Origin of the sequence: Streptomyces albus subsp. chlorinus, from assembly GCF_013302895.1 — a bacterium.
Lineage (GTDB): Bacteria > Actinomycetota > Actinomycetes > Streptomycetales > Streptomycetaceae > Streptomyces > Streptomyces chlorinus.
This window is the reverse complement of sequence record NZ_VJOK01000001.1, coordinates 2,743,587-2,784,231: the sequence shown is the minus strand read 5'-3', so window position 1 is coordinate 2,784,231 and position 40,645 is coordinate 2,743,587. Positions and strand designations below refer to the sequence as shown.

42 protein-coding genes, 1 other RNA gene and 3 pseudogenes are annotated in these 40,645 nt (G+C 72.1%); 31 read left to right on the top strand and 15 right to left on the bottom strand.

Annotated features, from left to right (window positions below):
• Nucleotide 1: 1 nt before the first annotated feature.
• From FM076_RS12550 to FM076_RS12535, 4 genes are all read left to right on the top strand, one after another.
• Nucleotides 2-976, top strand: coding sequence for an iron-containing redox enzyme family protein (locus FM076_RS12550; RefSeq protein ID WP_243274449.1), 975 nt, complete (start codon nt 2-4; stop codon nt 974-976).
• Nucleotides 977-988: 12 nt separating this feature from the next.
• Complete coding sequence (locus FM076_RS12545; RefSeq protein WP_173870341.1) at nt 989-1,777, top strand: 2OG-Fe dioxygenase family protein; 789 nt, start codon at nt 989-991, stop codon at nt 1,775-1,777.
• A gap of 36 nt (nt 1,778-1,813) precedes the next feature.
• Nucleotides 1,814-2,929 carry a peptide chain release factor 2 gene (gene prfB / locus FM076_RS12540; RefSeq protein ID WP_173870339.1) on the top strand — a complete coding sequence of 372 codons (1,116 nt, stop codon included), beginning with the start codon at nt 1,814-1,816 and terminating at the stop codon, nt 2,927-2,929.
• A 242-nt stretch (nt 2,930-3,171) separates the two neighbouring features.
• Nucleotides 3,172-3,963 (top strand): LPXTG cell wall anchor domain-containing protein, encoded by a 792-nt coding sequence (locus FM076_RS12535; protein ID WP_173870336.1) that lies wholly within the window; start codon nt 3,172-3,174, stop codon nt 3,961-3,963.
• Nucleotides 3,964-4,081: 118 nt separating this feature from the next.
• On the opposite strand, the gene FM076_RS12530 is transcribed toward FM076_RS12535, so the two are convergent.
• Nucleotides 4,082-4,276, bottom strand: coding sequence for a hypothetical protein (locus FM076_RS12530; protein ID WP_173870335.1), 195 nt, complete (start codon nt 4,274-4,276; stop codon nt 4,082-4,084).
• 292 nt (nt 4,277-4,568) lie between these two features.
• Here FM076_RS12530 and ftsE point away from each other — a divergent pair, with 292 nt between their 5' ends.
• The 7 genes from ftsE to FM076_RS12495 all read left to right on the top strand — a co-directional run bounded on the left by ftsE (nt 4,569) and on the right by FM076_RS12495 (nt 10,843).
• Nucleotides 4,569-5,258, top strand: coding sequence for a cell division ATP-binding protein FtsE (gene ftsE, locus FM076_RS12525; protein WP_173870332.1), 690 nt, complete (start codon nt 4,569-4,571; stop codon nt 5,256-5,258).
• A 12-nt stretch (nt 5,259-5,270) separates the two neighbouring features.
• Nucleotides 5,271-6,182 (top strand): permease-like cell division protein FtsX, encoded by a 912-nt coding sequence (ftsX, locus tag FM076_RS12520; protein ID WP_173870330.1) that lies wholly within the window; start codon nt 5,271-5,273, stop codon nt 6,180-6,182.
• Nucleotides 6,183-6,250: 68 nt separating this feature from the next.
• Nucleotides 6,251-7,528 (top strand): S41 family peptidase, encoded by a 1,278-nt coding sequence (locus tag FM076_RS12515; RefSeq protein ID WP_173870328.1) that lies wholly within the window; start codon nt 6,251-6,253, stop codon nt 7,526-7,528.
• Nucleotides 7,529-7,546: 18 nt separating this feature from the next.
• A complete protein-coding gene (smpB, locus tag FM076_RS12510) occupies nt 7,547-8,071 on the top strand; it encodes an SsrA-binding protein SmpB (protein WP_173870326.1) in 525 nt (174 codons plus the stop codon).
• Nucleotides 8,072-8,236: 165 nt separating this feature from the next.
• Nucleotides 8,237-8,609, top strand: a transfer-messenger RNA (tmRNA) gene (gene ssrA, locus FM076_RS12505).
• Between the two features lie 215 nt (nt 8,610-8,824).
• Nucleotides 8,825-9,793 (top strand): oxygenase MpaB family protein, encoded by a 969-nt coding sequence (locus FM076_RS12500; protein ID WP_173870324.1) that lies wholly within the window; start codon nt 8,825-8,827, stop codon nt 9,791-9,793.
• Nucleotides 9,794-9,823: 30 nt separating this feature from the next.
• Nucleotides 9,824-10,843, top strand: a complete 1,020-nt coding sequence (locus FM076_RS12495; RefSeq protein ID WP_173870322.1) for a LysR family transcriptional regulator — start codon at nt 9,824-9,826, stop codon at nt 10,841-10,843.
• A gap of 24 nt (nt 10,844-10,867) precedes the next feature.
• On the opposite strand, the gene FM076_RS12490 is transcribed toward FM076_RS12495, so the two are convergent.
• Nucleotides 10,868-11,647 carry an SDR family NAD(P)-dependent oxidoreductase gene (locus FM076_RS12490; protein ID WP_173870320.1) on the bottom strand — a complete coding sequence of 260 codons (780 nt, stop codon included), beginning with the start codon at nt 11,645-11,647 and terminating at the stop codon, nt 10,868-10,870.
• Nucleotides 11,648-11,796: 149 nt separating this feature from the next.
• Between FM076_RS12490 and FM076_RS12485 the strand changes: the two genes are divergently transcribed.
• On the top strand, nt 11,797-12,414 hold the full coding sequence (locus FM076_RS12485) for a TetR/AcrR family transcriptional regulator (protein ID WP_173870318.1): 618 nt from the start codon (nt 11,797-11,799) through the stop codon (nt 12,412-12,414).
• Between the two features lie 705 nt (nt 12,415-13,119).
• Here FM076_RS12485 and FM076_RS12480 read toward each other — a convergent pair.
• Entirely contained in the window at nt 13,120-13,449 is a 330-nt protein-coding gene (locus tag FM076_RS12480; RefSeq protein ID WP_173870316.1) for a DUF397 domain-containing protein, read from the bottom strand.
• A 269-nt stretch (nt 13,450-13,718) separates the two neighbouring features.
• On the opposite strand from FM076_RS12480, the gene FM076_RS12475 reads away from it, so the two are divergent.
• Nucleotides 13,719-13,997, top strand: a complete 279-nt coding sequence (locus FM076_RS12475; RefSeq protein ID WP_173870314.1) for a hypothetical protein — start codon at nt 13,719-13,721, stop codon at nt 13,995-13,997.
• Between the two features lie 26 nt (nt 13,998-14,023).
• Nucleotides 14,024-14,281, top strand: a complete 258-nt coding sequence (locus FM076_RS12470; protein ID WP_173867892.1) for a hypothetical protein — start codon at nt 14,024-14,026, stop codon at nt 14,279-14,281.
• A gap of 481 nt (nt 14,282-14,762) precedes the next feature.
• Here FM076_RS12470 and FM076_RS12460 read toward each other — a convergent pair whose 3' ends face one another.
• Both FM076_RS12460 and FM076_RS12455 read right to left on the bottom strand, forming a co-directional pair.
• Nucleotides 14,763-15,032, bottom strand: a complete 270-nt coding sequence (locus tag FM076_RS12460) for a DUF397 domain-containing protein (RefSeq protein WP_173870312.1) — start codon at nt 15,030-15,032, stop codon at nt 14,763-14,765.
• Nucleotides 15,029-15,850 carry a helix-turn-helix domain-containing protein gene (locus FM076_RS12455; RefSeq protein ID WP_173870310.1) on the bottom strand — a complete coding sequence of 274 codons (822 nt, stop codon included), beginning with the start codon at nt 15,848-15,850 and terminating at the stop codon, nt 15,029-15,031. The genes FM076_RS12460 and FM076_RS12455 overlap by 4 nt, the downstream gene beginning before the upstream one ends.
• A 112-nt stretch (nt 15,851-15,962) precedes the next feature.
• Between FM076_RS12455 and FM076_RS12450 the strand changes: the two genes are divergently transcribed.
• Nucleotides 15,963-16,388 carry an ATP-binding protein gene (locus FM076_RS12450; protein WP_173870308.1) on the top strand — a complete coding sequence of 142 codons (426 nt, stop codon included), beginning with the start codon at nt 15,963-15,965 and terminating at the stop codon, nt 16,386-16,388.
• Between the two features lie 196 nt (nt 16,389-16,584).
• Here FM076_RS12450 and FM076_RS12445 read toward each other — a convergent pair whose 3' ends face one another.
• Nucleotides 16,585-17,823 carry an amidohydrolase family protein gene (locus FM076_RS12445; RefSeq protein ID WP_173870307.1) on the bottom strand — a complete coding sequence of 413 codons (1,239 nt, stop codon included), beginning with the start codon at nt 17,821-17,823 and terminating at the stop codon, nt 16,585-16,587.
• Between the two features lie 239 nt (nt 17,824-18,062).
• Entirely contained in the window at nt 18,063-18,506 is a 444-nt protein-coding gene (locus FM076_RS12440) for an Rrf2 family transcriptional regulator (protein ID WP_173874698.1), read from the bottom strand.
• A 482-nt stretch (nt 18,507-18,988) separates the two neighbouring features.
• Between FM076_RS12440 and FM076_RS12435 the strand changes: the two genes are divergently transcribed.
• From FM076_RS12435 to FM076_RS12425, 3 genes are all read left to right on the top strand, one after another.
• A complete protein-coding gene (locus FM076_RS12435) occupies nt 18,989-19,666 on the top strand; it encodes a hypothetical protein (protein WP_173870305.1) in 678 nt (225 codons plus the stop codon).
• Nucleotides 19,667-19,843: 177 nt separating this feature from the next.
• Complete coding sequence (locus FM076_RS12430; RefSeq protein ID WP_173870303.1) at nt 19,844-20,782, top strand: GlxA family transcriptional regulator; 939 nt, start codon at nt 19,844-19,846, stop codon at nt 20,780-20,782.
• Nucleotides 20,783-20,944: 162 nt separating this feature from the next.
• Nucleotides 20,945-23,263, top strand: a complete 2,319-nt coding sequence (locus FM076_RS12425; protein ID WP_173874697.1) for a UvrD-helicase domain-containing protein — start codon at nt 20,945-20,947, stop codon at nt 23,261-23,263.
• Nucleotides 23,264-23,525: 262 nt separating this feature from the next.
• Here FM076_RS12425 and FM076_RS12420 read toward each other — a convergent pair whose 3' ends face one another.
• On the bottom strand, nt 23,526-23,732 hold the full coding sequence (locus tag FM076_RS12420) for a cold-shock protein (protein WP_173870301.1): 207 nt from the start codon (nt 23,730-23,732) through the stop codon (nt 23,526-23,528).
• 293 nt (nt 23,733-24,025) lie between these two features.
• Between FM076_RS12420 and FM076_RS12415 the strand changes: the two genes are divergently transcribed.
• Nucleotides 24,026-25,477 carry an NAD-dependent malic enzyme gene (locus FM076_RS12415; RefSeq protein ID WP_173870300.1) on the top strand — a complete coding sequence of 484 codons (1,452 nt, stop codon included), beginning with the start codon at nt 24,026-24,028 and terminating at the stop codon, nt 25,475-25,477.
• Nucleotides 25,478-26,033: 556 nt separating this feature from the next.
• Nucleotides 26,034-26,315 carry an HU family DNA-binding protein gene (locus FM076_RS12410; protein ID WP_016469244.1) on the top strand — a complete coding sequence of 94 codons (282 nt, stop codon included), beginning with the start codon at nt 26,034-26,036 and terminating at the stop codon, nt 26,313-26,315.
• Nucleotides 26,316-26,489: 174 nt separating this feature from the next.
• On the opposite strand, the gene FM076_RS12405 is transcribed toward FM076_RS12410, so the two are convergent.
• Both FM076_RS12405 and FM076_RS12400 read right to left on the bottom strand, forming a co-directional pair.
• Nucleotides 26,490-27,149, bottom strand: a complete 660-nt coding sequence (locus FM076_RS12405) for an HAD family hydrolase (RefSeq protein WP_243274447.1) — start codon at nt 27,147-27,149, stop codon at nt 26,490-26,492.
• 502 nt (nt 27,150-27,651) lie between these two features.
• Nucleotides 27,652-28,401 carry a GntR family transcriptional regulator gene (locus FM076_RS12400; protein WP_173870298.1) on the bottom strand — a complete coding sequence of 250 codons (750 nt, stop codon included), beginning with the start codon at nt 28,399-28,401 and terminating at the stop codon, nt 27,652-27,654.
• A gap of 469 nt (nt 28,402-28,870) precedes the next feature.
• On the opposite strand from FM076_RS12400, the gene FM076_RS35290 reads away from it, so the two are divergent.
• Entirely contained in the window at nt 28,871-29,215 is a 345-nt protein-coding gene (locus FM076_RS35290; protein WP_428814824.1) for a hypothetical protein, read from the top strand.
• A gap of 275 nt (nt 29,216-29,490) precedes the next feature.
• On the opposite strand, the gene murA is transcribed toward FM076_RS35290, so the two are convergent.
• The gene (gene murA, locus FM076_RS12390; protein ID WP_173870296.1) at nt 29,491-30,819 is read right to left on the bottom strand and encodes a UDP-N-acetylglucosamine 1-carboxyvinyltransferase; all 1,329 of its coding nucleotides are present in this window, start codon (nt 30,817-30,819) and stop codon (nt 29,491-29,493) included.
• Nucleotides 30,820-31,036: 217 nt separating this feature from the next.
• Here murA and FM076_RS33680 point away from each other — a divergent pair.
• The 3 genes and pseudogenes from FM076_RS33680 to FM076_RS12380 form a co-directional block, all read left to right on the top strand.
• A pseudogene (locus FM076_RS33680) lies at nt 31,037-31,405 on the top strand (YqgE/AlgH family protein); the annotation flags it as partial.
• Between the two features lie 420 nt (nt 31,406-31,825).
• Nucleotides 31,826-32,125, top strand: a pseudogene (locus FM076_RS33675) (YqgE/AlgH family protein); the annotation flags it as partial.
• Between the two features lie 90 nt (nt 32,126-32,215).
• Nucleotides 32,216-32,518 (top strand): DUF3039 domain-containing protein, encoded by a 303-nt coding sequence (locus FM076_RS12380; RefSeq protein ID WP_173870292.1) that lies wholly within the window; start codon nt 32,216-32,218, stop codon nt 32,516-32,518.
• A gap of 292 nt (nt 32,519-32,810) precedes the next feature.
• Here FM076_RS12380 and FM076_RS12375 read toward each other — a convergent pair whose 3' ends face one another.
• Together FM076_RS12375 and FM076_RS33670 are read right to left on the bottom strand one after the other, a co-directional pair.
• Nucleotides 32,811-33,374: a GNAT family N-acetyltransferase gene (locus FM076_RS12375; protein WP_345944967.1), complete on the bottom strand. Its 564-nt coding sequence runs from the start codon at nt 33,372-33,374 to the stop codon at nt 32,811-32,813.
• 193 nt (nt 33,375-33,567) lie between these two features.
• Nucleotides 33,568-33,711, bottom strand: a pseudogene (locus FM076_RS33670) (DUF1963 domain-containing protein); the annotation flags it as partial.
• Nucleotides 33,712-33,940: 229 nt separating this feature from the next.
• On the opposite strand from FM076_RS33670, the gene FM076_RS12365 reads away from it, so the two are divergent.
• Both FM076_RS12365 and FM076_RS12360 read left to right on the top strand, forming a co-directional pair.
• Entirely contained in the window at nt 33,941-34,639 is a 699-nt protein-coding gene (locus FM076_RS12365; RefSeq protein ID WP_173870290.1) for a hypothetical protein, read from the top strand.
• 38 nt (nt 34,640-34,677) lie between these two features.
• A complete protein-coding gene (locus FM076_RS12360; protein ID WP_243274443.1) occupies nt 34,678-35,697 on the top strand; it encodes a hypothetical protein in 1,020 nt (339 codons plus the stop codon).
• On the opposite strand, the gene FM076_RS12355 is transcribed toward FM076_RS12360, so the two are convergent.
• Both FM076_RS12355 and FM076_RS12350 read right to left on the bottom strand, forming a co-directional pair.
• Nucleotides 35,690-36,079, bottom strand: coding sequence for a thiol-disulfide oxidoreductase DCC family protein (locus tag FM076_RS12355; RefSeq protein ID WP_173870288.1), 390 nt, complete (start codon nt 36,077-36,079; stop codon nt 35,690-35,692). The two genes, FM076_RS12360 and FM076_RS12355, sit on opposite strands and share 8 nt — an antisense overlap.
• A gap of 181 nt (nt 36,080-36,260) precedes the next feature.
• On the bottom strand, nt 36,261-36,815 hold the full coding sequence (locus FM076_RS12350; RefSeq protein WP_173874693.1) for a phenolic acid decarboxylase: 555 nt from the start codon (nt 36,813-36,815) through the stop codon (nt 36,261-36,263).
• A gap of 233 nt (nt 36,816-37,048) precedes the next feature.
• On the opposite strand from FM076_RS12350, the gene FM076_RS12345 reads away from it, so the two are divergent.
• The 5 genes from FM076_RS12345 (at nt 37,049) to FM076_RS12325 (ending at nt 40,620) form a co-directional block, all read left to right on the top strand.
• Nucleotides 37,049-37,558, top strand: coding sequence for a MarR family winged helix-turn-helix transcriptional regulator (locus FM076_RS12345; RefSeq protein ID WP_173870286.1), 510 nt, complete (start codon nt 37,049-37,051; stop codon nt 37,556-37,558).
• A 167-nt stretch (nt 37,559-37,725) separates the two neighbouring features.
• Nucleotides 37,726-38,565 (top strand): M55 family metallopeptidase, encoded by an 840-nt coding sequence (locus FM076_RS12340; protein ID WP_173870284.1) that lies wholly within the window; start codon nt 37,726-37,728, stop codon nt 38,563-38,565.
• 158 nt (nt 38,566-38,723) lie between these two features.
• Nucleotides 38,724-38,996: a hypothetical protein gene (locus FM076_RS12335; protein ID WP_173870283.1), complete on the top strand. Its 273-nt coding sequence runs from the start codon at nt 38,724-38,726 to the stop codon at nt 38,994-38,996.
• 265 nt (nt 38,997-39,261) lie between these two features.
• The gene (locus tag FM076_RS12330; RefSeq protein WP_173870281.1) at nt 39,262-40,002 is read left to right on the top strand and encodes an FG-GAP repeat domain-containing protein; all 741 of its coding nucleotides are present in this window, start codon (nt 39,262-39,264) and stop codon (nt 40,000-40,002) included.
• A 132-nt stretch (nt 40,003-40,134) separates the two neighbouring features.
• Nucleotides 40,135-40,620, top strand: coding sequence for a hypothetical protein (locus FM076_RS12325; RefSeq protein ID WP_243274441.1), 486 nt, complete (start codon nt 40,135-40,137; stop codon nt 40,618-40,620).
• The last annotated feature ends 25 nt before the right edge of the window (nt 40,621-40,645 follow it).

Genomic DNA, 40,645 nt, shown 5'->3' with positions numbered 1-40,645 from the left:
GCTGGCGGCGAGGGCAGCGACGGCCGACCCGTACGGCGAGGACCTGCACCTGGCGCTCTACGTGCTCTACGAGCTGCACTACCGGGGCTTCGCTCACGTGCCCGAGGAGAGAGAGTGGGACCCCGGCCTGCTGCGGGTGCGCCGCGCACTGGAGGACCGGTTCCTGGCGGCGCTCCGCAGGGACGTACCGGGGGGTCGGACCGTGGCGGAGGTCTTCGGCGAACTGCTGGCCGAACCCGTCGAGCCCGCCGCCGGGGAGGGCGGGGTCGCCCACCACCTCCAGCACCACGGGGAGCGCTGGCAGCTGCGCGAGTACGCGGCCCTGCGCTCCCTCTACCACCTGAAGGAGGCCGACCCGCACGCCTGGGTGATCCCCCGGCTGACGGGCCGCGCGAAGGCCGCCATGGTGGCCGTCGAGTACGACGAGTTCGGTGCCGGACGGGCCGAGGACGTGCACGCCCGGCTCTTCGCCGGCCTGATGCGCGACCTGGACCTGGAGACCGCCTACGGCCGCTATCTGGACGCCGCCCCGGCACCGGCCCTCGCCGTGGTCAACCTGATGTCGCTGTTCGGGCTGCACCGGTCGCTGCGCGGCGCCCTGGTGGGCCACTTCGCCTGCGTGGAGGTCACCTCCTCGCCCGGCTCCCGCCGCCTGGCCGCCGCGATGCGCCGGCTGGAGGCCGGGGCGGCGGCGGAGCGCTTCTACGACGAGCACGTGGAGGCCGACGCGGTGCACGAGCAGGTGGTGCGCCGGGAGGTGGTCGGCGGTCTGCTGGAGAGCGAGCCCGCGCTGGAGGCGCAGATCGCGTTCGGTGCCGACGCGACGGTCCACCTGGAGGACCGGCTCGGCGCGGAGCTGCTGGCGGCGTGGCGGGCCGGCGCCTCGGCGCTGCGTACCCCGCTCCAGCCCGCGCCCGCCCCCGAGACCGCCGCCTCGGCCGCCGAGAGCCCGGATGCGGACCCGGCGGGCGCATAGGAGGATTGCCGTATGGAGGACATAGCGGGCGTTCAGACGGTGAAGAGCGCCGGTGAGGTCGCCGAGGCCCGCCAGGCGCTGCTCTCCCGGCGGACCCACCTGATGGAACCGGCCGTCGTCTCGCGGTGCGTGGGGGCCGGCGAGGAGGACTGGCGGCGCTTCGCCTCCCACTGGGAGGACCTGGAGCCGGACGGCTACGCGGCCCGGCAGGGTACGCGCAGACTGCGCCGCTACGGTCACTTCACGCTGCACCGCACCGGCTCCCTGCGGCCGATGCCGCACCTGGCGTTCGTGCAGCCCGAGGAGACCAATCCGCTGCACGTCGGTGAGGACCGCCACTTCGCGCCGCTGACCGACGCCTTCGTGGCCGACCCGCTCTTCAAGGCGCTGACCAGGATGCTCGGCCGGATCGCCACCTGTCTGCACGACGCCGACGAGTGGAGCGTGAAGGTGCACCCCTTCCGCGTCGTCGCCTCGGCCGACAGCGACGGGCAGCCCACCCCCGAGGGCCGCCACCGCGACGGCGTCACCCTGGTGACCTCGTTGATGCTCGGCCGGGACAACGCGGTGGGCGGCCGGAGCACGGTCTGGGAGCCGGACGGTTCCGGGGCGGGGGACACACCCGTCCTGGCCACCACGCTGCACGAGCGGGGCACCCTCCTGCTCGGCGACGACCGCGCCACGCTCCACGAGGTGGAGCCGATCCGCCCCGCCGACGCCACCCGGCCGGCCCGCCGGGACGTCCTGGTGACCACGCTGACCGCACACCGCGGCGCGGAGCGTGACGCCCAAGTGGGCTAGGGCCCCGGGTGGCGGCTTGCGGTTAGGGTGGGGAGCGTGGCAGTCGTCGATGTATCCGAAGAGCTGAAGGCCCTCTCCTCCACCATGGAGTCGATCGAGGCCGTCCTTGACCTGGACAAGATGCGGTCCGACATCGCCGCGCTTGAGGAGCAGGCGGCGGCCCCGGACCTGTGGGACGACGTGGATCGCGCGCAGCAGGTGACCAGCCGGCTGTCCTACCTGCAGGGGCAGCTGCGCAAGGTCGAGGAGCTGCGCGGGCGGATCGACGACGTCGGCGTGCTCTTCGAACTGGCGGAGAGCGAGAGCGACGCGGACGCCCGCGCGGAGGCGGAGAACGAGCTGGCCTCCGTCCGCAAGACGGTGGACGAGCTGGAGGTCCGCACGCTGCTGTCGGGCGAGTACGACCCGCGCGAGGCGGTCGTCAGCGTCCGGGCCGAGGCCGGCGGTGTGGACGCGGCCGACTTCGCCGAGCAGCTGATGCGCATGTACCTGCGCTGGGCCGAGCGGCGCGGCTACCCCACCGAGGTGTTCGACATCTCCTACGCGGAGGAGGCGGGCATCAAGTCCGCGACCTTCACCGTGAAGGCCCCCTACGCCTACGGCACGCTCTCGGTCGAGCAGGGCACGCACCGGATGGTGCGCATCTCCCCGTTCGACAACCAGGGCCGCCGCCAGACCTCGTTCGCCGGGGTCGAGGTGCTGCCCGTCGTCGAGCAGGTCGACCACATCGACATCCCCGAGAACGAGCTGCGGATCGACGTCTTCCGCTCCTCGGGCCCGGGCGGCCAGTCGGTCAACACCACGGACTCCGCGGTCCGGATGACGCACCTGCCCACCGGCATCGTCGTCTCCTGCCAGAACGAGAAGTCGCAGATCCAGAACCGCGCCGCCGCCATGCGCGTCATGCAGGCCAGGCTGCTGGCGCACCGCCGTCAGGAGGAGCAGGCCAAGATGGACGCCCTCAAGGGCGACGGCGGCAACTCCTGGGGCAGCCAGATGCGTTCGTACGTGCTGCACCCGTACCAGATGGTCAAGGACCTGCGCACCGAGCACGAGGTCGGCAACCCCCAGGGCGTTCTCGACGGTGACATCGACGGCTTCCTGGAGGCCGGTATCCGCTGGCGCAAGCAGCAGGAGCAGGCCGAGGGCTGACGCCTCGTCACCCGGTTCACCCGGTCTTCGCTTGACGTGCGTGTGAGGGCTGGTAAATGCTGTTCGCTCGGCATGCCTGTGTCAGGGGCGCACGTACGGGGCGGAGAGTGCGCCCCGGTCAGCAAACGGCGGCAGCCCGGGGTGGGGACAACAGTTCGCCTCGATGGACGCCCGGTGTGCGAGGTCGCGCTCCGCGCGCAGCTGCCCCATGGACGAGTACAGCTACTGGGGGTAGTTGGAACATGAGCAAATCGAAGACGCGGCTCAGGGTCGCGCGGATAGCCGCGGCGGCGGTGTTCGCGGCCGGCGCCTCGCTGACCGCCGCGGGCGCCGCCCAGGCCGCCGGTGTGGGTGACGGCCCCGGTGGTTCGGGCGGCGGTGACAACGGCGGCATCATCGGCGGTGTCATCGGCGGCCTCATCGGCGGCGGCGACTCCGGCGGTGACTCCGGTGGCGACGGCGGTATCGGCGGCGGCGACGACGGCGGTATCGGTGGCACGGTCACCGGTGGCGACGACGGCGGTCCGGGCAACAACGGCGGCAACAACGGCGGGCCCGGCAACAACGGTGGCCACAACGGCGGTCCGGGCAACAACGGCGGTAACAACGGCGGCCCCGGCAACAACGGTGGCCACAACGGCGGTCCCGGTAACAACGGCGGCAACAACGGCGGCCCCGGTGACAACGGCGGCTCCGGCAACAACGGTGGCAATGGGAACGGCGGCAACGGCGGCAACGGTGGCGGCGGCGAGGAGCCGGCGACCATCGGCGGTTCCGGCGGTGGCGACGACGACACCTGCGAGCTGAACGGCGACAACGTCAACTGCCAGGGCGGCGGGGCCAACCCCGACAGCGCGGGCAGCCAGCCGGTGCAGGACAGCAAGCCGGCCCAGCCGGCCGGTGACAAGAAGGAGCTGGCCGAGACCGGTTCGTCCGAGACCACCTTCCTGCTGGTGGGCGCCGCGACGATGATCGCCGGTGGTATCGGCTTCCGGCTGATGCCGCGCCTGGCCACGCGCCGTACGGCGGCGTAAGAGCAGGGTCACGGCCGCGCGCCGGGTCCCGGTGGTCCTCGGACCGCCGGGCCCGGCGCGTCGTGCTGTCCGGTGTGCTGTCTGTCGTGCTGGCCCGTGCCGACCCGTGCGGTCCGGGTTACGCCGTCGCTACGCGCTGTGCCACCAGCGCCACCGCTATCAGCGTCGCCAGCAGGGCGATCAGCGCGGTGGGGGACAGGTGCGCGAGCGGGGCCTCCCGGTGCAGGCGCTCCCGGTGGGCGCGGCACACGGAGCAGCGGCCCTCACTCACGGGCCCCGCGCAGTTGGCACACACCAGTCGGTCGCATGTCATGCGAACTCCTCCTCAGTCGCGCCAACGCCACCCGTGAGTGATTCGTTCCCCATGGGTGCTCTCCTCCACTCTGCCAGGTGAGGGGGGCTTCCGCAGAAACCGGCAGGTGGAGCGCGCGCACAGCGCGGGCAGCGGCAGCGTGCGCCGGTGACGTGCGCGCCGGTGCAGCGTGCGCGGCACGCCACGCTTCGCGTATGGTCGCCCACACCGCACCCCCGGCTGACGCCGGAGGTGCCCCAGGGGGCCGCACCGCGGCTTCCGTTGCCCCTACCCAGGTCGACGTGGTGTATCCGTGATCCGATTCGACAGCGTCTCCAAGTCCTATCCCAAGCAGAACCGCCCGGCGCTCCGCGACGTCTCGCTGGAGATCGAGCGCGGCGAGTTCGTCTTCCTGGTGGGCTCCTCCGGTTCCGGCAAGTCCACCTTCCTGCGGCTGATCCTGCGCGAGGAGCGCGCCAGCTCCGGTCAGGTGCACGTGCTCGGCAAGGACCTGGCCCGGTTGTCGAACTGGAAGGTGCCGCACATGCGGCGGCAGCTCGGCACCGTCTTCCAGGACTTCCGGCTGCTGACCAACAAGACCGTCGCCGAGAACGTGGCGTTCGCGCTGGAGGTCATCGGCAAGTCGCGGGGCCAGATCCGCAAGACGGTGCCCGAGGTCCTCGACCTCGTCGGGCTGGGCGGCAAGGAGAACCGGATGCCCGGCGAGCTGTCGGGCGGTGAGCAGCAGCGCGTGGCCATCGCGCGGGCCTTCGCCAACCGGCCCATGCTGCTGATCGCCGACGAGCCGACCGGCAACCTGGACCCGCAGACTTCCGTCGGCATCATGAAGTTGCTCGACCGCATCAACCGCACGGGCACCACGGTCGTGATGGCCACCCACGACCAGCAGATCGTCGACCAGATGCGCAAGCGCGTGGTCGAACTGGAAATGGGCCGCCTGGTGCGTGACCAGTCGCGCGGCGTCTACGGATACCAGCACTGAGGAAAGGACGCCATGCGCGCCCAGTTCGTCCTGTCGGAGATCAGCGTCGGTCTCCGTCGCAATCTCACGATGACCTTCGCGGTGATCGTCTCCGTCGCCCTGTCGCTCGCGCTCGCCGGCGGCTCGCTGCTCGCGCGCGAGCAGGTGAGCACCATGAAGGGCTTCTGGTACGACAAGGTGCAGGTGTCGATCTACCTGTGCAACAAGAACGACGCCTCCTCGGACCCCAACTGCGACAAGGGCGCGGTCACCGCCCAGCAGAAGAGCGAGATCAAGCGCGACCTGGAGAAGCTCGACGTCGTCGAGAAGATCTACCACGAGTCCGCCGACGAGGCGTACAAGCACTACAAGGAGGACTTCAAGGACTCGCCGCTGGCCGACTCGCTGACGCCGGACCAGATGCAGGAGTCCTACCGGGTCAAGCTCAAGGACCCGACCAAGTACCAGGTCCTCCAGACCGCGTTCTCCGGCAGGCAGGGCGTGCAGGAGGTGCAGGACCAGCGCAGTCTGCTGGAGAACCTCTTCAACCTGCTGAACGGCATGAACATCGCGGCGCTGTGCGTGATGGCGCTGATGCTGGTCGTCGCGCTGCTGCTGATCGTCAACACCGTGCGGGTCTCGGCGTTCAGCAGGCGGCGGGAGACCGGGATCATGCGGCTGGTGGGTGCCTCCAGCTTCTACATCCAGATGCCGTTCATCCTGGAGGCCGCCATCGCGGGCCTGATCGGCGCCGGGTTGGCCTGTGTGCTGCTGGTCCTCGGCAAGTACTTCCTGATCAACAACTGGCTCCAGCAGAAGATCGTCCTGATCAACTTCATCGGCTGGGACGCGGTGATCAAGGTGCTGCCGTTCATCGTCGCCGTGGGGGTGCTGATGCCCGCGGCAGCAGCGTTCATCACGTTGCGCAAGTACCTGAAGGTGTGACGCAGGACGCGGGGTGCCGTCGGTCCAACCGACCGTACGGCGCCCCGCGCTGCCCTACACTCCGGACCATGCCAGGCTCGTGGTTCCCCGACACGCGCCCGCGCCGGTCGCGGCGCGGGGCCCTGACATTGGTCTTCGCAGGCGTACTGGCGACCGGCGCCGCCACCGGGGCCTTCGGCGACGAGCTGACCGCGTTCGGTTCCGCCGCCCCCGACGCCTCCGCCCACCGGCCGCAGGACGCCGCTCTCGGCACCGGCCGCGGCGATGACGCCAAGGGCGCCCGGCCCGACCCGCGCGGGGCCCGCGGCCGGGGGGCCGGCGGCGCCGACGCCGACCTGGTCGTCAGCCGCAGCGGCGACCGCTGGTCCACGGCGTACACGGCCCGCGAGTACGAGGGGCTGCGCCAAGCGCTGGACGGCAGCTATGTGGGCGTCGGCCTCTCCGTGCGGCAGGGCCCGGCCCACGGCGGCGGGCACCAGGGTGCGCGGGGCGGGCGCGGTGCGGCCATCGAGGTGGACCGGGTGCAGCCCGGCAGCCCCGCAGCGCGGGCCGGACTCCGCTCCGGTGACCGGCTGCGCTCGGTCGCCGGCCGGAGGGTGACCGGCAGACCGGTGACCGCCGTCGTCGCCCTGCTGCGCGGCTCCGACCCCCGCTCCCCGGCCGGCGCCGCCGAACCCGGCACCCGCGTCACGCTGCGCCTCACCCGCGGCGGGACGGAGCTGACCCGCACCCTGCGCCGTGAGCGGCTGTCCACCGAGTCCGTGGCCGTCGACCGGCTGGGGGACGACGTCACCCGCATCAAGGTCGGCTCCTTCACCCGGGGTTCGGGCGAACGGGTGCGCGAGGCGGTCCGCGAGGAGGTGCCAGCGGGGGCGGGCGTGCTGCTCGATCTGCGGGGCAACTCCGGCGGCCTGGTCGGCGAGGCGGTCACCGCCGCCTCCGCCTTCCTCGACGGCGGCCTCGTCGCCACCTACGACGACCACGGCACCCAGCGCGCCCTCTACGCCGACGACGACCGTCCCGGCGGCCTCGACGTGGGGCGGCACCCCGTCGTCGTCCTCGTCGACGGCGGCACCATGAGCGCCGCCGAACTGCTGACCGGCGCCCTCCAGGACCGGGGGCGCGCCGTCGTCGTCGGGTCCCGCACCTTCGGCAAGGGCTCGGTGCAGCTGCCGCAGCCCCAGTCGGACGGTTCCGTCGCCGAACTGACGGTCGGTCACTACACGACTCCGGCCGGTCGCGACGTGGAGGGGCACGGCATCGCCCCCGACCTCCCGGTGAGGGGCGCCCGCGCCTCCGTGGAGCGGGCCCGCACAGTATTGAGTGGCCTGGAGGCCCGGTCGTAGTGGGAGAATGACGGGGCTATGGCGAAGATGAAGACGACACGGGCCAAGGCGAAGGCCAAGGACGACCGGGACGCCCCGAAGCTGGTCGCGCAGAACAAGAAGGCGCGGCACGACTACCAGGTGCTCGACACCTACGAGTGCGGTATCGCGCTGACGGGGACCGAGGTCAAGTCGCTGCGTCAGGGCCGCGCCTCCCTCGTCGACGGCTTCGCCCAGATCGACGGCGGCGAGGTCTGGCTGCACAACGTGCACATCCCCGAGTACGCGCAGGGCACGTGGACCAACCACGCCGCCCGCCGCAAGCGGAAGCTGCTGCTGCACCGCTCGGAGATCGACAAGCTGACCGGCAAGCTCCAGGAGACGGGCCTCACCCTCGTCCCGCTGCGGCTGTACTTCCTCCGTGGCCGGGCGAAGGTGGAGATCGCGCTCGCCCGGGGCAAGAAGGACTACGACAAGCGGCAGACGCTCCGCGAGAAGCAGGACCGGCGCGAGGCGGAGCGCGCCGTCTCCGCGGTCCGCCGCCGCCAGCGCCTGGCGGGCTGAGGCCGCGCCTCCCGCCCCGCCGGGGGAACGGGAACCCGTCCGGGGAACAGGAACCCGCCCGGGGAACAGGAAGGCGCCGTAAAGCGTTGGCACAGGTGCGACCGGGTCACGTATCATGGTCGGCAGACGCCGCCCGCGAGGGTGAGCAGCTTGTCAATTCAACACGGGGATGATCGGTTTCGACAGCGAACGTCGAAGCAGGGGAAGCGAGCCGAGGAACGCGGCAATGATCTCGTAAACCATGTGCCGCAAAAAAATAATCGCCAACACCAAGCGCGATTCCTTCGCCCTCGCTGCCTGAGCAGCGACCTGCGAAGTGTCAGCCCGGGGTAGTTCCCGCCCCGGTTCCTGGCATCAGCTAAGGGAACTCACCGCGTAGGTCCGGTCACGGGACCTACCGGGACATCACACAGTGACTGGGCCCGTCGGAGACTTGTCCGCGTGATCTCCGGGGCCGAGAAAATCGCAGCGGACTGCGCTCGGAGAAGCCCTGTTTCCACTTCGTTGGACGCGGGTTCGATTCCCGCCATCTCCACGGAAGAGCCTCTCCCTCAGGTGGGAGGCACCGAAGGCGGGGCCGCCACGCACACAGCGTGACGGCCCCGCCTTCGTCGTTCCGTCACCCCGCGTCTCCGTGCTGTGGACCGCGCGCTCCCTTGTTCGAGGCCCGCGCGCCGGGGGAGGAGACACGGGGGAGCCCCAGGAGCGGGGAGCGCGGAGGAGTGCGGCCCGAGGGCCGGAGGGGAGCGTCGTATGGTCCCGGACGAGGCGGCAGGCCGCGGCCGTCCGCGTGGTGTCCCGGAGCCGGAGCCCCTGGGGCCGGACTCGCTGACATGGAAGTACTTCGGGGACTGGCGCGGAGTGCTGCTGGCTCCCTGGGCGGGGGCCATGCAGAACATGCATCCGAAGCTGGGCGCGGGGGTGGCCGAGCACTCGCGGTTCTTCGAGGAGCGCTGGCAGCGGCTCTTCCGTTCGCTCTACCCGATCGGCGGCGTGGTCTACGACGGCCCGCGCGCGGCCCGGACGGCGCGGCAGGTGCGCGGCTACCACGCCACGGTCCGGGGCACCGACCGGCACGGCCGCCCGTACCATGCGCTGGAGCCGGACACGTTCTACTGGGCGCACGCCACGTTCTTCATGCTCACCTCCCTGGTCGCCGACCGGCTCGGCCCGGGGCTGTCCGAGGCGCAGCGGCGGCAGCTGTTCGAGGAGCATGTGCGGTGGTGGCGGCTGTACGGCATGAGCATGCGTCCCGTACCGGCGAGTTGGGAGGACTTCCAGGCGTACTGGGAGCACATGGCCGCCGAGGTGCTGGAGGACAACCGGCCCACCCGGGACGTGCTCGATCTGACGCTGCTGGCCAGGCCGCCGGCGCCGCGGTGGCTGCCGGACGCGGGCTGGCGGCTGGTGCGGGGGCCGGTGGCGCGGGCGTCGGTGTGGTTCACGGTCGGCTTCTTCCCGCCCGCCGTACGGCGCCGCCTGGGCTACGCGTGGACGGCACGGGACGAGCGCAGGCTGCGCCGTCTGGGGCGGCTGGTGCATCTGGGCTGGAAGCTGGTCCCTCCCGCGCGGCGCTACCACCCCAGGGCGCGAGCGGGCTGGGAGCGGGCGCGGGGGCGCAGGCCCCAGGACGCGCCCTCGGTGGAGACGCCGGCCCGCAATCTGCCGCCCGAGCGGGAGCGGAACAGCCCGCGGCACTATGTGCCCCCTTCGGCGTTGTGAGCGGGCGCCCGGTTCGCTTACCGTCCAGCGGTGCCTTGTCATCCCTCCCCGCGGCTGCTGCGGGCTTTCGTCGCCGTCGCCGAGGAGCTGCACTTCACACGGGCGGCCGGGCGGCTGTACGTGGCGCAGCAGGCGCTCAGCCGGGATGTGCGGGCGCTGGAGCGGGAGGTGGGGGCGGCGCTGTTCGTGCGCAGCACCCGTCGGGTGGCGCTGACGGAGGAGGGCGAGCGGCTGCTGCCCCACGCACGGCGGGTGCTGGCCGCGTACGAGGAGCTGGCCACCGCTCTCGACGGGGCCGGTGCCGCGGAGGTGCGGCCGCTGGTCGTCGATGTGGCGGCGCCCGTCTCGACGGGGCAGCGGGTGCTGGAGGCGGCGCGCGAGGCGGCGCCGGACATCGAGTTCGTGGCCCGCTACTACAGCGGTCTGACGGCCGCCGCCGCCGATCTCCTCGGGCCCGCGCCGCCCGCCGACGGCGTGCCGGGCGGCGCGGGCGTCCCCGTCGGCGGCCTGGACGTCTCCTTCGGCCGGGTGGCCGGGCTGCCCCCGCACCTGCTGGCCGGGCTGGAGCACCGGCTGGTGCGCTACGAGCGGGTGGCGGTCCTGCTGCCCGAGGAGCACCGGCTGGCGGGGCTCACCGAGGTGCCGCCCGCCGCGCTGGCGGGGGAGACGCTGTACGCGGGCGCGGGGAATCCCGGCACCGCCGAGTGGACCTCGTACGCGCGTACCCTCTTCGCCCGGTACGGGATCGAACTGGCGGCGTCCTTCCCGAAGATCGAGGGGGAGCGCGAGTTCGCCCGGGTGGTGCGGGGGCGGGGCTGGTCGGTGCTGGCGACCGTGGAGTTCATCGGCGTGCCGGGCATGGTGCTGCGCCCGCTGGGAGCACCCGTGCCGCTGTCGCCCGTCTCGGTGGTGTGGCGCCGGGGGCTGCGCCATCCGGGCCTCGCCGCGCTGGGTGAGGCGGCCTGCCGGCTGGGGGCCGCCGAGGGCTGGCGGGAGCGGCCTCGGGGAGCCTGGCTCCCGGAGGAGGACGAGACGCTGATGGTCGGTTGAGGCCGCCCGCCGGATCCTCGGCCGTCAGACGTTGGTGCCCGCGTCCAGGGTGAAGGCCGCGCCCGTGATGCCGCCCGCGTCGGGGCCCGCCAGGTGGGCCACCATGGCGGCGATGTCCTCGGGCGCGTTGAAGCGGCCCAGGGCGCTCGCGGCGCGGTGCGCGTCGGCGTGTGCGCCGTCGGCGGGGTTCATCTCGGTGTCGGTGGGGCCGGGCTGGACGAGGTTGGCGGTGATGCCGAGGTCGCCCAGGTCGCGGGCGAGGCCCTTGGTGAGGCCGAGGAGCGCGGACTTGGAGGCGGAGTAGAGGGTGACGCCGGGGCGCCCGGGGCGTTCGGCGAGGTTGCTGCCGATGGTGACGACCCGTCCGCCGGCCGACATGTGCCCGGCGGCGGCCTGGGCGGCGAGCAGGACGGCGCGGACGTGGACGGCCAGGGTGCGGTCGATCTCCTCCACCGCGAGGTCGGCCAGCGGGCCGTGGGGGAAGACCCCCGCGTTGTTGACGAGGATGTCGAGGCGGCCGAACTCGCGGGCCGCGCGGTGCACGGCCTCGGCCGGTTCGGTGGCCGAGGCGCTGTCCGCGCGCAGCGTCAGGGCGCGGCGCCCGGTGGCGCGGATGTCCTCGGCGACCTCCTTGGCCCGGCCCTCCGCGCTGACGTAGGTCAGCGCCACGTCGGCGCCGTCGGCGGCGAGCCGCCGCGCGATGGCGGCGCCGATGCCCCGGCTGCCGCCCGTGACCAGTGCCGCCTTGCCGTCCAGGGGGAGGTGGCGGGAGGGGCGGGCTGTCGTGGCCGCTGTCGCTGTCATGGCTGTCCTTCCAGGGTGGTTCATGGCTGTCGTGGCTGTCGGCGGGCGCCACGCCGATTTCTGTAGCGACCGCTTAATAATTAAGGCAGCGAGTATCCTCGGTCGTCAAGGGCTTTCAGTAACGGACGCTACAGAAAGGTGGGCCGGTGATGGCGGGACGCGGACGGCCGCGCACCTTCGACCGGGACGCCGCACTGGAAGCGGCGATGCGCGTCTTCTGGGAGCGGGGCTACGAGGCGACGTCGCTGGCCGAACTGACCGAGGCCATGGGCATCAGACCGCCCAGCCTCTACGCCGCGTTCGGCTCCAAGGAGCAACTCTTCCGCGAGGCAGTCGAGTTGTACGAGCGCACCGAGGGCAGCGCCACCTCCCAGGCCCTCGACGAGGCCGCCACCGCGCGCGAGGGCGTCCACGAGGCGCTGCGCCGCAACGCCTGCCGCTACACCGAACCCGGCAAGCCCTCCGGCTGCATGGTCGTGCTGGCCGGCACCAACTGCACCCCGGAGAACGAGCCCGTCCGCGAACTGCTGGCCAAGGACCGCCGCACCACCGAGGAGTACCTCCGCGCGCGGGCCGACCGGGGCGTGGCCGAGGGAGATGTGCCGCCCGGCACCGACACCGCCACCCTCGCCGCGTACTACGCCACCGTCCTGTTCGGCCTCTCCCTCCGCGCCCGGGACGGCGCCCCCCGCACCGACCTCCTCGCCGTCGCGGACGCGGCCATGACCGCCTGGGACGGCCTGACGGCGACACCTGGGACGGCCTGACGGCGACACCTGGGACGGCCTGACGGCGACACCTGGGACGGCCTGACGGCGACGGAACCGTGAGGCCGTCCGCCGTCCGCCGTCCGCGGTACCGCTGCACGCGGGGTACCGCGGGGGACTTGGGCGCGCCCCCCGCGTGCGCCGCCTGCGCTCTCGCGGGGCGGGGCGTCGTCGAGGCACCAACCGCACCCGGAGAACGAGCCCCGCCTCGCCCGGCCGCCTCTCCGACGGCCGGGCCGTCCGCCCGCCTCTCCGTCCGCCGGGCCGTCTGCCCGTCTTTCCGTCCGCCGGGCCGTCCGCCCGCCTCTCCGTCCGCCGGGCCGTCTGCCCGGCCGGCCAGTCGTCTGCCCGGTTATCCCCTCGCCGGGTGCGCGCGGGCCGTGGCACGATGCGTGCATGACCGCAACGCTCCTCTGCCGAAGGGCCGATGCCGCGTAGGCGTCCCGGTGCCCTGCGCGCCCTTCCGCGTCCCGTGCCCCGTCGCGCCTGGCGGCTGCCGCCGCCGAGCCGGCAGCCGGGGCTGTCCCTGCGGGCGACGCTCGCTCTCCACGAGGTGGAGCAGCGCCACGACAGCGGCCCCTCCTCCGCTTCTGGCGGACGCTAGCTGCACCCCTGCCCCGGTTGTCGCGCGCGGAGTCGTCCCGCTCAGGCGTGGCGGGAAGCCCGCGCGGCGGGACCACGGATGGGTGATCCAGAAGAAGGGCCCTACGCGCGGTGTGCGGCGTACGCCGTGAACGCCGCCCAGGCGGTGGGGGAGAGCGCGAGGGTGGGGCCGGTGGGGTTCTTGGAGTCCCGGACGTGGATGGCGTGGGGGCAGGATGAGACTTCGAGGCAGGCGCCGCCCTCGCTGCCGCTGTGGCTGGACTTGTACCAGCTGTAGGCGACTTCGAGGCAGTTGCCGCCTTCCTCGCCGCTGTGGCTGGATTTTTGCCAGTTGTAGGCGACTTCGAGGCAGGCGCCGCCCTGTTCGCTGCTGTGGCTGGACTTGAACCACGCCAGGCTTGCGGGCCTGGGGCTGTTTGCTGCGCTGACCATGACTCTCCTCACAGGCGGTCGGGCGGGTCCCGCATCTCTTCGGGTACAGGGCCTGCGTTCACGGCATCACGTACGCGCGCGCCAGACGGACGCTCCTTCTGGCTTACTGAGTGTTCCAGAATGAGGAACGAGTTGTCCCACTGCGACCAGCCGGCCATCTCCCCTTTCCGTGGTACGGCGTCCGCCACGAGGAGTCGAGATGGAGTTGCGACTAGGCCAAAAAGGTTCATCCTGGAAAAAAGGGGGTGGTCGGGAGACAGGAGTGTGTCATGCCATCGGACGTCTATCGGATAGCCAGCGGTGCGCTCTTCATGGCGAGTGGCGAGGACACGTGGTGGCGCTGGCAGTGGCCCAACGACCAGAGCGCCGGATTCTGGGTGCGCATGTCTGTCAGCCAGAACCCGCTGAGCGACCGGACCGCAACCCTGTACTACCTGGGAGAGGCTGCCACTTGGGATAACGGCCAGGGCATTCCGCAAGCGCGCTGGGTCCATCTGAGTGCGGTCAACGCCTCCAGCTTCAATATGAGCATGATCACCGTGACCTAGCCAGGACTAGCCTAGGAGTGGTCTCTATGCGTGTGTATGCGGCGTTCGACGCGAGTGGGCGCATCACGGCTCTTTCCGAGATCGTCGAGGACGGCGAACGCGTGACGTGCAAGCCGCTCCCTCCGGGTGTCGGCCCCGGGGACGAGCGGCGTGAGGGAGCAGGCGGAGCGGGAGTGGTCGAACTGGAAGTCCCCGAAGGGTTCGAGAAGAGGCCGTTCAAGGAACTGGCGGAGGCATTCCGGGTGGACACCGGATCCGGTGAGGCACGGTTCACGGCTAACTGATCGTTCCAGAACGCCGCCCGGAATCGTCGGACGCAGATGATGCCGCAGGCGAGTTCGAGCAGGCTTTGGTGAACTGGTGGGCGCGGCCAGGCGAACGCGCGCTCGACCACCCAACGCACCGTGCCCAGCCTGGAGCCGTCGGCGACGCCGCGTCGGGCGATCAGCGGTGTGATGTCGCGCTTTCGCAGCAGGCGGCGGTACTTGTCTCCCCTGAGCGCCCGGACGTACGAGCCGTCCACGGCGCAGTCGTCCACAGGTCCAGCAGGCCGGCCCGGCGCAGCTCGGGTCACTCCGCATCCCAGTGGCCAGGAGCGTTTACGGGATGTCCCCGGCGGCGTCCGCTGCTTGAGCTTCGTCTGCACCGTTCGAGACGTCCTTGTTGCCGTGGGCGCCTGACCCAACGCAGGGACCCCTCCACGTCAGGAGGGGTCCCTTGGTCCCTGGGCACCTGGGTACCTGCGTCGCGAGACGGCCTCGTCCGCTACGCGCGGTGTGCGGCGTACGCCGTGAACGCCGCCCAGGCGGTGGGGGAGAGCGCGAGGGTGGGGCCGGTGGGGTTCTTGGAGTCCCGCACGTGGACGGCGTGCGGGCAGGAGGAGACTTCGAGGCAGGCCCCGCCCTCGTCGCCGCTGTAGCTGGACTTGTGCCAGGTGTACGCGACTTCGAGGCAGGCGCCGCCTTCTTCGCTGCTGTAGCTGGATTTAAACCACGCCAGGTCGCCGTTGCCGGGGGCGGGCTGTGTGTTGTTCATGCCTCTCCTAGCAGTCGATCCAGCAGGCTTCGCGACTCCTCCGAGTTGAGAGCCTGAGTCCGCAGCATTGCATACTTTCGCGCGAGGATGCTGACCTCATTGGCTTCAGAGACAAGCATGCTCCCGCGCTGCGTCTCCACGTACGCCAGGTGTTCGTGGTCCGGGGTTTCCAGCAGGATGAAAGGGCCGGAAAGCGCGGCGTGCGTCTCCCGTCCGAGCGGCATGATCTGGAGGGACAGCCCCGGCAGTTCGGCATCCCGCCGCAGGCGCCGCAACTGCTCCCGCCGTACGGCGTCGCCGCCGAGGCGATCCAGCAGGACGGCCTCGGAGATGACGAAGCTCGCCGAAGGCGGGCACTTCCGCTGGAGGATGTCCTGCCGGTCCAGTCGCGCCGCGACCTGGATGTCCAGATCGTCCGCGTCCAGCGGTGGTTCCTTGCTGCGGAAGACCGCTCGGGCGTAGTCCTCGGTCTGCAACAGTCCGGGCAGCACCTGGTTCTCGAACCAGTCGATCGAAACGGCCTCTTTCTCCCTGTCGATGAACTCCTCCGCCCACAGCGGATACTTGTCGTACTCCGGGAGGTTGGCGACGGCGACGGCCAGGGAGCCCTTGGTGTCGAGGACTTCGTCCAGTTGCTCGGCGAGGTCGCTCTTGAGGGGGCGGCGGCCCTGTTCGATGGAGGCGATGGTCTCCTCGTCGAGGCACAGGGTCGTGGCGAGGCTCTGCTGGGTGTAGCCCGCCGCACGGCGGTAGTTGGCCAGCAGTTGGCCGACCATCTTCAGTGCGGACGCGTTCTTGTGGCGCTTCTTCGGAGGCATAACCATGTCTCTCCCCCAACCGTCCCGTGGACGACCGGTATTGAGGCCGTACAACTTTTTCGTACGGCCCGTACCAGTGTTGAGGCTAGCCGCGGGGCGTCACGGTTTTCCTATGAACCGTGAGACTCATCTTCCCCATTTCCGTGAGCACTTCTACCGCAGGGAGCGGCGTTCCGTCCCGCGTTCTCGCGCATTTGTGCGGGACGCGCTCGCGGCGTGGGGAGTGCCGGGGCGGCGTGGTGACGACGTGGTGCTGTGCGTCAGCGAGATGGCGACGAACGCGCTGCTGCACGGGGTGCCGCCGGGGCGCGGCTTCCGCGTCATGCTGTGGCTGGAGCACGACGGTGTGCTGCGGGTGGAGGTGCACGACAGCGGGGACGGCGCCCCGCGTGTGCGGCCGGCGGACGAGAACGCCGAATCGGGCCGGGGCCTGCTCCTCGTCGAGGCGTTGGCGGACAAGTGGGGGGTGGGGCCGCGGAATCCCGGGAAGGTGGTGTGGGCGGAATTCTCGGGCTGTTGTGCGACCGGTGTGCGGTGAATTCGGAGTCGCCGCGTTGTTATCGCGGTTGTGTGAGAGGGGGAGGGAATGCCGGCCTGCCTCGCCAGGGGGCCTGCCTCGCCGCGGGCCCGCCTCGCCGGAGGCCGGCGGACCTCGCGTCGGCCCTCAGGGAGGCGGGCCCGGCATTCGCGCTTCCTTGCGGATCGCTGCCGTGCGGTCGCGTCCGGGCGGGTGTTCAGCGTTTGTCGACGGCTATTTCGCCGTTGAGGACCACCACGCCGAGGTCCCGGAGGTTGCCGATGTCCGCGGTGGGGTCGGCGTTCAGCACGAGCAGGTCGGCGCGTTTGCCGGGCGCGACCGTGCCGAGGTCGGGCCGGACGCACTGCCGCGCGGCGCCGCTGGTGGCCGCGGTCAGCACCTGGGTGGGGGTCATCCCGGCGCCGGCCATGAGTTCGGCCTCTTCGAGGGTGTTGGCTCCGAAGAGGCCCCGCCCGCTGAAGGTGTCGCTGCCCAGCGCGATGCGCACGCCGGCCCCGGCGACCTTCTTCAGGTTGCCACGGGCGTCCGGATGGGCGTCGATCCAGAGTGTGGGGGTGTAGGTGGTGCCGTGTTCGAGCATCAGGTCGATGAGCGCGTGGTCGGTGAGGGGCTCGACGGTCACCCCGTGCTCCAGCCCGTCAGCCCCCGCCTCGATCGCCTCGCGGGCCGCGGCCTGCTGGGTGGTGTGGACGGTGACCCGAAGGCCCCTCTCGTGCCCGGTCTCGATTCCCGCCCGGAGCAGCTCGCGGGGAAGTCGCTCCAGTTCGACGCCGTCGGGGAAGGCGGGGTTCCGCCACAGGTACGCCGGTCCGCCGGAGTGCGCGCACGCGCCTTCGGACAGGAGTTTTATCGCGTCCACCTTGCGGTCGGCCAGGTGGTGCACCAGGTCCCGCATCTCCCGCACGCCGCCGACCTCCGCGGCGAAACGCTCACGTGCCCAGGGGTTGCCGCTGAAGACGGTGGCGGCGGGATGCCCGTCGCGCCCGGTGATACCGCACCCGGTCGCCAGCAGCCGCGGGCCCCGCAGCGCGCCCGCCGCGAGCGCGTCCCGCGTCTTGAGGATGCCGTCCGTGGGATCGCCCACCGACTTGATGGTGGTGATCCCGTGGTCGAGGAACAGCCCCAGCCTTCCGGGAAGCTCCTCCTCCTCGAAGGCCCGCATCGACTGCGGGTCGCGGACCGCGTGCACGTCGTAGAAGTGGATGTGCGTGTCGATCAGACCCGGCACCACCCATCCCCCGGCCGCGTCCACCACCTGCCTGCCGCGGAGCGGCTCGGCCGAGACGGACACGATCTGCCCGCCGTCGACGGCGACGTCGTGCGGGCCGGCCAGCGCCCGGCGGCCGTCGAAGACGTGCGCACGGCTGATGACGAGGTCGAACGTCGCAGAGGCGCGGGCCTCGCCGCTCGCGACCGCTTCGGAATCCTGGGGCATCGCTCTCACTCCTGTTACGTCCCTGCTCCTGATATGTGCCGCGTGCGTGCTGCGTACGTGCCGCGTACGTCCCGCGCGGGTGTCCGGGCCGTGGTGCTCGCGGTGTGCGCGAACTGCCACCCACGTGGTTACAGTTAGGTCGTGCGTAACCATGGCGCACGACCTGCGTCATGACGCTGACGCGGGCCCGCGCGCGTCACCGTACGGCCGGTGGCTCCCTTGGCCGGTGGTCTCCTCGGTCAGCGGTCTCCCGGCGCGTTGCCGGCGGCGAGAATCCGCTGCAGCAGTGCGGCGATCGTCGTCCTGCCGAGCCGCTCCTCCAGGGCTCGCTCCGCACTCTGGAACTCGACGTCGAGCAGGTCGCCGATGGTGCGCCCGACCTCGCACGCCGTGCTGGGCGGATGGGTGTGCCGCGAGAAGATCTGCCCCTTCTCGACGGCGGCGTACGCGTCGTAGAGCGTGATGTCCCGGGCGGCGCGGGCAAGGGACCAGCCGCCGCCCCGGCCCTCGGTGGAGCACACCAGGCCGGCGTCCCGCAGGCGGCCGAGGATGCGCCGCACGAGGACCGGATTGCTCTCTAGGCTGTCCGCGATCTTCGCGGACGTCAACGAGCCCCCGCGCCGGTGCGCCAGCATCGCGAGCGCGTGGATCGCGACCGCGCTCCTGCTGCTGAGCCCTGCCATCTCCCGCTCCGCCTCGCTCTCCCCGCCGTCACCGATAAACTGCAACCAGCCTAGTTTCAGTTATGTTGGCGGTCAACCGACCCGACGGGCACGCCGTCGTCCGGGGCCGGGGAAGCGGGCGACGGGCGACGGGGGGCGGGCGCCACGGGAAGCGCGCCGACCGGCGCGCCGAGGTGCCCCCTGGCCCCGGCCCGCGCCACCGGCGGGCACCTCCGTAGAATCACCGCCCGATCTTCGAACGGCTACGGCGACAGGGGGACAACTCGGTGGCGCGGTACGGGGGTTACGGGTCTGCGGGGCACGCGGGGTCCGGGGCCCGGGGGGCGCGGGGGTCGTCCAGGCCACACGGGAACCAGGGGTACCAAGGGCACCCGGGAGGCCAGGGGAACCCGGGGCACCGGGGGAACCAGGCGCACCGGGGGAATCCGGGGCCGGAGGGGGCCCGGGGCGGGGGGCGGCGGCGCGGACTGCTGCGGCCCACGGTGGCGGCGTGGCGGGCCTTCCACCCGCCGTGGATCCCCGAGCCCGTAGACCCCCTGGTCGAACGGCTCAAACAGCTCCGCGTGGCGGCCGGACTGGTGACGGCGCTCGGCGTCTACACCGTCGTGGCGGGTGGCTTCTCCCTCGACGAGGCCCTGGAGAATCTGGTGACCGCCTCCCTCGTGCTGCTCGTCATGACACCGCTGAGCGTGTGCGTACTGCTGCTGGTGTGGCGGCGCCAGGCCTCCGTACGGCAGTTGCGGCGCCCGCTGTGGCGGTGCCTCGTCCTGCTGCTCCGGTTCGTCGGCTGCGTGCTGCTGGCCTACGGCCTCGTCAGCGTGTCCGGCTCCGCCGGGATGCTCGTCCTGGTGCTCGGCCCGGTGACGCTGTGGACGGTCGCCTTCCTGTGCTGTGCGGCCGTACGACTGAACGCCAACTTCTTCGGCACCGCCGCCGTGCACCGCGGACTGCCCCCGCTGCTCGCCTCCGTCACGGCCTGGCTCACCGCCGTTCCCGACCTGGTCACCGGCGATCTGCACGGCCTCGGGCTCACCATGGGCATCGTCTTCGTCCTCGGCGCGCCCGTGACCGTCAGCGCCCTCGGCCTGCTGGAAACCCGCCGCCTGCGCCGCCACCACGGCATCCGACTGCGTACCCACCCGGGAGTGCCCGGCGGGTGAACGCGGGCGCGGGGGGCGTCAGTACGTGCGCGCGGCCCACACCGTAGGCCGCGTCGCGCCGGGCCGGACAGGGGCGCCGGTGCCAGGTTTCCCCGGGATTCCGCCACCCCGGCGGCGGGCTCCGGCGGGACGGACCTGCCCGGCGGGACCACCCCGCGCGGGCGCTACGTTCGGGTCATGCACACGGTCGCCGTCCTCGCCCTCCGCGAAGTGATCCCGTTCGACATGTCCACCCCCATCGAGACCTTCAGCCGGGCGCGACTGCCCGGAGGTGAGACCCCGTACCGGATACGGGTCTGCGGTGAGGAACCGGAGATCGACGCCGGCGCCTTCACCCTCCGTGCGCCGTGGGGCCTGGAAGGGCTCCGGGGAGCGGACACCGTGATCGTGCCGGGCACCGCCCGGCCCACCGCGCCGCTCGCCCCCGCCGTGGGCGCGGCCCTGCGGCAGGCCGCCGCCGACGGGGCACGCGTCGCCTCCATCTGCACGGGCACGTTCCCGCTGGCCGCCAGCGGACTCCTGTCGGGCCTGCGCGCCACCACCCACTGGATCGTCGCCGACCGGCTCGCCGCCCTCCACCCCGACATCGACGTCGACCCCGACGTGCTGTACGTCGACAACGGGCAGATCCTCACCTCCGCCGGAGCCGCGGCCGGACTCGACATGTGCCTGCACATGATCCGCCGCGACCACGGCTCGGCCGTCGCCGCGACCGCCGCGCGGCTGTCCGTGGTGCCGCTGGAACGCGAGGGCGGCCAGGCCCAGTTCATCGACCACGACCACATCCCCCTCCCCGCGGGCTCCACCCTGGAACCGGTCCTCGACTGGCTGCGGGACAACCTCTCCCGCCCCCTCACCCTCGACGACGTCGCCGCCCACGCGGGCGTCAGCACCCGCACCCTGATCCGCCGCTTCCGGGACCAGACCGGCACCACACCGCTGCAATGGCTCCACCACGCCCGCATCCGCCGCGCCCAGCACCTGCTGGAGGCCACCGAGGAGCCCGTCGAACACATTGCCCACAAGGTCGGCTTCGGCTCCCCCACGGCCTTCCGCGACCGCTTCAAACGCACCACAGGAGTAACCCCCAGGGCCTACCGCCGCAGCTTCTCCTGACCCACCGCGCGCACACCGGCGGGCGCGGCGGAAGTCCAGCGCGCTCCGGAGGGGGGAATCGCGTACGGTTGACGGCTGCCCTAAGGAACGCAGAAGGGGGCCGCCGCGTTGAACGCGCAGGACAGAGCGCCGTACACCCCGCAGGACGGAGCGGAGAGCACGGTGGAGCCGGTGACGGTCCGTGACCGTGAGATCCGTGCGGAGCAGGACCATCTCGACCGGGTGTACCGGCGGCTGGCGGAGAAGATCGACGAGGCCGAGTTCCTCATGGACGACGCCTCCAAGCGCGCCCAGGTCGGCACGCCGGGCGCGCTGGCCGAGCGCGACGCGCAGGTCTTCCGCGCCGGTCTCCACCTCAACCGCCTCAACAGCGAGTTCGAGGACTTCCTCTTCGGCCGGATCGACCTGCTGGAGGGCAAGACCGGCGAGCGCGGCCCCGACGGCGCCTACACCTCCCTGGAGCCCGCCGACGGCGCCGTGCGCGAGGACGCGGACGGCGGCACGTACGCCGACATCGCCGAGACGCTGCACATCGGCCGCCTCGGCGTCCTCGACGCCGACTACACGCCGCTGGTCATCGACTGGCGGGCCCCCGCAGCCGCCCCCTTCTACCGCGCCACCCCCGTGGCACCGGGCCGCGTCGTACGGCGCCGCGTCATCCGCAGCAAGGGCCGCCGGGTGCTCGGCGTCGAGGACGACCTGCTGCGCCCCGAGGTGACGGCGCGGCTGGACGGCGAGGAGCTGGCCGTCGTCGGGGACGGGGCGCTGATGGCCGCCCTCGGCCAGGCGCGCGGGCACACCATGCGCGACATCGTCGCCTCCATCCAGGCCGAACAGGACGAGGTGATCCGCGCGCCCGCCGCCTCCGTCACCGAGGTCGAGGGCGGGCCCGGCACCGGCAAGACCGCCGTCGCCCTGCACCGCGCCGCCTACCTGCTCTACCAGGACCGGCGCCGCTACGCGGGCGGCATCCTCATCGTCTCGCCCACCCCGCTGCTCGTCTCCTACACCGAGGGCGTCCTGCCCTCCCTCGGCGAGGAGGGCCAGGTCGCCATCCGCGCGCTGGGCGCGCTGGCCGAGGAGACGGCGGGCGCGTCGGCCACCATCTACGACGAGCAGCGCGTCGCCCGTATCAAGGGCTCGGCGCGCATGGTGAAGGTGCTGCGCAAGGCCGCCCGGGGGGCGCTGGACCTGGGGCTGCGCACGCCGCTGCCCGAGCGGCTGCGGGTGGTCGCCTCCGGGGCGCGCATCGAGTTGGACGCCGCCGAGCTGGCCGCCGTACGCCGGCAGGTCCTCGCCGGTACCGCGCCCGTCAACCTGATGCGGCCCCGCGCCCGCAAGCTGCTGCTGGACGCGCTGTGGGAGAAGTCCGGCGGGCGCCGCCGCCACGACGACCCGGAGCTGGCCGCCGAGGCCCGGCAGGGCTTCGACGAGGACGTCTCCACCGAGGACGACTTCCTCGCCTTCCTCGACGCCTGGTGGCCGGAGCTGAGCCCCCGCGAGGTGCTGGGCGCCATGGCGGACGAGAGCCGGCTCGGCCGGTGGGCGCGGCGCGTGCTGCGCCCGCAGGAGGTGCGCACCCTGGCGCGCGCCCTCGCCGCGCGCCTGGGCCCCGCGGGGGAGGGCGAGCTGTCCGTGCACGACATCGCGCTCCTGGACGAGCTGCGCACCCTCCTGGGCGCCCCCGCACGCCCCAAGAAGCGCGAGGTGGATCCGCTGGACCAGCTCACCGGCCTGGAGGAGCTGACCACCGCCGCCGACCGCGACGCGGCGGGACGGCGCGGGAGCGCGGAGCGGGCCGAGCGGGAACGCACCGAGTACGCGCACGTCATCGTCGACGAGGCGCAGGACCTCACCCCCATGCAGTGGCGGATGGTGGGCCGCCGCGGCCGGCACGCCACCTGGACGATCGTCGGTGACCCGGCGCAGTCCTCCTGGACCGACCCGGACGAGGCCGCCGCCGCCCGCGACGAGGCCCTCGGCAAGCGCCCCCGGCGCCGCTTCGAGCTGACCGTCAACTACCGCAACCCCGCCGAGCTGGCCGTCCTCGCGGACCGCGTGCTCGCCCTGGCCATGCCCGGCACCGCGCCGCCCCGCGCGGTCCGCTCCACCGGCGTCCGGCCCGGCTTCAGCGTCGCCGGCGACGACCTGGGCGCCTCCGTGCGCGGGGCCGCCGAGCGGCTGCTCGCCGAGGTCGAGGGGACCGTCGGTGTCGTCGTCGCCATGTCCCGGCGCGAGGAGGCCCGCCGGTGGCTGGCGGGGCTGGGGGACCGGGTCGTCGCCCTCGGCAGCCTGGAGGCCAAGGGCCTGGAGTACGACGCCACCCTCGTCGTCTCCCCGGCCCAGATCGCCGACGAGTCCCCCGCCGGGCTGCGGACCCTGTACGTGGCGCTCACCCGCGCCACCCAGCGCCTGGAGGTCCTCGGCACCGCCGCCGACCTGCCCGACGAGGAGGGGGTGCCCGACCTTCTCCGCCCCTGAGACGGCTCCTGGGACCGCCCCTGCGACCTGAGACCGCCCCTGAGAGGCGGGCCCGCGCACGGGGGAATGCCGTACGGGGGTGGTTTGTTAGCCTGGGTGTGGCACCGGCCCGATCCATGCCCCCGGGCCCAACCATAGGCGCTTCGAGCGCCCACTTGCCGCGAGGCGAGCTGGCGGGTCGGTGCCACTTCGAACCGCACGGGAGGGCTCCCGCCGTACGACGAACGGCGGGAGCCCTCCCGTCTGCGTACCGTCCGGTCGGTCAGCCGACCACACGGACCGCGTCGGCCTGGGGCCCCTTGCGGCCCTGGGCGATCTCGAACTCGACGCGCTGGGCGTCCTCCAAGCTGCGGTACCCCTCACTGTCGATCGAGCTGTAGTGCACGAAGACGTCCGGTCCGCCGCCCTCCTGAGCGATGAAGCCGTAGCCCTTCTCGGCGTTGAACCACTTGACCGTGCCCTGAGCCATGTTGCGGGTCTCCCAGTTCGTGCAATGAAGCAGTGTGCGGGCTGATCTTAGGTCGGATTCAGTCCGTTTCAGGGAGATTGATGGCGGTTTTCCTGCGAAGGAGTGGGGGGTTGCGCACGGATGACATCCTCTCGGATGGTGGAATACGCTTTCCGAAGCCAGGGACGCGTTACCGCGTACCGGGGGGTAGGTGGGACGATCTGTTGACGTGCCGCGCCGCTGGCCGTAAAAAGCACGGCCGCGCGGGCGGACACGTGCACCACGTGACAAGGGAAAGCAGAGGGAAGTCGGCAATGGCGCCAAGCGTCTCCTACTCGATGACGGTCCGCCTGGAGGTCCCCGCGGGCGGGACGGCGGTCAGTCAGCTCACCACGGTCGTGGAGTCGTCCGGCGGCTCGGTCACCGGCCTCGACGTCACCGCGTCCGGCCACGAGCGGCTCCGGATCGACGTGACGATCGCCGCCAGCTCGACCGCCCACGCCGACGAGATCGTGGACGAACTGCGCTCCATCGAGGGCGTCACCATCGGCAAGGTCTCGGACCGCACCTTCCTGATGCACCTCGGCGGCAAGATCGAGATGTCGTCCAAGCACCCCATTCGCAACCGCGACGACCTCTCGATGATCTACACCCCCGGCGTCGCGCGCGTCTGCACGCAGATCGCCGAACACCCCGAGGACGCCCGCCGCCTGACGATCAAGCGCAACAGCGTCGCCGTCGTCACCGACGGCTCCGCCGTCCTGGGCCTGGGCAACATCGGCCCCAAGGCCGCCCTGCCCGTCATGGAGGGCAAGGCCGCCCTCTTCAAGCGCTTCGCCGGCATCGACGCCTGGCCCATCTGCCTGGACACCCAGGACACCGACGCCATCGTCGAGATCGTCAAGGCCCTGGCCCCCGGCTTCGCCGGCATCAACCTGGAGGACATCTCCGCACCCCGCTGCTTCGAGATCGAGGCACGGCTGCGCGAGGCCGTGGACATCCCCGTCTTCCACGACGACCAGCACGGCACCGCCATCGTGGTGCTCGCCGCGCTCTACAACGCGCTGCGCGTCGTCGACAAGCGGATCGAGGACATCCGCGTCGTGATGTCGGGCGCCGGCGCCGCCGGCACCGCCATCCTCAAACTCCTGCTGGAGGCCGGCGTCAAGCACGCCGTCGTCGCCGACATCCACGGCGTCGTCCACTCCGGCCGCAAGGACGTCGCGGACGCCGACGAGAACTCGCCGATGCGGTGGGTCGCCGACAACACCAACCCCGAGGGCCACACCGGCACCCTCAAGGAGGTCGTCGTCGGCGCCGACGTCTTCATCGGCGTCTCCGCCCCCAACGTGCTGGAGGGCAGCGACGTCGCCAAGATGGCCGACGGCGCCATCGTCTTCGCGCTCGCCAACCCCGACCCCGAGGTCGACCCGGCGGCGGCCCGCGAGACCGCGGCCGTCGTGGCGACCGGCCGCTCCGACTTCCCGAACCAGATCAACAACGTGCTGGTCTTCCCCGGCGTCTTCCGCGGCCTGCTGGACGCGCAGTCCGTCACGGTGGACGACGCGATGATGCTGGCCGCGGCGCGGGCCCTCGCCGACGTCGTCGGCGAGGACGAGCTGAACCCGAACTACATCATTCCCAGCGTCTTCAACGAGAAGGTCTCCGGCGCGGTGGCCGGCGCCGTACGCGACGCCGTCCAGGCCACCGGCAAGAGCGCCCTGCACGGCGCCCCCGCCCCGGAAACAGAACCGACCCACCCCTGAGACCCGCGACCCTGGATTGCCGCAGGGCACCCCGGACTGCCGCCACGGCACTCTCCTGGTCCGCCGCCACGGCGCGCGGCCCGACGGTGAGGGTCCGGCAGCATCGCCGGGGAGTCACAGGGGGGAGCGGAGACCCTGGAAGGGTCCGGCAGCCCGCCGGGTACGCCGCGAGGACCGGGGCCGCGCCCCAGGGCGAGGCCCCGGCAGCGCTGCCGGACACCCGGGGGCGTACAGGACGCCCCCGGGAGGGGCTCGGCGCGTCGGGGGAGGGTTCACCCGTGCGGGCCTCTAGTGTGGCGGGCAGCCAGCGGCCACGGCGCGGATTGGCTTTCCCGCCGCAGGTAGGGGCAGGATGCATCCCCAGGACTTCGTCCGAGGGGGCAACCCCGTCGAGGACCTTGTCCAGGGGGTTACCCCACGGGGCGCGCGGGCGCGAAGGCGGACCCGGGTCCGGGGACTGTCGTAGGGCCCTGGCAGCATCGGCTTCGCTCTGACTGATATGCGGCTTTGCCGCGTGGCACGCCTCATCGGCAAGAAGAACACGGGAGTACGAATTATGAACCGCAGTGAGCTGGTGGCCGCTCTGTCCGAGCGGGCCGAGGTGACCCGTAAGGACGCCGACGCGATCCTGTCGGCGTTCGCCGAGACCGTCGGCGAGGTCGTCGCCAAGGGCGACGAGAAGGTCACCATCCCCGGCTTCCTCACCTTCGAGCGCACCCACCGGGCCGCGCGCACCGCCCGCAACCCGCAGACCGGCGACCCCATCCAGATCCCGGCCGGGTACAGCGTCAAGGTTTCGGCGGGCTCCAAGCTCAAGGAAGCCGCGAAGGGCAAGTAAGCCTCGGCATCACCGACGCCAAGGGCGGTCCCTCTGCGAGGGGCCGCCCTTTCGCGTGCCGTGCGGGCACCGCCGGTCGGCCCCGGTCCTGGCCGCCGCCCGGCCCTGGCGCCCCGGCTCAGGGGCCCGGACCTGGGGCCCCGGGTCCTGGGGCCCCGGGTCCTGGCGTCCCGGCTAGGGGAGGGGCGGTGCGAAGGGGAGCCGGGTCAGGTCGACGTCCGCCAGGGAGGGCACGAGGCGGGTGTCCGGGCCCTCGGGGATGCCGGGGACGGTGGGGACGGCGACGAGGCGGCAGCCCGCCGCGAGGGCCGAGGCGGCGCCGGTGGGAGTGTCCTCCAGGGCCAGACAGGCCCCTGCGGGCACCTCCAGCAGGCGTGCGGCGGCGAGGTAGGGGTCCGGGTGGGGTTTGCCGCGCGGGGTCTCCCCGTGGGCCACGGAGCAGGCGAAGCGGTGCGGCCCCAAGGTGTCGAGCACCAGATCGGCCACGACGCGCTCGGACGCCGTGACAAGCGCCACAGGGATACCCAGTTCCCGGGCGGCCTCCAGCAACGGGAGCGCACCGGGCTGCACCGTCACACCGGCCCGTACCCGCGCGAGGAACCTCTCGCCCAGCAGGGCAGCGGCCTCGTCAGCCGGGAGTCCGGTGCGCTCGGCGACCAGTGCGGCCGCCCGGTCCAGCGGAAGCCCCGCGAGGGGCTCCAGCGCGGCGGCGCCGGCGGCGGCCCCGTGGGCGGCCAGCAGCTCCGCGAGAGTGGCCAGCCAGTCGCGTTCCGTGTCGACGAGGGTGCCGTCCATGTCGCACAGCAGGGCGGCGGGCCGAAAGGTGGTGGGCAATGCGGACTCGCTCTTCTCGGGGGTGGGGGAGGAGGAGGGTTCGGATGAGCACGGTGTCGGACGGGGGACGGGCAGGAGACGGGCGCCGGGCGGGTCCGGGTCGGGTCCGGGTCGGCCCGGGTCGGGCTCCCGGCCGCGGGGTGCCTCGCGGCCAGGCCGCAGCGAGCCCTGCGGCCTGGCCGCAATGAGTCGCGCAGCTCGGCCACGGCAGCCTCGCGGCCTGGCTGCGATGCGCCGCTCTGATTCGGCCGCAACGAGCCCCGCGGCCCGGCGGCAACGAGTCGCGCGGCCCGGCCACGGCGGCCTCGCGGCCCGGCTGCGACGGAGCTCGTGGCGCCGGCTCCACGAGCCCGTGGCGCCGGCTCCACGACGCCGCCAGTGGCCCGCCCGCAGCCCCCTTTTCCGGCCCCGCCGGGGACCGGGGGGCCGGGGGCCGGAAAAGGGGGGCAGGCCCCCGGCCCCGGCGTGACCGGGAAGGGGGGACAGGCCCCGGTGTGGCGGTTCAGGTGGCGGTCCGGGTGCGGGCCAGCGGATTGGTCTGGGTCGAATTGCGGACGGTGAAGACGACCGAGCCGGGGCGGTAGCGGTCGTCGGAGGTCTCCACGGGGCGGCCGTCGGCGGTCGTCGTCGTACGGCGGACGCGCAGCAGCGGGCTGCCCCGGCGCAGTCGCAGGTGTTCCGCGTCGGCGGTGCCGGCGGCCACCGCGTCGATGTGGTGCTCGCCGTGCGCGAAGACGAGCCCGGTGTCGTCGTAGAGCCGCTGGGTGACCGACTCGCAGTCGTCGGGCAGCGCCTCGACTGCGGGCCCGATCCACTCCGGGTAGACCGTGCGCTCCAGCAGCACCGGTTCCCCGTCGAGGGTGCGCAGCCGCAGCACCCGCAGCACGGGGGCGCCGCGCCGCACCTGGAGCAGCCCGGCCTCGTCCGTGTGCGCCACGTCCCAGGAGGAGGACAGGACGAGTCCCCCCGCCGAGCGCCCGCCCGCCCGCGCCCACTGGGCGAAGCTGCGCAGCTCGGTGAAGCTCTGGCTGGGGGTTGTGGACAGGACGACCCGGCGGGCGCCCTGCCGGGAGCCGATGAGGCCCTCGGCCAGCAGCGCGGAGACGGCCTGCCGCACGGTGCCGCGGGAGGCGCCGTGCGCGGCGGCGAGTTCGGCCTCGGAGGGGAGTGTCGCCCCGACCGGGTAGCGCCCGTCGGCGATGGCGCGCCGCAGCTCGTCGGCGATCCGCTCATGACGCCGGGGCTCGGGCATGGGGGCGGCTCCTCGGTGTTCGGCTGCGGCGGGGGCTCGGTCCGATCATGCCATCTGTGCGCAGTGGCGTGCACATCGGCAACCGGCGTCAGAGGGCGCAACCAGGGCCAGCAGCGCTGGCCCTGTTCGCAAGTAGCGCTTCTAGCTGGAGGCTTGAGCGGCTCGTGGACCGGACCCTGCTCCACAGGGTGGGTGCTGTCGGCTCGCCTGCGTTCACTGGGGCCGAGCTTGTCCATACAGGTGGCGAGCGGTGAACCCCAGGAGTGACAACGCGAAGGCAGAGTGAAGGCAGGCCGTCGCCGCCGTAGGAGCTGCCACAGCGGCAGCCGCCCCCCGTCACCGCCTGCCGGCCGCTTCGAGAAGAAGCACGGCGTCGAGGTGCACAACGAGGACCCCGGCGGCAGCAGCCAGGGCGCTTTCCACACCGCCGCCGAGCGCAAGCCGGGACCGCGCCGTCCAAGCCCTCGACTTGGGCACGTCCGGTTGCGGCAGGACCACCGCGCCGCGTCTCGTCGCCGGATTCGGGGCCGCCGACTTCGGGGAACTCCTCATGGACGGCGAGGACGTCACCGCGATCCCCGCCAAGCGGCGCGACATCGGCAGGGCCGTCTTCCAGGTCTACTCGTCGAGGATGCGGCGCTCGCCCTCGGGCAGGACGCGTCCGGCGCGGGGGTCGATCATCACAGCCGTCATGAACGGGCTGCCGGGTGTCGTCACCGACGATGCCACGGGGGAGGGGGCGACGGTACGGGTCGCGACGTTCTTCGGGGGCTCGCCCGGCCGCAGTCGGTGTGCGGCTCCGGGGTCGAGCTGAAGGCGGACCGGCCCCGCTGGGAGGGCCGCGGGGCCTCGGGGGCGGGCGCCCGCTGCGGGGCTGCTCCGCCAGGGGGTTCGGTGCCGGTGGCGCCGGCGTCGTCATCCTGGGGCCGGCCGCTCGCCCGCCCACCCGTGGGGGAGCCGGCACGGGTGGGCGGGCGGGGGAGGGCCACCGCAACGGTCAGCGGCGGGACAGCCGAAGGGCCTCGCCCTCGCTGGGGCCCGCTGGGGCCCGAAGGGGTGGGTGGGGTGAAGACGAGACAGAGCCCCGCGTCAGGGCCGCTCCACCTTGGCCCCCAGATCCGCCAGCTTCTGCTGGAAGTTCTCGTACCCCCGGTTGATGAGGTCGATCCCGTGCACCCGCGACGTCCCCTGCGCGGCCAACGCGGCGATCAGGTACGAGAAGCCGCCCCGCAGGTCGGGGATGACCAGGTCGGTGCCCTGGAGCCGGGTGGGCCCGGAAACCACCGCCGAGTGGAGGAAGTTGCGCTGCCCGAAGCGGCAGGGCATCCCTCCCAGGCACTCGCGGTAGAGCTGGATGTGCGCCCCCATCTTGTTGAGCGCGGAGGTGAATCCGAGGCGCGACTCGTACACGGTCTCGTGCACGATCGACAGCCCCGACGCCTGCGTCAGCGCGACGACCAGCGGCTGCTGCCAGTCGGTCTGGAAGCCGGGGTGGACGTCCGTCTCCAGGGCGATGGCGTCGAGCGGCCCGCCCGGGTGCCAGAAGCGGATGCCCTCGTCGCCGATCTCGAAGGCGCCGCCGACCTTGCGGTAGGTGTTGAGGAACGTGATCATCGAGCGCTGCTCGGCGCCGCGTACGAACACGCTGCCCTCGGTGGCCAGCGCCGCGCTCGCCCAGGACGCCGCCTCCAGCCGGTCCGGCAGCGCGCGGTGGGTGTAGCCGCCGAGCTTGTCCACACCGGTGATGCGGATCGTCCGGTCGGTGTCCATCGAGATGATCGCGCCCATCTTCTGGAGCACGCAGATCAGGTCCTCGATCTCCGGCTCGACAGCGGCGTTCGACAGCTCGGTGACACCGTCCGCGAGCACGGCGGTCAGCAGCACCTGCTCGGTGGAACCGACCGACGGGTAGGGCAGCCGGATCTTGGTGCCGCGCAGCCGCTGCGGCGCCTCGAGGTACTGCCCGTCGGCCCGCTTCTCGATCGTCGCGCCGAACTTGCGCAGCACGTCGAAGTGGAAGTCCACCGGTCGTCCGCCGATGTCGCAGCCGCCCAGGCCGGGGATGAAGGCGTGGCCGAGGCGGTGCAGCAGCGGGCCGCAGAAGAGGATGGGGATCCTGGAGGAGCCCGCGTGCGCGTCGATGTCCGCGACGTTGGCGCTCTCCACGTGGGACGGATCGAGCACCAGCTCGCCGGACTCGTCCCCCGAGCGCACCGTGACACCGTGCAGCTGGAGCAGGCCGCGGACGACGCGTACGTCACGGATGTCCGGCACGTTGCGCAGTCGGCTCGGCTCGCTGCCCAGCAGCGCGGCGACCATGGCCTTGGGAACGAGGTTCTTCGCACCCCGCACACGGATCTCGCCCTCGATCGGGGCGCCACCGTGGACGAGGAGTACGTCGGCTGGGCTGTCGGTCATGGATCTCCGCGATTCCGCGAGACGGGATGGGACAACAGGCAAGCGTAATGGCCCCGTCCGGTGCTGACCCAAGCGCGAGGGGGGCCTGCGACTGTCACAGGTAGGCAATAACACGGTGGGTGAGATGTCCATTGCGTACCGTGTTGTGGCGCGAGTCCTGGCCCCGGATCTGCCTATTGGGTCCCCGCGGACGCCGATGGTGCGGGATCATTGGCGTATGACCGAGGTGTCCTCGCTCACCGGGCGACTTCTCGTCGCCACGCCGGTGCTGGCCGACCCGAACTTCGACCGCGCTGTGGTGCTCCTCCTCGACCACGACGAGGCGGGCTCACTGGGCGTGGTCCTCAACCGTCCCACCCCGGTGAACGTGGGGGACATCCTGGAGCCGTGGGCCGCGCTCGCGGGCGAACCCGGCGTCGTCTTCCAGGGCGGGCCCGTCTCGCTGGACGCCGCCCTGGGCGTCGCCGTGGTGCCCTCGGGCAGAGGCGACCGCACCGACGGCGGCACCCCGGGCCCCGCCGCCGCGAGCGGCATCCCCGGCTCTGCCGGTACGACCCGCCCGGCCGGTAAGTACGGCCCCGTTGGTAAGAACGGCCCTGCTGGTACGAACGACCCTGCTGGTGAGGCCGGCGCCACCGGCACGCCCGGTGGCGCCCCCGGTACCGGCGCCGCCGATGCCTCCCGTGCCGCCGACGCGTCCGCCGCTGCCGACGGGTCGTCCGTCGGCGGCGATGGGGTACCTGGGAAGGACGGGGCAACAGGGAAGGACGGGGCAACCGGGGAAGGCGGGGCATCCGGGAAGAACGCGGGCAAGGCCGCCGATGCGGCCTCCGGCCGGTCCGCAGGGCAGGCGTCCGGTGGCACCGGAGCGGCCGGGGACGAGGGCATCGGAGCGGCCGGCGACGAGACGGCGGAGACAGCGGAGGCATCGGCCGGCACATCGGCCGAGCGGGCCGAGGCGTCGTCGGCCGCCGACGAGGCCGCTGAGCTGGGCACCGTGCTGGACGCCGACGGTCCACTCGGCTGGCGCCGGGTGCACGGCGCCATCGGCCTGGTGGACCTGGAGGCCCCGCCCGAGCTGCTCGCCGCCGAGCTGGGATCCCTGCGGATCTTCGCCGGGTACGCCGGCTGGGGGCCGGGGCAGCTGGAGAAGGAGCTGTCGCAGGGCGCGTGGTACGTGGTCGAATCGGAACCCGGCGACGTGTCGTCCCCGGCGCCCGAGCGCCTGTGGCGGTCCGTGCTGCGGAGGCAGCGCAGCGAGTTGGCACTGGTCGCGACCTACCCCGACGACCCCTCCCTGAACTGAGAACCGGGTCCGGCGGAGCACCCCGAAGGGGTGACGCGGGTCACCGCCCATGACTGACGCGTCCCCGCCGCATGAGTACCCTTGGACCGCATGAGCACTCTTGAGCCCGAGCGCGGGGCGGGCACCGGCACACTCGTCGAACCGACCCCGCAGACGTCGCACGGTGACGGCGACCACGAGCGGTTCGCCCACTATGTCCAGAAGGACAAGATCATGGCGAGCGCGATGGACGGGACGCCCGTCGTCGCGCTCTGCGGGAAGGTGTGGGTCCCGGGTCGCGACCCGAAGAAGTACCCGGTCTGCCCGATGTGCAAGGAGATCTACGAGACCATGGGTCCCGGCGGGGACAACGGCAAGGGTGGCAAGGACGGCAAGGGCGGCGGCAAGAAGTAGCCCGCGCCTCCCGCTTCCTCGCGCGACGGAACGGCCAGGATCCAACGGTCAGGACCGAACGGTCAGGACCGAACGGTAAGGACCGAACGGTCAGCTCGGTCAGCTCACCCGGGTCGCCGGGTCCCCACGCGGGCCCGGCGACCCGCGCGCCCCACGCGAGCACAGAGATGCCCCACGCCGGGAGCCATCGAGCCCCACCGGGCCGGCGCGGTCCGCGATTCAGGGGCCGCCCCGCCGGCCGAAGTGCCGTCCGCGGCCCAGGGAGCCGCCGGCCACGAGCGCCCTCCGCGGCTCAGGGGAGCCGCCGGCCGAAGCACCAGGAGTTCTCCCGCCCCGCATAGGCGCCGAAGTTCGGTATGCGCGCGTACCCGCACCGGGTGTAGAAGCGGACCGCGTCCGGCTGCGCGTCGCCCGTCTCCAGCCGCAGCTCGGTCCAGCCGCGCCCGGCGGCCCACTCCTCCAGCGTCCGCAGCAGCCGCGTCGCCGCGCCCGTGCCGCGCCAGGCCGGCTCGACGTACATCCGCTTGATCTCGCCGGCCCCCGACCCGAGGTGGCGGAGCCCCGCGCACCCCACCGCCGGTCCGCGCGCCGCGCTGCTCGCCGTGCCGTCCTCCTCGTCCCCCTCGTCCCCCTCGTCGGCCTGATCCGCGCCGTACGCCACGAAGAACGCGGCGATGTCGTCCGCCGACGGCGGCACGCCCGGCTCGCTGTCCGGTCGGCCGTACCGCGCGGCGATCTCCGCCCGCTGCCGGGCCCGCAACGCGACGGCGTCCGGATGTTCCCAGGCGACCCGCTCGACCTTCACGGACGCGGCCCCGGTCGTCACGAGCCCACCCGCCACGTCCTCACCCGTCACGGGCCCACCCGTCGCGCGCCCATTCCTCACCTGCTCACTCGTCTTCCTCACCTGCTCACTTCTCACATCCGGAGTGTGCCGGGACGGTGTTTCGGCGGGCCGGCCCGTGGGTTTCCTCGCGGTGACGCGGCCCAGCCCCCCAGCCCTCCCAGCCCCCTGGGCCCTGGGCAACCGGCCGCCTCCCGCCTCCCCCTCAGCAGCACTGCCAGGTAAACCGCGCTCGCTCGAAGCGGTTCTCCGCTAGGTCCTCGGGGCGTATCAGCCAGTACAGGACGCCGCAGTCGCCCCAGCACATCCCCGCGTCCTCGTCGCTGTCGAACCGCGCCAGCAGCGTCCAGCGCTCCGCCTCCGGGACGAGACGCGGATCGAACTACGCCGTATGCGGCAGCAACCGTCCCACTCCCCGTACTTCGGCGAGGACTTCCTCTGGACAGCCCTGTTCCGGAAGGCGGCGTAGGGCGGAACCCCTTCGCGACGGTACGCGTTGTCGAAGTCACCCGGCGCGACAGGGTACGCGCTGCTACCGTCAGGTTCACGACAGTCACCTGACGCTCAGGGAGCCCGCAGTGCAACTGACCCGCCCCGCCGTCTCGTTGGCCGCCGCCACAGCCGCCACAGCCGCCACCGCGCTGCTGCTCGCCGGATGCGGCGGAGGCGAGGACGGCCCCTCGAAATCCGGCAACATCGAGGGCGCGGACTCCCCCAAGAGCACGTCCCCCAGCGCGGACAAGAGCGAGGAGGCGGAGCCGAAGACGGGCGACTTCCGCACCTCGGACATCAAGCTCCCCGACGACGTCAAACTCGTCTTCGACTGGAAACAGCCCTCCGACCCCGACAAGGCCGCCGCGTTGGATGGAGCGGCGGATTACATGAGGGCCCTCATGCACGGCACGGTGAAGCAGGACCCGAAGGACCCGGTGCTGGCTCGGCACGTTGTGCCGTTGCAGACAGCGGAGGAGTACGCGACGACGCTCGTCAAGGCACATGTGGAACGCGAAGCCACGGTGACTGGGACGGATCGCTACTACCGTGAGAATGTCGGAGACGTTGTAAGCGGGAAACTGGCCGAAGTCTCCTTCTGTGTGGATCAGTCCAAGTTCTACAGCAAGAAGATCAAAAGCGGAAAGATCAAGCGCACGGAAAAGAGCGCTTCCAGTTACATGCGGTACACGCTGGTCATGGAGAAGCCTAAAAGAGCTGCATCGCCTTGGCGGGCGCGGTCCTTTGAATACGAGGCGAAGGCGGTGAAGCAATGCGGAGACTGACTTTCATTGGCGCACTGGTACCTAGTCTGTGCGCTGCAATGCTTGCATCGATCACGACCGAGGCGTGGGCTGACGACGATCTTCGTGACGCGGAGAAGTTCCAGAAGGGGAACTTCACCAACGGCGAGGCCACAGCCGCTGCCGGTGGTGGTAGTCGTGAGGTCGCCTACTCCGGCGAAGGCACCGCCGCTCCCAAAGGCGGGGGTGGCAATCTCTCTGTGCCGGCGGGGGATTGGGCGCCGCCGCCGTGTTGGTACGCGCCCACGTACTCGCCCAAGGAGTTGAAGGAGAAGGTCGATGACTCGCCGTACTCCCTGACGGGGCGGCTGCCGAACAACGGGCCTCATAAGCAAGAGGTCGACGGGGACATCCGGTACAGGTACAAGGAGGGGGAGTACAAGGACTTCAATCTCAAGAAGCAGGGGAAGGGCATGTTCTGGGCGGCGGTGCCCAACCCGGCGGAGCCGGACGCGGCGAAGCGTGAGTCGTGCACGAGGCTGCCGTTCTGGGTGCCGAACGGCGAGCGGCCGAAGGTGGAGAACGCGATCAGCCCGAAGATCCTCTCCGCGCTGGCGTACGCGAAGGTCACCGTGCCGGACACGGAGGTCGAGCTGAATCCGAAGGCGCGGCAGACGGTGAATCTGCCGACGTGGGTGTGGCTGGACAAGGGCACCTACAAGCCGTTGTCGGTGAGGGCTTCGGTGGATCTCGGGGGCGGCGAGGAGATCTGGGCGAGGACGACGGTGAAGCCCGCCTCCCTGAAGCTGTCCGCCGGGACGGAGGACGCCGAGGTGCATCCGTCCTCGGGGGAGTGCCCCGTCGAGGCGGACGGCGGGATCGGCGCCCCGTACAAGAAGGGCGGCGGGAAGAGGACGCCGCCGTGCGGGGTGACGTATCTGCGGGCCACCCAGGGCGACGCGGCCTACCCGCTGGAGGCGACCCTCACCTGGGACGCCTCGTGGGAGGGCAGTGACGGGCAGGGGGACGACGACCTGCCGGACGGTGAGTTCGGCGGTACCCGGAACGTCACCGTCCGGGAGATCCAGGCCATCAACTGACGGTCCCGCGCACCCCGCACGCCGGTGTGCCGCCGGGCAGGCGGTGGCGGTTGGCGGCGACGACGCGGTAGACGACGTCCGCGATCCGCCGCAGGAGCGGCAGCCGCAGCAGGGTCCCGGCCACCGACCAGGCGCCGCCGGCGCTCAGCAGGGCCGCGGCGACGGCCTGGGCGCCGCCGCGTACCGTTCCGTCCGGCGTGACCCACAGCACCTCGCGCTCGGCGCGCTCCCGGGTGACGCCGAGCGTGACCAGGTCGGCTTCCTGCCACGGCACCGTCCGGCACCGGGGCCGGACGCGGCGTTCAGCGAAGCGCACCGCGGTGGTGCAGAAACCGCAGTCTCCGTCGTAGACGAGGAGCGCCGGTTCGCGGTGTGTCCTCATGAGGCCATTGTCGCCGCGGGCCGGCCGTGCCGCCCCGGGCCCTCGCGGGACCCCGTCCCCGTCCGTGCCGTCGCCCCGCCCCTGCCGTCCCGGCCGTGGGATGGCCGTCGGCCGACGGGTCTCAGCCCGACGGGTCTCAGCCCGACGGGTCTCAGTCCGTCGGGCTTCCGTCCGTCGGATCTCAGTTCGTGCGGTCGGCCCAGCCGGCGGGGAGCGCGTCCGGGGCGACGGAGATGACGTCCTCGTCGTCGGTGCCGACGTGCTCGAACAGGGTGATCCGTGCGAACTCCGGGACGATGTGGACGGGGTAGGTGGGGCCCTGGTCGCGGTAGGCGCGCATCCGCTCCAGGTGGTCGTTCTGGAAGCAGACCGTGCGTTCGCCGTGCTCCTCCACCCAGCGAGGGAAGAAGATCACGCCGTGCAGGCGGCGCTTGCCGGGCATGACGTTGACGACGACGGAGGTTCCGGTGGGCTCGTTCCAGGAGACCTTGTAGCTGTCCTCGTCGAGCTGGACGAGGTCCACCCGCTGGTCCTTGACCCAGCGTCCGCCGACCATGCCGGAGTGTATGCGGTAGTCGATGGTGCGGGCGTTCTTCACGTACATCTCGTACTGCCAGCCGTTGGCGTAGGTGTAGATGAAGCGGTGGCCCACGATGCCGGACAGGTCCTGCGCGGGGACGGGCCCGGCGTGCGGGGAGGCGCCGGCGTCCGGGGTGGGGTCGGTCACCGTGTTCATGGCCGTGGTCATACGGCAGCTCCTCCTTCTGGCGCGTCCATGTTGCTGTTGCTGTTGCTGTTGCTGTCGCTGTCGCTGTCGCTGTCGCTGTCGCTGTCGCTGTCGCTTGCTGTTGCTGTCGCTGTCGCTGTTTGCCGTGGCGTCCCCGGGCCGCGCCGGGCTCCTCAGGGACCCCACATTCGATTTTGCAGCAAAATAGTTTTGAGTCAAAACGCGTGCGTCATACTGGGACCATGGACACCGCGACCCGGATCGGCCGGCTCATCGGCCCCCTGCGCCGCGCAGTGCTGCGCACCCGCCGCTTCGACGAGGCACTCCCCGACCTTCCCGAGGCCCAGATCGAGCTCCTGCGCACCCTGGCCGAGGACGGCCCCGCCACACCGCGCGAGGTCGCCGGGCGCCTGCGGATCGCGCCCTCGACGGTGAGCAACCTCGTCCGGGCCATGACGGCGTCCGGGCTGGTGGAGCGGACCCCCTCCGCGACCGATCTGCGCACCGTGCGGCTCGCCGCCACCCCTCGGGCGCTGGACCTGCTCGGCCGCTACGACCGGGTGAGCACCGGCGCCCTCCGCCAGGCCCTGGACGACCTCGCCCCCGAGAGCCGCGAGGCGCTGGAGCGCGCCCTCCCGGTGTTCGCCGAACTGCTCACCGCGCTGGAGGCGCGGACACTCGGACCGGCCCCCGAATCCGGGCGAACCGGCACGCGGGCGCCGCGTCTGCTGGGAGACTCGGTGGCGGAGTAACCGGAGTAACCGGAGTAACCGGAGTAACCGGAGTAATCGGAGTGGCCGGAGTGGCCGGTGGGGCGGGCGGTTCAGGAAGGGGACCGGTCGGCACGCCGGAGCACCGGTTGGGGCGCCGGAGCACCGGCCGGTTCGCCGGGGCCGGACCAAGGAGGGGTGAGGGCGGCATGAAGGTGTACATCAGCGCCGACATGGAGGGCGTGACCGGGCTCGTCGGGGCCGACGACGTCCAGATGGGCGGGCGCGACTACGAGCGCGGACGCGTGATGATGACCGAGGACGTGAACGCCGCGGTGCGCGGCGCCCTGGGGGGCGGGGCACGCGAGATCGTCGTCAACGACACGCACAGCACGATGCGGAACCTGCTGGTCGAGGACCTGCACCCGGCCGCGTCGCTGGTGCGCGGCAAGCCCAAGCCGATGGGCATGCTCCAGGACCTGGACGCCTCGTTCGACGCCGTCGTCTGCGTCGGCTACCACGCGCGGGCGGGGAGACTGGGCGTTCTCAGCCACAGCTTCATGGGGCACGAGATCGAGGACATGTGGCTGGACGACGACCGCGCCATGGGGGAGATCGGCTTCGCGTACGCGACCGCCACGGCGCTCGGCGTTCCCGTGGTGGCGCTCTCGGGCTGCGACGTGGCCTGCGCCGAGGTGGCGGAGTGGGACTCCGCCGTCCGTACCGCCCCCGTGAAGTACGCCCGCGACCGGTTCACCGCCCGCCTGCGCCCCGCGGACGAGGCGCGGAGCGCCATCCAGGAGGCGGCGGAGGCCGGCGTGCGGGACGCGGCGTCCCACCCCCGCGCGGCGCCCGACACCGGCGACCACACCCTCGCCGTACGCTGGCAGTCCGCGTCCGTCGCCCAGCAGTTGGAGGGCGTCCCCGGGGTGTCCCGTACGGACGACCGCACCGTTCGCGTTCGGGGTGAGCTTCCGGCGCTCTTCCGCCTCTTCGGGGTCTTCATGGGGGTGGCGTACTCCCTGACGGGGCAGCCGCCGTACTGCTGACGGGTCGTGCGGGAAGATCACAGTTCGATCTCGTGTGCGGTGGCCTGTGAACTCGCGGGGCGGTGCCGGCGTCTCACTCCGGCGTAACGGAAAGGAGGGGCCTCCCCCGCCCCTTCGCCAGTAAGAGGTGCGTGTTCCGCACCCTTGAGGAGACTTGCATGCGCAAGAAGTTCACCAAGGCGGCAGTCGTTCTGGCCGGAGTGGCGGCCTTCGCCGGTCTCGGCACCACCGCGGCCACCGCGGCGTCGCAGGCGACCGCCTCGTCCGTGACGACGCAGGCGGCCAACGACAACTACGACACCTACAAGGTCGGCACCCTCGAGATGTGCCAGAAGATCGGCGGCGCCATCTCCGGTCCGGGCAAGGAGTACGCCGGCTACTCCTGCTGGCTGGACGAGAACGACCAGTGGTGGATCGACCTGAAGAGGTGACGGCGCAGCGGCCGTGCGGCCACGTGACCGGGCGGCCACGTGACCGCGCAGCCATATGGCCGTGCGGCCGTGCGGCCGTGCGGCCACGCGAAGAGGAGGGGGCCGGCCCGACGTACTCCGTCGGGCCGGCCCCTTCGTCGTGGAGAGGAGCCGGGACCTTCTCCCGCTGGTTTGTCACAGCCACGTCACACGAGGACCCGGGCGTGAACCCCCGCATCGGCATCGGCATCAGATCTTGCGGCAACGACAGAAAGGATGCCCGAGGATGCTTCGCTCACGCTCACGCTGGATCGCCGCGCCGCTCGCCGCGGCCGCCCTCACCCTGACCGCCGCCGGTTACGCCGGTGCGGTCACCTCCCCGGCGGCCGGTGCGCACACCGCCGGCAAGCACGCCGCCGCGTCGGCCCCGTGCCTGGCCGACGCGACCACCCTGCTCGGTGACCTGGACGGCGACGGCCGCCCGGACAAGATCAGCAACCCGGGCCACACCGGCACCAAGATGACGATCCAGTGGGGCACCAAGTCCGGCTCGTTCGGCAGCAAGCACACCGTCAGGAGCCTGGTCGGCGCGAAGAAGGGCGAGGACGTCAGCGCCGCTGTCGCCGACTTCGACAACGACGGCACCCTGGACCTGGTCGTCAACGTGGTCAAGCCGTCCGGCGGCGACGACCCCTCGACGGCACGCCTGGCCGAGTACCGGCCCGGCCCGCTCGCCCGTACGAACCTGAAGTCGCCCGGCGCCGTCCACTCCGACATCGGGGACATGGGCGAGGTCCGGCAGCTGAGCGTCGCTCGCTACAACGACGACGCGTACCCTGACCTGGCCGTCCTCAACAACGCCGGTGACGGGCAGATGGACCGGGACGTGCGCCTGTCCAAGCCGGGCGGCGGCCTGGCCGGCTACGACCGTGAGGCCAAGCTGAAGTACGGCGAGTACGGTACGTGGGCCGAGCCGCCGGCCATGCCCACCGACGGCTGGAGCCAGTTCTACAAGACCTGCTCCTGATATCCGCCGGGCGCCGCCATGGTTCCCGTGGCCCCGGCGGCGCCCGGTCATTCATCGCCTTGCACATTCCCCCGTTATCCGAGATCCACCCAGCCCGCCCACCGCCGGTGGGCCCCCTTTGAGGAGAGAAACATGCTTGCCCGGAAGAAGAAGGTCTCCGTTTTCGCCCTTGTCGCGGTGGCCGCCAGCCTGTCGCTCACGGCCTGCGACAACACCGGGGGCGACAACGCCTCCTCCAGCTCGAAGGCGTCCGCCTCCGCGAGTGCCTCGCACAAGACGGCGTCGCACACTCCCAAGAAGTCCGGTGGGAAGTGCACGGACCAGAAGAACTACGCGGGTGACCCGCGGTCGAATGCCGAGATCAACGGTATTGGTGAGGAGACGGGGACGTGCCCGGCGCCGCAGAAGGCCGGTTCTTCCTCGGGCGGGTCCAAGGGTTCGGGTGCCAAGTGCACGGACCAGAAGAACTACGCGGGTGACCCGCGGTCGAACGCTGAGATCAACGGTATCGGTGAGGAGGACGGGGACGTGCCCGGCGCCGCAGAAGGCCGGTTCTTCCTCGGGCGGGTCCAAGGGTTCGGGTGCCAAGTGCACGGACCAGAAGAACTACGCGGGTGACCCGCGGTCGAACGCCGAGATCAAC

Excerpts from the sequence above, each read along its gene's own strand:
- murA (WP_173870296.1), bottom strand. The coding sequence starts at position 30,819 with ATGACCGACAGCCCAGCCGACGTACTCCTCGTCCACGGTGGCGCCCCG.
- FM076_RS12340 (WP_173870284.1), top strand. The coding sequence starts at position 37,726 with ATGAAGGTGTACATCAGCGCCGACATGGAGGGCGTGACCGGGCTCGTC.
- FM076_RS12410 (WP_016469244.1), top strand. The coding sequence starts at position 26,034 with ATGAACCGCAGTGAGCTGGTGGCCGCTCTGTCCGAGCGGGCCGAGGTG.
- FM076_RS12345 (WP_173870286.1), top strand. The coding sequence starts at position 37,049 with ATGGACACCGCGACCCGGATCGGCCGGCTCATCGGCCCCCTGCGCCGC.
- FM076_RS12515 (WP_173870328.1), top strand. The coding sequence starts at position 6,251 with ATGCCAGGCTCGTGGTTCCCCGACACGCGCCCGCGCCGGTCGCGGCGC.
- FM076_RS12325 (WP_243274441.1), top strand. The coding sequence starts at position 40,135 with ATGCTTGCCCGGAAGAAGAAGGTCTCCGTTTTCGCCCTTGTCGCGGTG.
- FM076_RS12470 (WP_173867892.1), top strand. The coding sequence starts at position 14,024 with ATGCGTGTGTATGCGGCGTTCGACGCGAGTGGGCGCATCACGGCTCTT.
- FM076_RS12500 (WP_173870324.1), top strand. The coding sequence starts at position 8,825 with ATGGTCCCGGACGAGGCGGCAGGCCGCGGCCGTCCGCGTGGTGTCCCG.
- FM076_RS12380 (WP_173870292.1), top strand. The coding sequence starts at position 32,216 with ATGAGCACTCTTGAGCCCGAGCGCGGGGCGGGCACCGGCACACTCGTC.
- FM076_RS12420 (WP_173870301.1), bottom strand. The coding sequence starts at position 23,732 with ATGGCTCAGGGCACGGTCAAGTGGTTCAACGCCGAGAAGGGCTACGGC.
- FM076_RS12400 (WP_173870298.1), bottom strand. The coding sequence starts at position 28,401 with ATGCCCGAGCCCCGGCGTCATGAGCGGATCGCCGACGAGCTGCGGCGC.
- FM076_RS12430 (WP_173870303.1), top strand. The coding sequence starts at position 19,844 with ATGCACACGGTCGCCGTCCTCGCCCTCCGCGAAGTGATCCCGTTCGAC.
- FM076_RS12455 (WP_173870310.1), bottom strand. The coding sequence starts at position 15,850 with ATGCCTCCGAAGAAGCGCCACAAGAACGCGTCCGCACTGAAGATGGTC.
- FM076_RS12360 (WP_243274443.1), top strand. The coding sequence starts at position 34,678 with ATGCTTGCATCGATCACGACCGAGGCGTGGGCTGACGACGATCTTCGT.
- FM076_RS12415 (WP_173870300.1), top strand. The coding sequence starts at position 24,026 with ATGGCGCCAAGCGTCTCCTACTCGATGACGGTCCGCCTGGAGGTCCCC.
- FM076_RS12350 (WP_173874693.1), bottom strand. The coding sequence starts at position 36,815 with ATGAACACGGTGACCGACCCCACCCCGGACGCCGGCGCCTCCCCGCAC.
- FM076_RS12535 (WP_173870336.1), top strand. The coding sequence starts at position 3,172 with ATGAGCAAATCGAAGACGCGGCTCAGGGTCGCGCGGATAGCCGCGGCG.
- FM076_RS12460 (WP_173870312.1), bottom strand. The coding sequence starts at position 15,032 with ATGAACAACACACAGCCCGCCCCCGGCAACGGCGACCTGGCGTGGTTT.
- FM076_RS12530 (WP_173870335.1), bottom strand. The coding sequence starts at position 4,276 with ATGACATGCGACCGACTGGTGTGTGCCAACTGCGCGGGGCCCGTGAGT.
- FM076_RS12450 (WP_173870308.1), top strand. The coding sequence starts at position 15,963 with ATGAACCGTGAGACTCATCTTCCCCATTTCCGTGAGCACTTCTACCGC.
- FM076_RS12335 (WP_173870283.1), top strand. The coding sequence starts at position 38,724 with ATGCGCAAGAAGTTCACCAAGGCGGCAGTCGTTCTGGCCGGAGTGGCG.
- FM076_RS12440 (WP_173874698.1), bottom strand. The coding sequence starts at position 18,506 with ATGGCAGGGCTCAGCAGCAGGAGCGCGGTCGCGATCCACGCGCTCGCG.
- FM076_RS12485 (WP_173870318.1), top strand. The coding sequence starts at position 11,797 with ATGGCGGGACGCGGACGGCCGCGCACCTTCGACCGGGACGCCGCACTG.
- FM076_RS12545 (WP_173870341.1), top strand. The coding sequence starts at position 989 with ATGGAGGACATAGCGGGCGTTCAGACGGTGAAGAGCGCCGGTGAGGTC.
- FM076_RS12330 (WP_173870281.1), top strand. The coding sequence starts at position 39,262 with ATGCTTCGCTCACGCTCACGCTGGATCGCCGCGCCGCTCGCCGCGGCC.
- FM076_RS12355 (WP_173870288.1), bottom strand. The coding sequence starts at position 36,079 with ATGAGGACACACCGCGAACCGGCGCTCCTCGTCTACGACGGAGACTGC.
- FM076_RS12490 (WP_173870320.1), bottom strand. The coding sequence starts at position 11,647 with ATGACAGCGACAGCGGCCACGACAGCCCGCCCCTCCCGCCACCTCCCC.
- FM076_RS12480 (WP_173870316.1), bottom strand. The coding sequence starts at position 13,449 with ATGGTCAGCGCAGCAAACAGCCCCAGGCCCGCAAGCCTGGCGTGGTTC.
- FM076_RS12445 (WP_173870307.1), bottom strand. The coding sequence starts at position 17,823 with ATGCCCCAGGATTCCGAAGCGGTCGCGAGCGGCGAGGCCCGCGCCTCT.
- smpB (WP_173870326.1), top strand. The coding sequence starts at position 7,547 with ATGGCGAAGATGAAGACGACACGGGCCAAGGCGAAGGCCAAGGACGAC.
- FM076_RS12475 (WP_173870314.1), top strand. The coding sequence starts at position 13,719 with ATGCCATCGGACGTCTATCGGATAGCCAGCGGTGCGCTCTTCATGGCG.
- ftsX (WP_173870330.1), top strand. The coding sequence starts at position 5,271 with ATGCGCGCCCAGTTCGTCCTGTCGGAGATCAGCGTCGGTCTCCGTCGC.